The sequence below is a fragment of the Sphingobacterium sp. UDSM-2020 genome (assembly GCF_016132525.1).
Classification (GTDB): domain Bacteria; phylum Bacteroidota; class Bacteroidia; order Sphingobacteriales; family Sphingobacteriaceae; genus Sphingobacterium; species Sphingobacterium anhuiense.
Window position 1 is genome coordinate 1353923 of sequence record NZ_CP066166.1, and the last position, 57671, is coordinate 1411593.

The 57671-nt window shown below is 36.5% G+C and carries 41 protein-coding genes, 1 tRNA gene and 1 pseudogene (1 of these 43 cut by a window edge); 10 read left to right on the plus strand and 33 right to left on the minus strand.

What is annotated here, in order from left to right:
• Positions 1-991: the 5' end (the start) of a TlpA family protein disulfide reductase gene (locus JAZ75_RS05885; protein WP_208700578.1), read on the minus strand. The gene continues 1544 nt to the left of window position 1, outside the view; only the first 991 of its 2535 coding nucleotides appear in the window; its start codon is at positions 989-991; the stop codon falls past the left edge of the window.
• A 701-nt stretch (positions 992-1692) separates the two neighbouring features.
• Between JAZ75_RS05885 and JAZ75_RS05890 the strand changes: the two genes are divergently transcribed.
• Together JAZ75_RS05890 and JAZ75_RS05895 are read left to right on the plus strand one after the other, a co-directional pair.
• Positions 1693-2097, plus strand: coding sequence for a helix-turn-helix domain-containing protein (locus tag JAZ75_RS05890; RefSeq protein WP_208700580.1), 405 nt, complete (start codon positions 1693-1695; stop codon positions 2095-2097).
• 150 nt (positions 2098-2247) lie between these two features.
• On the plus strand, positions 2248-3759 hold the full coding sequence (locus JAZ75_RS05895; protein WP_232789441.1) for an RNA-directed DNA polymerase: 1512 nt from the start codon (positions 2248-2250) through the stop codon (positions 3757-3759).
• A 305-nt stretch (positions 3760-4064) separates the two neighbouring features.
• On the opposite strand, the gene JAZ75_RS05900 is transcribed toward JAZ75_RS05895, so the two are convergent.
• The 10 genes and pseudogenes from JAZ75_RS05900 to JAZ75_RS05945 form a co-directional block, all read right to left on the minus strand.
• Positions 4065-4325, minus strand: a complete 261-nt coding sequence (locus tag JAZ75_RS05900; protein WP_208700584.1) for a hypothetical protein — start codon at positions 4323-4325, stop codon at positions 4065-4067.
• A 40-nt stretch (positions 4326-4365) separates the two neighbouring features.
• On the minus strand, positions 4366-6006 hold the full coding sequence (locus JAZ75_RS05905; protein WP_208700586.1) for a type I restriction-modification system subunit M: 1641 nt from the start codon (positions 6004-6006) through the stop codon (positions 4366-4368).
• Positions 5975-7099, minus strand: a complete 1125-nt coding sequence (locus JAZ75_RS05910) for an AAA family ATPase (protein ID WP_208700588.1) — start codon at positions 7097-7099, stop codon at positions 5975-5977. Before JAZ75_RS05910 ends, JAZ75_RS05905 begins: the two co-directional genes overlap by 32 nt.
• Positions 7100-7106: 7 nt before the next feature.
• Positions 7107-8381 carry a restriction endonuclease subunit S gene (locus JAZ75_RS05915; protein WP_208700590.1) on the minus strand — a complete coding sequence of 425 codons (1275 nt, stop codon included), beginning with the start codon at positions 8379-8381 and terminating at the stop codon, positions 7107-7109.
• Between the two features lie 109 nt (positions 8382-8490).
• Positions 8491-8673, minus strand: coding sequence for a PDDEXK nuclease domain-containing protein (locus JAZ75_RS26170; protein ID WP_410528620.1), 183 nt, complete (start codon positions 8671-8673; stop codon positions 8491-8493).
• Positions 8588-9007: a DUF1016 N-terminal domain-containing protein gene (locus tag JAZ75_RS05925; RefSeq protein WP_208700594.1), complete on the minus strand. Its 420-nt coding sequence runs from the start codon at positions 9005-9007 to the stop codon at positions 8588-8590. Before JAZ75_RS05925 ends, JAZ75_RS26170 begins: the two co-directional genes overlap by 86 nt.
• Positions 9008-9087: 80 nt before the next feature.
• Positions 9088-12078, minus strand: coding sequence for a type I restriction endonuclease subunit R (locus JAZ75_RS05930; RefSeq protein ID WP_208700596.1), 2991 nt, complete (start codon positions 12076-12078; stop codon positions 9088-9090).
• An 82-nt stretch (positions 12079-12160) separates the two neighbouring features.
• Positions 12161-13075 carry a DUF5655 domain-containing protein gene (locus JAZ75_RS05935; RefSeq protein WP_208700599.1) on the minus strand — a complete coding sequence of 305 codons (915 nt, stop codon included), beginning with the start codon at positions 13073-13075 and terminating at the stop codon, positions 12161-12163.
• 881 nt (positions 13076-13956) lie between these two features.
• Positions 13957-14568 (minus strand): annotated as a pseudogene (locus JAZ75_RS05940) (DUF6266 family protein); the annotation flags it as partial.
• A gap of 538 nt (positions 14569-15106) precedes the next feature.
• Positions 15107-15493: a hypothetical protein gene (locus JAZ75_RS05945; protein ID WP_208700603.1), complete on the minus strand. Its 387-nt coding sequence runs from the start codon at positions 15491-15493 to the stop codon at positions 15107-15109.
• Positions 15494-15913: 420 nt separating this feature from the next.
• On the opposite strand from JAZ75_RS05945, the gene JAZ75_RS05955 reads away from it, so the two are divergent.
• On the plus strand, positions 15914-17152 hold the full coding sequence (locus tag JAZ75_RS05955) for a thioredoxin family protein (protein WP_208700605.1): 1239 nt from the start codon (positions 15914-15916) through the stop codon (positions 17150-17152).
• Positions 17153-18197: 1045 nt separating this feature from the next.
• On the opposite strand, the gene JAZ75_RS05960 is transcribed toward JAZ75_RS05955, so the two are convergent.
• The 4 genes from JAZ75_RS05960 to JAZ75_RS05975 all read right to left on the minus strand — a co-directional run bounded on the left by JAZ75_RS05960 (position 18198) and on the right by JAZ75_RS05975 (position 22349).
• Positions 18198-20168: a beta-N-acetylhexosaminidase family protein gene (locus tag JAZ75_RS05960; RefSeq protein ID WP_208700607.1), complete on the minus strand. Its 1971-nt coding sequence runs from the start codon at positions 20166-20168 to the stop codon at positions 18198-18200.
• A gap of 385 nt (positions 20169-20553) precedes the next feature.
• On the minus strand, positions 20554-21117 hold the full coding sequence (locus tag JAZ75_RS05965; RefSeq protein ID WP_208700609.1) for a hypothetical protein: 564 nt from the start codon (positions 21115-21117) through the stop codon (positions 20554-20556).
• A gap of 161 nt (positions 21118-21278) precedes the next feature.
• Positions 21279-21842 (minus strand): hypothetical protein, encoded by a 564-nt coding sequence (locus JAZ75_RS05970; RefSeq protein ID WP_208700611.1) that lies wholly within the window; start codon positions 21840-21842, stop codon positions 21279-21281.
• Between the two features lie 66 nt (positions 21843-21908).
• The gene (locus JAZ75_RS05975; RefSeq protein ID WP_208700613.1) at positions 21909-22349 is read right to left on the minus strand and encodes a DUF3805 domain-containing protein; all 441 of its coding nucleotides are present in this window, start codon (positions 22347-22349) and stop codon (positions 21909-21911) included.
• Positions 22350-22734: 385 nt separating this feature from the next.
• Between JAZ75_RS05975 and JAZ75_RS05980 the strand changes: the two genes are divergently transcribed.
• The 3 genes from JAZ75_RS05980 to JAZ75_RS05990 are packed head-to-tail and all read left to right on the plus strand — an operon-like array spanning position 22735 to position 24210.
• The gene (locus JAZ75_RS05980) at positions 22735-22938 is read left to right on the plus strand and encodes a helix-turn-helix transcriptional regulator (protein ID WP_208700615.1); all 204 of its coding nucleotides are present in this window, start codon (positions 22735-22737) and stop codon (positions 22936-22938) included.
• Positions 22938-23273: a HipA N-terminal domain-containing protein gene (locus JAZ75_RS05985; RefSeq protein WP_208700617.1), complete on the plus strand. Its 336-nt coding sequence runs from the start codon at positions 22938-22940 to the stop codon at positions 23271-23273. The genes JAZ75_RS05980 and JAZ75_RS05985 overlap by 1 nt, the downstream gene beginning before the upstream one ends.
• Positions 23266-24210, plus strand: a complete 945-nt coding sequence (locus JAZ75_RS05990) for a HipA domain-containing protein (protein WP_208700618.1) — start codon at positions 23266-23268, stop codon at positions 24208-24210. Before JAZ75_RS05985 ends, JAZ75_RS05990 begins: the two co-directional genes overlap by 8 nt.
• A 105-nt stretch (positions 24211-24315) precedes the next feature.
• Here the strand turns inward: JAZ75_RS05990 and JAZ75_RS05995 are convergent.
• Positions 24316-24387, minus strand: a tRNA-Glu gene (locus tag JAZ75_RS05995).
• 126 nt (positions 24388-24513) lie between these two features.
• Between JAZ75_RS05995 and JAZ75_RS06000 the strand changes: the two genes are divergently transcribed.
• A complete protein-coding gene (locus JAZ75_RS06000; RefSeq protein ID WP_208700621.1) occupies positions 24514-27024 on the plus strand; it encodes a family 20 glycosylhydrolase in 2511 nt (836 codons plus the stop codon).
• Positions 27025-27107: 83 nt separating this feature from the next.
• Here JAZ75_RS06000 and JAZ75_RS06005 read toward each other — a convergent pair whose 3' ends face one another.
• On the minus strand, positions 27108-27515 hold the full coding sequence (locus JAZ75_RS06005; RefSeq protein WP_208700623.1) for a DoxX family protein: 408 nt from the start codon (positions 27513-27515) through the stop codon (positions 27108-27110).
• Positions 27516-27520: 5 nt separating this feature from the next.
• Positions 27521-28426, minus strand: coding sequence for an LD-carboxypeptidase (locus JAZ75_RS06010; RefSeq protein ID WP_208700626.1), 906 nt, complete (start codon positions 28424-28426; stop codon positions 27521-27523).
• Positions 28427-28525: 99 nt separating this feature from the next.
• Between JAZ75_RS06010 and metG the strand changes: the two genes are divergently transcribed.
• Entirely contained in the window at positions 28526-30595 is a 2070-nt protein-coding gene (metG, locus tag JAZ75_RS06015; RefSeq protein ID WP_208700628.1) for a methionine--tRNA ligase, read from the plus strand.
• A 47-nt stretch (positions 30596-30642) separates the two neighbouring features.
• Here metG and JAZ75_RS06020 read toward each other — a convergent pair whose 3' ends face one another.
• The 10 genes from JAZ75_RS06020 to JAZ75_RS06065 form a co-directional block, all read right to left on the minus strand.
• A complete protein-coding gene (locus JAZ75_RS06020) occupies positions 30643-31434 on the minus strand; it encodes a GLPGLI family protein (RefSeq protein WP_208700630.1) in 792 nt (263 codons plus the stop codon).
• 1 nt (position 31435) lies between these two features.
• On the minus strand, positions 31436-34222 hold the full coding sequence (locus tag JAZ75_RS06025; protein WP_208700632.1) for an outer membrane beta-barrel protein: 2787 nt from the start codon (positions 34220-34222) through the stop codon (positions 31436-31438).
• Positions 34223-34367: 145 nt separating this feature from the next.
• Positions 34368-34817, minus strand: a complete 450-nt coding sequence (locus JAZ75_RS06030) for an RrF2 family transcriptional regulator (protein ID WP_021190852.1) — start codon at positions 34815-34817, stop codon at positions 34368-34370.
• Positions 34818-34981: 164 nt separating this feature from the next.
• The gene (gene pafA / locus JAZ75_RS06035; protein WP_183916411.1) at positions 34982-36622 is read right to left on the minus strand and encodes an alkaline phosphatase PafA; all 1641 of its coding nucleotides are present in this window, start codon (positions 36620-36622) and stop codon (positions 34982-34984) included.
• 33 nt (positions 36623-36655) lie between these two features.
• Positions 36656-39457, minus strand: a complete 2802-nt coding sequence (gene uvrA / locus JAZ75_RS06040) for an excinuclease ABC subunit UvrA (protein ID WP_208700635.1) — start codon at positions 39455-39457, stop codon at positions 36656-36658.
• 143 nt (positions 39458-39600) lie between these two features.
• Positions 39601-41205 (minus strand): M20/M25/M40 family metallo-hydrolase, encoded by a 1605-nt coding sequence (locus JAZ75_RS06045; protein ID WP_208700637.1) that lies wholly within the window; start codon positions 41203-41205, stop codon positions 39601-39603.
• Positions 41206-41468: 263 nt separating this feature from the next.
• A complete protein-coding gene (gene typA, locus JAZ75_RS06050; protein WP_132771684.1) occupies positions 41469-43268 on the minus strand; it encodes a translational GTPase TypA in 1800 nt (599 codons plus the stop codon).
• A gap of 78 nt (positions 43269-43346) precedes the next feature.
• Positions 43347-44537 carry a glycine C-acetyltransferase gene (gene kbl / locus JAZ75_RS06055; protein WP_183916417.1) on the minus strand — a complete coding sequence of 397 codons (1191 nt, stop codon included), beginning with the start codon at positions 44535-44537 and terminating at the stop codon, positions 43347-43349.
• 115 nt (positions 44538-44652) lie between these two features.
• Positions 44653-45900, minus strand: a complete 1248-nt coding sequence (locus tag JAZ75_RS06060) for an ABC transporter permease (RefSeq protein WP_183916419.1) — start codon at positions 45898-45900, stop codon at positions 44653-44655.
• A gap of 138 nt (positions 45901-46038) precedes the next feature.
• Positions 46039-46467, minus strand: a complete 429-nt coding sequence (locus tag JAZ75_RS06065) for a DUF2147 domain-containing protein (RefSeq protein WP_132843423.1) — start codon at positions 46465-46467, stop codon at positions 46039-46041.
• 203 nt (positions 46468-46670) lie between these two features.
• Between JAZ75_RS06065 and JAZ75_RS06070 the strand changes: the two genes are divergently transcribed.
• Positions 46671-47018 (plus strand): phage holin family protein, encoded by a 348-nt coding sequence (locus JAZ75_RS06070; protein WP_021190846.1) that lies wholly within the window; start codon positions 46671-46673, stop codon positions 47016-47018.
• Between the two features lie 104 nt (positions 47019-47122).
• Here JAZ75_RS06070 and JAZ75_RS06075 read toward each other — a convergent pair whose 3' ends face one another.
• Together JAZ75_RS06075 and JAZ75_RS06080 are read right to left on the minus strand one after the other, a co-directional pair.
• Complete coding sequence (locus JAZ75_RS06075) at positions 47123-48634, minus strand: SusD/RagB family nutrient-binding outer membrane lipoprotein (RefSeq protein WP_208700639.1); 1512 nt, start codon at positions 48632-48634, stop codon at positions 47123-47125.
• Positions 48635-48644: 10 nt separating this feature from the next.
• Positions 48645-51698 carry a SusC/RagA family TonB-linked outer membrane protein gene (locus JAZ75_RS06080; protein ID WP_208700641.1) on the minus strand — a complete coding sequence of 1018 codons (3054 nt, stop codon included), beginning with the start codon at positions 51696-51698 and terminating at the stop codon, positions 48645-48647.
• 166 nt (positions 51699-51864) lie between these two features.
• On the opposite strand from JAZ75_RS06080, the gene JAZ75_RS06085 reads away from it, so the two are divergent.
• On the plus strand, positions 51865-52761 hold the full coding sequence (locus JAZ75_RS06085) for a helix-turn-helix domain-containing protein (protein ID WP_208700643.1): 897 nt from the start codon (positions 51865-51867) through the stop codon (positions 52759-52761).
• A 129-nt stretch (positions 52762-52890) separates the two neighbouring features.
• On the opposite strand, the gene nagB is transcribed toward JAZ75_RS06085, so the two are convergent.
• The 3 genes from nagB to JAZ75_RS06100 all read right to left on the minus strand — a co-directional run bounded on the left by nagB (position 52891) and on the right by JAZ75_RS06100 (position 57137).
• Positions 52891-54810: a glucosamine-6-phosphate deaminase gene (gene nagB, locus JAZ75_RS06090; RefSeq protein WP_208700645.1), complete on the minus strand. Its 1920-nt coding sequence runs from the start codon at positions 54808-54810 to the stop codon at positions 52891-52893.
• A 136-nt stretch (positions 54811-54946) separates the two neighbouring features.
• On the minus strand, positions 54947-56098 hold the full coding sequence (locus tag JAZ75_RS06095; RefSeq protein WP_208700647.1) for a methionine aminotransferase: 1152 nt from the start codon (positions 56096-56098) through the stop codon (positions 54947-54949).
• 286 nt (positions 56099-56384) lie between these two features.
• Complete coding sequence (locus JAZ75_RS06100; protein WP_208700649.1) at positions 56385-57137, minus strand: DUF2490 domain-containing protein; 753 nt, start codon at positions 57135-57137, stop codon at positions 56385-56387.
• Between the last annotated feature and the right edge of the window lie 534 nt (positions 57138-57671).

A 57671-nucleotide genomic window follows, 5' to 3' on the forward strand; every position in this document is an offset into this window, starting at 1 on the left:
TTAATAATTTTAGATGCTTAAAAACGCTCGTTTGAAATGAAGCACCTTTAGCGTATAGATCAAGTATGGATGAAGCAGGTATAAAGTGTTGATAGTGCGTTATTAGTGTGTAAACGGATACCGTTTTACGCACTATCCATGCTTTATCTATGCATATGCAACGCATTACGGACGCTTGATCTACGCTTCGCCCATTGAAGTACGGGGCTTCACCAGATGTCGCCTTCAAGACGGCATTCAAGCTACTGCCGTTAGTATCTATTTGGTAGCTCTCCAGTACATCTCCAGTACCTTTCCGGTACCACTTCAGTAGGGCGTTAGTGAATAACCTGTAAACTGACCGTACCTTCAGAATGATTTTAGCAAGTACATTATTAAAAAAAATCATAAAAAAAGCAAAGCCATCTGTTCGAACCTTATTCGCACTTTCTTTTAACCTTCTTTTACCCCTGTAGTAAGTTTCCCTGTAGTTGCAAAGTACTTGCAAAGCAGCTGCACCGTCCTTTTCCTGGTGCAGGGACGGGAGAGGTACGGTGCACATACGTTGCAACGACGGCCGGAGGTAAAACAAGGTCCGAACCCGGTTAGGAGAAAGTATATAGCGGGCATTGAACACATCGTCAAATTGGTTAGCCTTAGTACCAATCTTGAGATCTTGTGTTTGTATTTCTAAAGGTATTCCTGTATTAGGAATACCTTTCTTCACCTTTTCTTCTAACCATTTTCTCCTTCCACTTAAGTTTTCATCGACTTGGCCTCGGGATTTCATCGACTGGGCCCGATGAAATCCCGAGGCCAAGTCGAAGCCCAGTCGAAGAAACTTAGAAGTTGGTGTCAATTTGATTAGAATAAAGTTTCCAGAAAGTAAAGAATTCTGTTTTAGCACTTGGCTAGTACACTTGCGGTATAAGTTGCAAGCGTACTTGGCCAGTGCCCGGTAGATGGAGGGTACATATGTTTTGACTTGCGTCAGTAATTTTAGTGCTTTCATAATTTATTTGTTAATGGTTTTTTGAAAACAGCTTAAAAACATCGAAGATTTTTAAGCTGTTTAAAACCGCAACCTATAAGCATAGCATCCCCTGTCCGATAGAAATCAGATGCTTCAGGGTCTAGTATGACTCAACGGTCACAAAGACTAGTAAATAGTTAATAAAAGATTCAGATCGCGTTTGAAAGAAGAAATCATAAGGTTATATATCGGCATCACGCAATCCGCAGTTGTAAGGGCCAAATCTTATCTGGCGAAGCCGGCCGAGCTACTCGGGGGCGGTGATAATGTTTTTGATTGTTGTTTTTTTCATGTACTCGTTTTATGGGATAACGAGTCTATCTGTAGATATAGAAATCAACAATGGCGTGACATCCAACCTACCGCTTATGAGGCCCTGAGAAGCCCTTGGAACGAGTAAGCGGACGCCACGCCATTACTGACGGGCGTTTGATTCCACTTAGCATCTTGTCCAAATTTGAAATTTCTCAGGTTTCATAAGCAAGACTCATAAATGCATCCACCGATTATGATGGTGCAAATCTATTATATTTTAACTTCTTATACAATCTTATATTTATGTCTATTTTAGTATATTTGGGTTTATCTTTACAAAGATTTAAAATTTAGGTTAATAAACAAACACTATTTAGTTATATTCACATAACTGGAAGTTATAAATAGTTATATTTAATTGTACTATGACAACAGGGACAAAAATAAGGTTACTAAGAGAAAAAAACGGCTGGGGACAGGATGTATTGGCCAACAAACTAAATATCTCACAACCTGCAATTTCTAAAATTGAATCTGATCAAACTAAACTTTCATGGGATCATGCTGAAGCCTTAGCAAAAATTTTTGAAGTTGATCCTGAGTATTTTTTTGACTCAAAGGTTAGTAATTTCATTTCTAACAATCAAAAAGTAAATCAATTATATAATTCTGAATATCATGATAATAATATAGAGTTTATTAAAGGACTCTACGAAGCGCAAATAAATTCAAAAGATCAATTACTTGAAGAACGCTATGAACGAATAGCTGACCTAAAAAAACAGATTGAGGAGTTAAAGGCTGAATTGGTTATTTTAAGGAAGGTATAGTGTATCTTTTTTTATGAAATATTACAATATTCCCCCTATATCACAACATTGGTCTGACTACATAAAATAAAAATGATTGTAAAACAATAATAAAGAAATCATCTCAGATTTATTACTAAACAAATTAAAACAAGCTCTGTTTTGAGAAAAATGAGACGATACCTTGATTATATCAATGAGATATCTCCTGCTGAACTATATGAAGGCTTAGTTGGATTTGGTCTCTTCGCAGAAAGAATTCCCAATTTCCTTGCTAGCAAAGCATTTTTAGATTATACTAGAACTTTAAAATTGCCTCTAAAAATTAAATCTAAAGATTATATTAGATTTTCTAGCATGAGAAATATTAACGTTCCGCGATCTATGGCAATACCAGAACCTTTCGCATATGCTAACCAATGTCATGCTCTTTCAGAAAATTGGATAGAGATACAAAATCATTTCGAAGAAAAGACTAAAAATGATGGCTATAAGATAAGTAGAATTCATATAAGAAAACTTCACAATAAGTCGCCATTGTTTGAAATGAATTATAAAAATTTTGATAAGGATGGTGCTCCTGAACAAGATATATTAATAAAAAGTAAATATATAGTAGAGGCAGATATTTCAAATTGTTTTCCGAGTATATACAGTCATGCGATCTCTTGGGCTTTGATTGGAAAAGAGTCTGCCAAAATAAATAAAACTGATAAAACACAATGGTATAATAATTTAGATTATCATATCATGAATGTAAAATATGGTGAAACAAGTGGATTACTAATAGGTCCACATTCATCAAATCTTATTGCTGAGATAATCCTTGTTTCAATTGACAGTGAAATGATAAAACAAGGTTTTAAATATATTAGAAATATCGATGACTACCAGTGTTACGCTGAAACTCATGAACAAGCTGAAAGATTTTTAGTTAGCCTCTCAGACGAATTAGCAAAATTCGAATTGTCATTAAATCATAAAAAATCGAAAATATGTTCTCTTCCAAAGGCTAATGTTAGAAATTGGGTAACTAAACTTAATCATTTCTATTTTACCAACACATATAATTTCGAAGAAAAATTGGGTTTGAGAGTTAAAGAACTTAAAGGCTATCTTGATTTTGCAGTAGAAGTAATGCTTGAAAATAATAACGATGCTGCAGTTTTGAATTACGCAATTAAGAGTCTTTCAGATAAATATCTTGGGGCAAATGCTAAAAATTATTTTCAAAAACAGATACATCACTTGGTGTTATTATATCCTTATCTAACAGGCATATTAGAAGAAAAAGTATTTGATCCTCATTCAATACCTAACTGGGTAATAAAAAGTATTGCAAAAGACTTATTTGAACTAGGAATCAGCAAAAGGCTTTTCGATGCTTGCTCATACGCTGTTTTTTGGGCCTTGAAGTATAATTTTGAATTAGGAATAGATAATTTAAAAAATTTAGCAATTGATTCAAATGACTGCATCTTTCTACTTATTTGCTACCAATATGATAAAGCAACTCAAAAAAAAGGATATTTAAAAGAATATAAAGATCATGCTATAACTTTGAAAAAATTGGATTTTGACAGATATTGGTTATTTATATATGAGGTTCTACCATGGTCAGATCTGACAGATAATTACAGGTTAATGAAAAAAGAAGGAATTTCCTTCTTAAGAGATCTATAATTATATTTTTTAGTATCGTTCGCTAATATATTTTCTAAAAAACAGATTTGAATATCATTCTTTTTGATTTATTTTTTTCGAAATTACCTAATACTTATATCGCTAATCAAGTACATTTTCATAACCTCAATATCCTCAACCTATATTTTAAGAAAAAATAAGTTAAAGATATTAAGGTTATTAGATTTCGCACTTTACATCAAAATTTCCACAATTTATCTCTGTTATAATTTATTCTTACTTTCCAGAAAGTACTGAAAATTTCTCTTTGCAAAATCATTTCCTGATCTTTAAAAAATCAACAATTATGCTTCCCCTTCATTCTTAAATCCTCCAACTACTATCTCTACTTGATAATTTGTAGCTAGGTTTTCAAATGTTGATCCAAAATTTAAGCTATCACCTTTACCGCCGGTTTGAGGGACAATACGTCCCGCGATGGACAAGTTATAGAAATTATTTTCAGCATCATATTCCTCTATCTCTAAGATCTCTTTATTGTTATGAATGTTCCTAACCAATGATCCTATTGATAATTGATCTCTACTTACAATTCTTTCATACATAGTTCAAAAAATTAAAGTTAATAATATAAGATGCATTTATTTATGAGATCGTTGGTAAACCTAACTCTTTCAAAAATGCATTATGTTTAGCAGTAGCTTCTTTTATTCGTTCATCTATTTGGCCTAATTTATCATTCACTTTCTTCAAGTCAATCTGCTCTTCCGCCACCGATGTGCTAACATAACGAGAGATATTGAGGTTATACCCATGCTTCTTGATCTCTTCCATCGGGACACGACGAGCATAGCGTTCAATTTTTTCAGGGCGAGTGATATAAGTGTCCACTATCGTCCGTATATCATTAGGTTCACCATTTTCACCTTCACGCAAACGATTTTGACGCTTGCCCTTAGCATAATTTTCACTGGCATTTATAAACAGAACGTCATCGTATTTTTTACACTTCTTTAAGATGAGGATACACACAGGTATACCAGTAGAGAAAAACAGGTTAGACGGCAAACCAATCACCGCATCAATATGATTATCCTTCAAAAGCTTGGTACGGATACGTTCCTCCGCCCCTCCCCGAAATAAAACCCCATGCGGGAGGATAATAGCCATCGTCCCCTCTTTTGACAAGAAATGAAAACCATGTAATAGAAACGCAAAATCAGCGGCTGACTTCGGTGCTAGACCATGGCTCTTGAAACGGAAGTCGTCGGCAAGGGTGTCATTAGGTTCCCAACGTAAGCTAAACGGTGGATTTGCGACTATCGCATCAAACTCCATTTTCTTGGCTGGATTCATCTCGTTCAATAGATCCCATTCATTCAGTAAAGTATCCCCATGATAAATTTCAAACTCTGTATCCTTTACACCATGCAGAAGCATATTCATACGGGCAAGGTTGTAAGTGGTGATATTCTTTTCCTGCCCGTAAATTTTACCGATACTTCCTTCTTTCTTTGGTCCCTTGATCTTTTCCCGTACATTGAGCAACAATGAACCAGATCCGCAGGCAAAGTCCAACACATTATCTAGTTTTCTCTTCTTTCCCTTTGTAGGATCTTGGCTATCTAAAGCAACTATTTCGGACAGGATGGTAGAAATGGGCTGTGGTGTATAGAATTCTCCGGCCTTCTTACCCGAGCCTGCGGCAAACTCACCAATCAGATATTCATACGCATCTCCCAACGTATCTGAATCACTAGAGAAATCAGCGATCCCCTCTGCGATACGAGTGATAATTGTGCACAGACGTTTATTCCGGTCGGTAGCTGTTTTCCCAAGCTTCTCTGAATTCAGATTGATTTCTGAGAACAAACCTTGAAAAGTACTGTCAAACGATTCGTTTTCGATATATCGAAATCCCTGATCGAGTGTTTGCAGCAACTGATTATCCTGCGTCCGTGCCAGTTCATAAATATATCCCCAAAGGTGATCTGGCTTAATCACATAATGCACCTTACGGCGCATCTGCTTTTCAAATTCCTCAACATCATTCGCATTCTGTTCGTACCATACAGATAGAGGATGTCGAGTATCATTTTCAACCATTTGTGGATAATCTCGGCCAAGCTCCTTCTTTACTGCTGTCTCGTAATTGTCTGACAAATAACGCAAGAAGAGAAATGAGAGCATATAATCACGGAAATCGTCCGCATTCATTGAACCTCGTAATTGATCCGCTATATTCCAAAGGGTCTTACCCAGCTGTTGTTGTTCCTTGTTTGTCATCTTGACTTTTTACTGTTTTTTCAACTAACATTTCCGGTAATTCAAATTGATATTTATCCAAAAATGCTTTTAATATCTTAATAAAAAGGTCCTTTGTATCGGGGCCCATTTCCTGTGGCTCGTATATAGAATACTTACCATGGCTCAGCAGATTCAGTGCGCGTGAATAGAGCACCTCATCCTCGATACCATATATACATTTAGAAAAATCATCGTAGCCAAAAAAGGTTCCTGTTTTCTCTAGAATGCTACGGAGCATATTGAAATGATATGTATTAATCTTTCCGCTTTCCATCACTTGCTTCAATTCGCTCAATATAGCGACATGATGAAAGAACGGAGTATCATCCGTGGCACGGAGGGTAAGTCCATCGTTACCGTTTTTGAGCAGAAAGTGCCTTTTACACCCATCATTTTTAAGTTCGTTACAGATCACATTGAAAAATAGGGCATGATGTGAAGATATGACCACTTTAACTTTGCCTTTTCCTTTTTTTAGTAAATGAGCAAGATCGCTTGCTACGGCGATAGCGTTATTATCGTCCAAAGAGGATATCGGGTCGTCTATATAGATGTATTTTACCCAGTTATAAGCTTCTGCTCCATCGATCGCCAGCTCACAGATCGAAAGAAATAAACACCAGATAAAGATGTTCTCCTCGCCACGAGAAATTTTGATATGCGTCGTCTCTTCCTTATTGAACGTTACCGTCCATTCGTCATAATCGATTTTAAAATCAAATTCGGCATAGCGCTCGAGATAAGCAAAAATTTTCTCTTCTAAGGCGAGCTCACGAAGGCCATTAAAAAATTTAGACTTACTATTAATCTCCAGCACTCGTTCTGTGTTATTGTCCAGATCGTTGTCCCAGGAAAACAGATCTTCTGTAAAGGCGTTGAAATAAAGCGTATCTGGTCCTGTACTACCTTTAAGCCTTTTCCCTCGTTCTTTAAACTCCATCGACAGACGTGTCTTCCCTGTACCGTTATAGGCGTACAACAACACGAAATGATTGTCATTGAGATCGTCCCGCAATCGTATAGCGAGTTTGTCCAGCGCTTTATACTTTGCTATTTTAGGTTTGGTACTCATTGACTATTCATTTAATAGCTGGAAATAGTTTCTGCATCAGTCCTTTTTTATGGATTTTTAGCTGTTCGATTTTGTCAGATTGCGCTACAATTAGCTCATCGAGTGAAGATAGGGTCTCGGCTATTCTTTGTTGTTCGTTAATTTCCGATGGTAAAAAGACTTTTATATCTTCAATTTGAAGAAAAGACAAATTAGGTGGTTCTTTACCTGCAATATTCTTATTAATGGTCTCCACCATTTTTGACATTTGTAAAAGATAATATACAAAACTGCTATTATTAGACGTTACGATTTTTCCTACACGTTGGTTTAGTAATGCATCATGAAATTTATCATCAACTTGCGCTAATTTAAGCCTCATATTTAAAATCGGTCGTGTTAAAGCTAAAACATAATCTCCTTTTTTGACTGTGAATTTTCGAAACTTTTCGATATAGATTTGAGGTAAATATGAAGGAACATCATCCTTCATTTGTTGAACACCCACGTCTGCAATTTTCAACCATCGAGCCCCAGATGAAACACTATCATCGCTTGAAAATGCAAAACCCTGAAAAATTGAAAAAACTTCTTTTAAAGGTTTCTCCTCCCACTCCCCGTAATCTTTAATCTCTGGAAACCGAAATTTTGGCACCTTCTCTCCTTCCTGCGGAAAAAGAACTTGCATCAATCCCTTTTTATAATCTTTAAGTACTTCCAGTTTTTCGGTATTTGCCGTAATCATTTCATTCAAAGATAAAAGGATTTCGGCGATCTTTTGTTGTTCAGATTCTGATGGTGCTGGTAAAACTACACTAAAGAACTCGTCTGCTTTAATGTTCAAAAGACCGTCCATTCTTGCACCACTTGTGATGAATTGCATTAATTGAATGCCGTGATAATTATTATCAAAATAGCCTTGAAAAAAATCACCAACGAAATTTGGCTTAAATCTAAAACTGATAAAAGCATTTGGAACGGCCACTTGTTTGAACTCTTTTAATTTGTAGATACAACCTTGCGGAAATCTTTTTGAATTCCCTTTGTTGTATGAGAATTCACCTTCATTTAGTACAATGTAATTTTTGTACTGGGCACCAGAAATATCTCGACTAAATTTTTCTGCTTGAGACACAAAACCAGTTCCTGCACTAATACTTGCAGTAGTAAGTTTTTTGCCGTTAACTTTTTCTTCTATACGTTCCGCGACTTCTCCCAATGTTTTCTCCTCCCACTCTCCATCATCCTTAAATTCCGGAAAGCGTAGTTCAGGTATATTTTTATGTTCGTTATGTTTAGTCATTATCCTCTATTGTTTCAATCAGTTTACGATTGCGTATCGCAATCATTTCTGCCAGTTCCTCTTCATTAGGCAATACCATTTTGTACTTCGAAGCAAACAGTTGCTTATTCTATTTTAAAACAGAATATTTGACAATGATTTCATCCTTCTGGGCACAAAGTATAATACCGATAGTCGGATTATCGTCCTCGCCTCTTTTCAATGCATCAAAAATACGAACGGACATATCCATCTGCCCAATATCGCCATGACTGAGCTTGCTTGATATAATAGTCCCGTTCGATGGGATCATCGATCCGTATAATAAAGCGGATATTTGTCCAGCTAAGATTCGCTACGCACTGCGTAACGGATTGTGAATTCTCTACGCGCTGCGTAGAGCATTGGCCAAACTCAGGGAACACTTGGTAGAATTGCCACATGTTCCACAAATTGGCTTCTGAAAAACCTTTACCTAATGCTTCTGACAAATACTTAGAAAGACACGCCACTATGAAATCTCCATAGCCTGCACGGCTATTGCCTTGCTGTTCTTGCTCCACAATACGCTTACCAATCTGCCAATAGGTTTGCACCATAATGGTATTGACCGCACGATAGGCTTGGCTCCGTGCCTGTGTAAGCAAATTTCTGATTTCGCTATAGAAGTTATGTTCGTTATTCGAAAGTTCCATATTCCGACGTGTTAAGTCTAGCCTTATAATGTCTATTTTTCGTAAGCAACTAATCCTGCAATTTCTCTGCCTTGTGCCTGCTGCCGAAGCAATGGCAACAGATCTTCCATTAATTCTAACTCCCTCACTCGACGCTCTTTCCAACCCAGTTCTAAAGGCTCTAATAAATCTGTCAGTTTCTCGCCATCAAATATCATCCGATCGAGTATATCTTCAACAAAGGTCTTCAGATCAGCGACCTCCAACCCATTTTTCTGGGCGACAACAGCTAGTTCTTTTTCCTTTTTCTCAGTCTTGAACATATCGTATCCTATACGGATCTCTTTTTCGGTCAGTCCCTGATCGGAACTCAAAGTCTTGATAAAGGCAATCATATCTTCTTGCTCTTCCATCAGATTGGTATGTGAACTGAGCAAATCAATAAGTTGCGCCTTAGTCATCTTCTGCCGTGCAGGTTTCTTCTGCGTGTAATCCGCAATCAAACCCATGATATAATCATAGTCAATAATGGCAGACGAAAATAGCACAAATTCAAAATCCAATTGTTGAATTTCCTCCGGTGCATCATCGCCCTCCTGTTCTTGTATTTCCTTGAGTTGCTTAGCTGTCTCGATATACGAACTTCTAAAGGATCGCAATCTATCTTCAGGAAGAATATCTTCAATCTTGATACATTGCTCCTCGTCCAGATCTGTATACTGGTCGAGCTGCGTCTTAAGTCGCTGTATCTCTTTGAAATGTTTAATAAAATTAATACGTGCGGTATCACCTCGAAGATTGTACACTTCTTCGGGTTCTTGGGCCAGATTGCTCTGCGTCATAAAATCGCCCAAAGCCGCAACCGCTTTTTCAAATTTTTCGATGACTATAGGTGCTGGGTCAACCAACCATATTTCTCGGGCTTTACCAGAATCCTCACCTGAGAATAAAGCAATCGATTCATCTACAGCACCTTTTTGACCACGAAAATCCAAGATATTACCATAAGGCTTTGTATCGTTAAGCACACGGTTGGTGCGTGAAAACGCCTGTATTAAACCATGATGCTTAAGATTCTTATCAACATAGAGTGTATTGAGAAACTTAGAATCGAAACCTGTAAGCAGCATATCAACAACGATCACGATATCGATCTTATTTTCATGCGCATAGTCGCCATTGCTGTATTTCTGATATTTGATACGTTTCTGCACATCTTGATAGTAGAGATCGAACTCATTAATGGAATGGTTGGTACCGTACTGCTTATTATAATCAGCAATAATTGTCTTTAACGCTTTTTTCTTCTCGTTCGGATTGTGCTGATTGTCTTCTTTTTCCTGCTCCAGATCTTCCTGTAGTTGCTTGATATCGGCTATATTTTTATTGCTCTTATCCAAAACCTGTACAGGAGGTGAGAAAACACAGGCTATATTTAATGGAATGTAGTCTTTATATTGAGACAGCTTCTCCTTCTGTATCGCTTTGAATAATAGATAATACTCGATTGCATCATTGATCGAAGCCGTAGCAAATACAGCATTGAACTTCCGTGAATTCGTAGCGGCGTTATGCTTCTCCATTATAGCCTCCACGATTGCCTGGCGGGTAATCGTCTCACCCGGTTTGGGATTACTATTTCCCTGGCCCTTATAATAATCAATATGAAAACGCAGAACATTCTTGTCGTCTATGGCATGCGTAATGGTATAAGCATGTAAACGTTTTTCGAAGATATCTTCCGTTGTTTTATAAGATCCTTGTTCACCGTCCTTTTTGATATAGGTTGCATTAGTATCGAAAATCGGTGTCCCTGTAAAACCAAAAAGCTGTGCTTTTGGAAAAAATTCCTTAATGGCTTGGTGGTTGTCGCCAAACTGTGAACGGTGGCACTCATCGAAAATAAACGCTATACGTTTGTTGCTTAAAGATTGTAAGCGTTCCTTATAATTTTTCTTGTTATTGGGATCTAATGCTATTCCTAACTTTTGGATCGTGGTTACGATCACTTTATCCGCATAATCTGTAGATAATAAACGTCTCACCAATGTCTCTGTATTGGTATTTCCCTCAACGCTTCCTTCCTGAAATTTATTAAATTCTTCCCTCGTTTGGCGATCAAGATCTTTACGGTCGACCACAAAAAGACACTTTTCTATGTCGGGATTATCTTTCATCAAAGTAGAAGTCTTGAAAGAGGTCAGCGTCTTACCGCTACCTGTTGTATGCCAGATATAACCATTGCCCCTATTTTGGTGGATACAGTCCATAATCGCTTTGACAGCATAAATCTGATAAGGGCGCATCACCAACAGTTTTTGCTCGCTTTCGACCAATACCATGTATTTACTAATCATTTCGCCAAGAGTGCATTTGGAAAGAAACTTTTCAGCAAAGGTATCGAGGTGTGTTATCTTTTTGTTTTTTTCATCCGCAAGTTGATAAACAGGTAAAAACTGCTCGTCAGCATTAAAACTGAAGTGTTGATTTTTATTATTTGCAAAGTAATACGTGTTTGTCTTATTGCTAACGATAAAAAGCTGCATAAAACAAAGCAAACTATTGGTATACCCATTCCCTGCATCACTTCTATAATCAACAATCTGTTGCATAGCTTTGCGCGGCGTAATCTCCAATGACTTCAATTCTAACTGTACCAATGGCAATCCATTGATCAATAAAATCACATCATAGCGGTGATTGCTATTTCCAGTATTGATTCGCAACTGACTGATGACCTCATAATCATTCTTACACCAGTCTTTTATATTGATCAAGGTATAATGTAGCGGAGTACCATCTTCCCGTTGTAAATAATTGACTTCACGCAAGCGTTTAGAAGCGACAAAGACATCAGGCGTTACAATTTCGTCCCGTATACGAGAAAACTCCGCATCAGTTAACCTGACGCGGTTAAGCGCCTCGAATTTTTCCCGGAAGTTTTTCTCTAAACTGTCCCGATCACGAATATCAGGTCGCAATGTATATTTTAAGTCTTCCAACTTATTAATCAGACCTTCTTCTATCTGTTTTTCTCTCGTCATTTTCAATTCCTAGTAAGAATCTATGTTGCAAATCAATAAACCAGCTTGTAAAAATCAGTTTAAGCAAGTAAATATAGCAAGTTTAAACTACAATAGCCTGCTTGACCAAGCTCATAATATACTCCAAATTTTTGGTATCCCCCACTATAATCTCATAATCACCATTGCCCCAATGTCCTATGGATGACACATCTCTAGCAAGCCCCTTAGGATCGTCTAAAGCTCCTCTTTTTAGGTTAATCCAGATTTTCAAACTGGATTTAAGGATACAGATATCCGTAAAAATCTTACCCTCTTTGGTGAAACCAATCTCCATCTTTTTAGGCCTAACGTCTATGTTACTATCCAAATTAAAAATAGATTGTTTGAACGTATCATAAAGCTCTCTCGTATAGTCTGGTTTTCCTTCCAAATGAGTATCCTCTGTATAAACCTTCACCTCATTGGAAATCTTTTCCAATTCAGAATTCGAAGCAGTCTGTATGGTTTTGATTGTGGGTGCTGATTTGGACTTCTTAACAGGATTCACGACAATAGTATCGCCTTCGTATTGTTTGATCTCCCATAACTCAATCGGAAGATCTTTAAAGTTTGAAGCTTGTTTTTGAAAATCTGTGAATGAGGGTGATACAAAGATAACTTTTGACTGTGACCAATCCACCTCCGATCGCTTAAGGTTTTCTTTTTGGGACTCATTATATTCAACAATAAACTCAGCTTTATTTTCCAGCATGAGATTAAGATATGATACACCTTGGTCTACAACTGAGAAGTTACGTTCTCGTTTGTATTCAATGATTACAAAAGACTTGTTGTCTCGGTCATAAGCTAAAGAGTCGAAACGCTGTGCTTTTATGATAAATTCAGACTTAATCAGCTTCAATCCGGTTATCACCTCCAGATTGTTTTCAAAGAGTCTTTGTAAGTCCTTTTCGAACTTAAACGGCTTCTCTTTTAATACAAGTAGTTTATTCTTTGCCTGGGTAAATAATTGCATAGACTAAGATACGAATATTCTAAGCTACATTCAATTTTATGAATACTCAAGTCCAGCCGGATACCAGATATTAATACTTTAAAAGTTCTATTTTTTTAAATCCATAATTTGGAAATGAACTGTTGAGTGTGCCATGATTGCCTCTTCATCTTCACTAAAATCTGTTTTATAGACTTTTTTCTATGATCTTTCTTACGGTCTGCGTCAAATTTGATAAAATTGTTGCAATACGACCGAAGGAAAAATCATCAAAATACATTAAATCCTTTAGGTCGAGTCCCTGTATAGCGGGGTAAGCCTTTGCTCTGGCAATAGCATTTTTAAAAAGCAAATTATAGATAAGATTGGTGAATATTGCGACATATAGAGGTTTGGTCTTTTTTAATTTGGGTTGACCTCCAGTATGACTTCTGCATTAATCTTTCTCCAGTTTCTTTCCCTAATCTTTCTACTAGTTCTTCTACTTATCTTTCTACTAGCTCTTCTACTTATCTTTCTACTAGCTCTTCTACTTATCTTTCTACTATCATCATCTCACTAATTCCCACATAGAATATTTGAAAGATCCTTTATTAACAATTTTATTACGGTTTTTAAGTTCCGTTATTAAATTGTTGACTTTCCTTTTCCGTTGCTCATCCGACATCCAATCCGGTAACTTATTTCATAGCAACTCATCAATATCTTTTCGGGACATAGTACTATGCTGTGATAAAGCTTTTAAAATAAGGTCAAGATAATACTGATCATCAGAGTAATGAACAACTTTTTTTCTAGCCCAAAATCATAATGCACAACGGGTTTCTTTAATTTATTAAATCTGTTTCAAAGGTCGTAACTCCAGTTTACATTCACCCTGGAATAATGACACATGATACCGCTCAAACCTTTATCTTACCCAAGTGCATACTGTCTGTATTACCACCACCATAGCTCTCTACAAAAAAGGTAAACACTTCATACGTCACTTCCTTTTTATGTTTCGGGATTTTAACATTCTGTTTGCCAGATATTAAGCTGTCTTTTGAGTCGTTCATCAAAAGTGGATATTCAGCCCCATTATCTTCTGCATTATACAGGATTAAGAAGGAATCGTAAGACCTGGTGTTAAACTTCTTCTCCAGATAAACATCATATTCCCAAGTAACCCGAATCACTTGATTTTCTTGATCGAAATCCATCGTATAGGAAGTGATGGGATTCGGGCTTCCTTTGGCAATCATAAATTTCTGCCAGTCAACTACAAAATCGTCTTCTTTCTGAATAAGTGCTTCGTTCAAATTATAAGACATCGCCACATCATATGCCCGCTTAGGATAGCTGTATGCCTTATAACCAATATTGATAACGGAATTTAACATACTAATATGCGACCTCACAATTTTGAAGCGTGTTCTACTGAGCAGTTGCTCAGGTGTAGGTGCCCGTTTTTTAACGCGAGGGAGAGAACGCACATAATTTCCTGTTTTCGTTAAGACAAACACAACAGAACCTACTTTCCTTGAAACAGTCCCATTAACGCCATTTTGATGTTTTCCATAATTACCTGATTAGTTTATAGATATTTAAGATAAACATTAAAACGGAAACATCCTAATACCAGATTTTAATTAATAGCAATTTTTAATCAATTTTTATACAGTAATCAGTCAATATTGATACAGTCTACACTGAGTGATCACTGAACAAGTACTGAACAAACACTGAACAAATAATGTTAAAAGTTATAATTTGGTAATCATCTGATCTTCGTTTGCTGCACTTAAAATTAAAGAGAGGAACCTCCGTTTGTGTAACAAAAATATTCTGGCTGAAACTCATTGCACTTAGTAAAACTGATGAAATGGAAGAAATAGGCATGAGCCTGCTCCGGCTCGCATGAAAAAACAGTTTACTGATTATTAGAGCAATGAACAACTTATTTATCTTATTTATAGCCCTAAATCATAATGCGCAACGGGTATATATAGTAAATTTATTCATGTAGCTAGTATCTTTGTACTAGCTCTTCTACTTATCTTTCTACTACTATCAACTCACGAGTTCCCACATAGAATATTTGAAAGATCCTTTATTAACAATTTTATTATGGTTTTTAAGTTCCGTTATTAAATTGTTGACTTTACTTTTCCGCTGCTCATCCGTCATCCATTCTGGCAATTTATTCCATAACAACTGATCAATATCTTTTCGGGACATAGTACTATGCTGTGATAACACTTTTAAAATGAGGTCTCGATAATACTGATTATCAAAGGCCTTATTTTTTGTATAGCCTGCTTTGTCTCCCGCTTTCTGAGCGACATGCAATGAAATAAAATAATTAGGTTTTCTGCCTTCAATTAGCTTTTTGCGCCTTAATTCCTTCTCCTCTTGATTACTTAAGGGCTTTCTCCTCTGCACTTTATCCAATGCCATAATATCTTCAAGGGAAAGAGCTTTATTCTTATTGAAACTAAAAAAGCGTATTGAGTCATAATTAGTACTAAAGGATTACTCAATATGAATCAATGATCAAATTGGAACTCTTTTCAGATGAACGATTGGTGAGAATAGTGAGTTTATATCAACTGTGGCCTTTTTGATATAATATTCCCGTTCTCTGGGTTCATCGATACGCATAATCAAACGGATATTTGTCCAGCTAAGATTCGCTACGCGCTGCGTAGAGAATTGGTCAACTTTAGGGAACTGACCATTATTAACTGGGTTATGATATTCCGAGCATTGACTTATTTATTAATCCGCGGTTTCGGTTCTACGGGTTCTGAAGATTTTTTGTAATATTTTTTGATAAGCTTTTATTTCAGTAAATTCACATATAAATATAAACGGATTATGAGAAAATTAATTTTAATGCTATTCTTGGTTCCATCATTACTATTCGCTCAGAGTGAGGGTGTTAAATTTGAGCATGGGCTCAATTGGAATCAAATTAAAGAAAAGGCAGCCAAGGAAAACAAATTTATTTTTGTCGATTGTTTCACCACTTGGTGTGGCCCCTGCAAGTACATGACAAGCACAATCTTCCCACAGGCGAAGGTAGGTGATTTCTTCAATGCCAAATTTATCAATGCTAAAATCCAAATGGATAAGACCGAAGTGGATAATGAAGAAGTAAAATCATGGTACACTGAAGCAGATCGTTTTGCCAAAGATTATAAAGTAGTAGCATATCCTACTTTCTTGATCTTTGATTCAAAAGGCAAGCTTGTACACCGCATTGTAGGGGGCGGTGATGCGGATGGATTTATTGCTAAAGCTCAAAAGGCATTGGATCCGAACACCCAGTATGAAACCCTATTGGCAAAATTCAATGCTGATCCACAAAATACAACGATTGCAAAAGCTATGGCCCAAGTGGCAAAAGAAGCTTATGATAAAGAAACACAGGCAAAGGCTGAGAGCATTGTATTATCTTCGCTATCAACAGATCAGATCTTTACAAAAGACAATTTAGAGTTATTGATTTCTTCTGCGAGCATTAAGGATTCGAAAGCATTTAACTTAATAAAAGATAACCCAACCAAGTTTGATGCCATCAGCGAGAAGGTTAAAGCAAATGATTTCTTAGCTAAACTATTGATCAGTGAAGCTGTCAATACCAAAATACAGGCTAAGGAAGATGTAGATTTTGCTGCTATAGAAAAAGAACTGGCTCAGAAATACCCTACGATCAATACCGAAAAAACGAGTTTGGAAATGCAACCGCGTTATTTCTCTTATACTAAAAACTATCCTGGATTGAGAGACAGTTTTAATAAGTATATTGCCAAATACGGTTCAACGGTCACAGCAATGGAATTAAACCAGATGGCTTGGTCTATCTTTGAAAACTGTGATGACCCAGCTTGTTTAAAAGCAGCTTCAGAATGGAGCAAATTATCACTGGAGAAGGAGAAAGATACACCGATGTATCTAGATACCTTTGCCAACCTTCTTTATCGTCTAGGTGACAAAGATCAAGCAATCAAAACACAAGAGAAAGCGATATCACTTTTGACTGCAAACGATAAAAAAGAGGATTATATAGCAACGCTTCAAAAAATGAAAAAAGGCGAAAAAACTTGGGAATAAGCAATATCCCAAAACAAAAAGTCCAGATCGACGAAGTTGATCTGGACTTTTTTTATTTCAACAGGAATATTTATCTATAACTATTTATTTATCAAATAATTGTAGGATTATTATATTCGTGTATCACTCTGAATAATCCAATTGGAACCTAAAATCGTGGTAAGGATCATCAAAAAATGATCTGCAATCTAAATTTTATTTGTCAATATTTGAGATGAAGTCTACTTCCGAATAATTATTTATATCATGAGATTTTAGAAAAAAACTTTTAATAAAAAAATTCCATGGTCAATTTCGCGGTATGGCGAAAGGAATCTCCGGACGCACTTGACCATTTCGCCACGTGGCGAAATTATACAGCCACCCTTCCGATGCATTTTCCCGAGTATCCATATTAATCCGTCATCTCGGTGAATCACTTAGTCCTTCCTCCTCCCGCTTTCATGAACCTCAAAAACTCTTAGACATATTGCGAAGCCACAAAGTCACCATTGTTTCTCACTTCCCCGAATGTCCAAGCCATTTCCTCTCCCCTCTAAATCACATCCACCTAGGTATAAATGCTTTTCTCCATCGTCGAAACAGCTCCGCTATAGCGCGAAGACATGCTCCATTGCACACTCCCCATAAAACTGACGACTACCTAGCTTCCCTGAAATGCGCCAATTCTTCATTATTTGACACTTCACCAGACTCCTTTTTATCGCAGTTTAATTACTGAACATCTCGTTGTCAAGTCATCATTAGTTTATTCTTCACCTGTGGCCTCCTTTATATAATAGTCCTGTTCGCTGGGTTCATCGATATGCATAACCAAACGGATATTTGTCCAGCTAAGATTCGCTACGTAGAGAATGGGGCAAATTCAGGGAATACTTGGTAGAGTTGCCTCATGTTCCACAAATTGGCTTCTGATAAGATTTTTAAGAGTTATTCCAATGGCCGGTAAATGCCCCATGAGAAAGATAAAACAAATATATGTTCACTATTTCACGCATGTTCATGGAACGTGAACATGCGTGAAATAGTGAACATAAAGTATGATCTACTTACTACCTTTTGCTATATAAAGTAATTTGGGTGCATCCTTAATAAATACATCCAATACTCCGTCTGCAATTTTAACTGGCCCTTCAAAGCGAGTCGCACCTGGTGTTGATGGAATAACCGCCGCCTTTTTAGCGAGTTCATCAGCTTTATCAAAATAACCGATACTATTACTTTTACCCATTTCTATCTCCTGCAAACCTAGGACAACAGATTCTAAAGCCTCTCCCCATATTGCCATCGCATCTAACCACGGTCCAGCTTCACGGACAAAACCTTTATCAATTGTTCCTGAACGAATAATATTTGGAGCATTTCTAAATTCTTGAGCATGATTTAGTAGACTTTTAATAGCCTGCGCACGGTCATCTTTATTACCATAGGAAAAAGCATCTCTAAACTTATCTAAAATTGACTTTAATGCTGGTGCTTGCACTTGCCAAGGGTGTGTTCCAAATGTTGGGGCTAAGTGCTGGGTATCGAAAAACAGCAATAATGCCTGAGTGGTTTTTGGATTATTTCCAGCTAATTGACGCGCAGCAAATGTCCAAGTACGAGAAGCATCGTAATCTTGATCATTCCAGGCAAAAGCAGCCACTCCCGATATTGCCACTCTACTAGCAGCTTCCTGATTCATTGGATTGGACAAAATGCCGGCAAGCTGTTTTGATAACCCTGCTTCCCTTCTATCATATGGTGCTAAAAGAAGCCTTCCTTTAGATTCTGCATAGTCATTTACAGGATAATTATCCCAGAGCAATGTTGGTTTTCCAAAAACCTTAGTAGCCGCTTTTGCATCATTTATTGAAATTGATGGCGGAACGACATCTGTTCCTGTCCATTGAACAACGATATCTTGATTTAAATTTTTACGTAATGCGGCTTTATACGGGGTTTCTTTGGCATCATAATACTCGGTGGGAACCATAATTAAATTTGGCGCCTCAGGATCTACTCCCTTGATATAGTCCTGCAATTTATTTAATAATGAAGATTGTGCTACCGCGGCAGCTTCGGGGCCAGATTTTCCAAAAGTGATGGAGTCTTGATTACAATTCCATTTTTGATACTCAATATCATCTAATGCCAAATAAAAACTACGCACACCCACACTTCTTAACGCATTTACTTTGTCTTTTAATAGATCAAAATCTGTTTTACATGAAAAACAAATCGTTGGACCAGGCGATATTGCATAAACAAAGTTGATATGATTATCGGTTGCAATCTTTGCTATACGGCCAAGTTCTGATAATGTGTCCGCTGGATAAGGCTGTCTCCATCTATCTCTAGCGTAAGGATCATCTTTTGGCGTATACACGTAGGTATTGGCTTTAACAGAGGATAAAAATAATAAATGTTGCTCGCGCTCTAACATAGTCCAGGGTTTCCCGTAGAACCCTTCCACCGAACCGCGGATAGGCTGAGCGGGGTAATCTTGAATCAATAGTGATGGAAAGAAGGCGCTTGTGATTAACTGTGCGAAGCTTTGTGTGGCATGAAATAGACCATGCGCATCATGCCCCATTAGTGATATTAAAAAACCTTGATCTTTTTTTCCACTAGAAATTACATAACCTTCTTTATGAGAATCTAAAATTGCCTGGTTGTTGCTAAGAAGTGCTGTTCCGTCCCCATTTTTGCTCTCCCCTAGAACCACTACTGTACCTCGAATTGACTTTGGAATCTTTTGGGTTGTATTCACATTCTTCACTCCTGCCTTGTTCAGCATCTTCTCTACTGTGGTCTTAGTATACTCACTAACCTCTGGTAATGCAACTAAAGTAATGGTCTGTCCAAGAGGAAAGCTCTCGCCTTGAAGTTCCATAAACACAGGTGAGGGAAATATAGAAGGAAGGGTTGATACCGTAGCGGTTTCAAAATTCTTTTGCTGAGCATACCCCAATTTTAAACTTCCGCTGAAAATAACTGCCCCTAATAAACCGTATATAATTCTTTTATTCATCATTAAATTAAGTTTAATTTGTACGCTAATTAATAGCATAAATTCCAAAAATAATATAATTCACCCATATAACTTCCATGTATGTGATTTATTACATAATCAAACTCCCCGTACGCGCATCTTAAATTTAAAATGATTAGTATGACAACGATGTGCTACATATATGACATCGCATAATGATCTAATAAGACTAAGCCAATCTCAAATAATATGAATTCATCCCAGAATACCTAAAGAAGCGTTCAATAATTAAAAGTCTTTTGCACATCAAACTTTTTGTCGCAACCTGATTTTTTATATCACTTTTAAAGTTCCTTATCGTGCAGACGTTGAGATTAGGATTTATCAATATAGCAATCTATTATCAGAAAGTAACATTTCCTCTTCGCTACAAACGCGGGGACACAGTGTAAGTCATGATTTCTGTACCGTTAGACTTTTTCACAATTTCTTTTGTATTTCTAAGTATTAATGTGTGGCTCCCAAGTTTACTATATGATACAAATTCTCCATCCGGAGTTTGTTTGCAGATGATAAACATATGCCAACCTTCATCCGCCGGAAGTGAAATAATGACTTTTTTCTCAGACTTCAATTCGTTTTCTATCGTTTGAAAAAGGCTGTCTATCGGAAAGTTCTCATCGCGAGGCAAAACAAATTTTTGGGAGAAAGTAATTCCGTATAATTCTTTATTGTCAAAGTTGCGGAAAGAACCATCGGTTTTATTTTTCCATTCATTTTGTAAGTCATAAAAATCAAAATCTACAACTTTATAATACTTCAGTATCATTTCCACAGCTGATGGAATACAAGACAATTGAAAGATCTGATCGTGGTTGTTTATAACGGCATCAAAAAAATCACAATTATCATTTTTTTGGGTTTGAGCCTTCGAATGGAAGCTAATAGATGTGGATATAAATATAACTAAACTAAAGAGTATCTTTTTCATATTCAAAACTTATTTTATAATTCATATTTTCATCAAACACAATAAGACTGTGCTAAATAGTCGAAATCTTGGTCTAGTAACATTTTGTAAAATATATCTGCTTTTATTTTTTGTTTAGATCAAGCTGGCGACAAGTATATACTGTAAAAGATGCTTACCTCTCACTTCAAAGGAAGAGTACTATAAGTCATGATTTCTGTACCGTTTGACTTTTTTATAATATCTTTTATATTTCGAAGGATTAATGTGTGGCTTCCAAGTTTGCTATATGAAACAAATTCTCCATCTGAAGTTTGTTTATTGATGACAAAAATAGGCCATCCCGTCTCCACCTGCAGTGCGATAATTACCTTTTTTCCAGACTTCAATTCATCTTCTATAGTTTGAAAAAGACTATCTATCGGAAAATTTGCATTTCGAGGTAAATTAAATTTTTGGGAAAACGTAATTCCATATAATTCTTTATTGTCAAAGTCACGGAAAGAACCATCAGTTTTGTTTTGCCATTCATTTTGTAAGTCATAAAAATTAAAACCAACTGCTTTGCAATGCTTAAGAACCATTTCGATAGCGGAGGGAATACCTGAAGACTGAAAAATTTGGTTGTGGTTGTTAACTACAGTATCAAAAAAATCACAATTATCGATTTTTTTTGTCTGAGCTTTCGAATGAAAAACAGTAGGAGCGGATATTAAGAAGAATAAAAGTAAGAGAATTTTTATCATAATTATTAAATTTACAAAATATAATCGATTATATAGATTTGATTATTAAAACATTATAATCTAAAACTATCCTATGCTGTTTATTTTTCCGATCTGTAAATTTGCTATTATTTTATTAATTTCCTTATGTTCTTCTACTATCTCCGGGTCAGCAATGCTGATAGCATCAATTGTGTAACTACAATAGACTATCTTATTAACATCTGCGAAGATCCAGTTAAAAATTTTTAAATCAGGATCATTATTTTTCGATGGAGAGATATAATAAAGATATTTGTACCCGACATCATTTTTCAGTATAGTCCCATTATTCTCTTTACATAAATCAACTAAATAGTCGTCCGTGTTAAAATTAATAGATTGTATTTCTAATGGTGTGATTCTAAAACTTCCTGTTTGTTCAGTATAGAAAAGGTAAGTTCCCTCTACCTCTTCAACATAAATCAAATTACTAGGATAACTAAATTCTATCCACCCTTGATTAGAAATAAAATAATTATATTCCATACATCTAAAATTACATTGAAATTGATGATTTAAGATAAATAAATTTCGCTCTACTTCCATCTGGAATCATAAAAAATGTTTATCTTATCTTATACAGCTTGTCCTATAATTGTGAGAAAGATATTTCCAAGAATTGGATGGAACATGTTATCAATCATATAGAATAGGATGAAAAACTGATTTTAGAGAATTTCCTTGACAAAATTCAAAAGAAAGGGAGCGTCAGAAGAAATTAGCTCGATTAATTTATATAGATGCAAAGGAATTTAAACAATTATAAACTTTATACCTTTTAGGGTATAAAAAACATCAAAACATAAATATTATACCTGATTTGATATAAAAACAAGATTTTTCTTATATTTATATCAGAAAAGGTATAATTATGGATTCAATCAGACTATTTGTTAAACAAAAGCGTAAGGAGTTAAAGCTTACTCAAGAAGATTTAGCGTTGAATGCTGGAGTAGGGCTACGTTTTGTACGTGATTTGGAACAAGGAAAGAAGACTCTTCGTTTAGATAAAGTAAATGATGTTCTTGCGCTATTCGGGATGGAAGTAGGGGTTGTAGATAAAAGTAGAGAATAATGGCACGTCAAGCTAAAATATATTATCAAGATCAATTAGCAGGTTATCTTCTTGAAGGTGATGGAGGGTATGTGTTCAAATATGAGACGCAATATTTAAAACCAGAAAATCCTAAACCAATCAGTTTAACATTACCAATTTCAGCGTATCCTTACTATAGTAATGTGCTATTTCCGTTTTTTGACGGTTTAATTCCAGAAGGGTGGTTGTTAGAAATTGGGGAGAAGCATTGGAAATTAAATCCAAGAGATCGATTCGAATTATTAATCAATTTGTGTAGAGATACAATAGGTGCTGTATCTGTATATCCGATGGAGGCGGAAGACAATGCCTAATTGCTTATTTTGCTATAAAGTAGTTGAAACAGGTGAGTATCATCCATCTTGTTCTAAAAAATTCTTTGGTACAGCTGAGGCCCCACAACTAGAATTAGATCGTGAGAAATTAAATAAGTTGGCTCAAATAACTGTTAATGAACGATTAGCTTTGACAGGGGTTCAGCCCAAAATATCGTTGACAATAAATGGAGAAAAGGGGAATAAAAGATTAACCTTAGTTGGGCTGTGGGGAGATTATATTCTGAAGCCTCAGTCAGCTGATTATGATTTTATGCCTGAAGTGGAGGATTTGACGATGCACCTCGCTAAGTTGTTTAAAATTGAGACCGCTAGTCATGCCCTTATTCGTACTTCTGAAGGTGAGCTGGCGTATATTACGAAAAGATTTGACCGTGTAAAAGGAAAAAAAGTTCACGTAGAAGATTTATGCCAATTGTCCGAATTACTCACCGAACAGAAATACAAGAGTTCATACGAGCGCGCAGGGAAGATTATTAAGCAATATGCAACTAACTCTGGTTTGGATGTGATTAGATATTTTAGATTGGTGCTGTTCTGCTTTCTAACAGGAAACAATGATATGCACTTAAAAAACTTTTCCCTGATGCATACTGACAAGGGAATCTTACTCGCTCCTGCTTATGACTTGCTAAATGTTAGCCTTATCTATCCAAAAGATAAGGAAGATTTGGCGTTAACTTTAGGTGGTCGTAAAAGAAGGGTTAAACGATCAGATTTTGATCAGTTCGCTGTGACTTTAGGGCTATCCGATTTGGTGCGAGATAATATCTACAAAGATTTTTCAAAACAAACATCGAAGGTTGCTGAACTCATTGAAAGAAGTTTTTTAACTGATGAATATAAAGAACGATATTTTCAAATTTATGAGAACAAATTGATTGATGTAAGAGTAAGTGAACAGACAATTAGTTAAGGGAATTTAATTTATAGAAATCACACAAAAATACTTTAGCATAAAATAGAACATATGCCAAATATAGTGCATAAAAAAAGCGACTCTTTTGAAGTCGCTTTTTTGTAGCCCGTAGGGGAATCGAACCCCTGTTTCTAGAATGAAAATCTAACGTCCTAACCCCTAGACGAACGGGCCTTTTTGTGTTTCGGTGTGCAAATATAGAAAGGTTATTGAATATTTCAAAATAAAAATGAAAAATTATTTATTTCTCTAAAAATTGTATCTTTAGATCACACAACAAACTAAACAACTTATAGATTCATGAGTTATCAACCGTATAAAAAGTCCATTTGGCTGTCTACTACAATGGCATTGTTGACAGCAAATCTCTTTGCCCAGTCTCCTGCAAACATTGAAAATAAGATTTCAGTACGCTGGGAAGTTCCAACAGGAATAAGTTTAAAGAAGAACCCGACGTCTAAATTAATCATTAAAAATACAGACAGTCAGCAAATTGCACTTAAAGATTGGTCACTATGGTTTAATTTCATCCGTGGAATAGACGCAAAATCTGTTGATTCCCGTTTTAAGTTGTCACACCGTAATGGAGATTTATTCCAGATCGAATTTGCAAAAAACAATTTAACGTTACAGCCCAAAGATACCATTGAAATCAATTTTACAACACTCGGTGGCCTGATAAATTATACAGATGGACCAATCGGGCTTTACGTAAGCTATGATGGTAAAGACACTTATGCGGACATCAAAAACTATGAAGCGCAACGCAATACCTTTACAGCAGAACAGCGTAAAACCTATTTAGAGCAGAAGTTTGCGAGCAATGAGCTTCTTTCTAAAGGTTCGCAGCAAGATATTCTTCCGCTACCGGCGCAAGCAAGCTTTGATAAAACAAAGTCATTTAAATTGACAAATACCGTTTCAATCAATAGCAATAATGATTTTAATAATGAAGCGGGTTTATTCATACAGTTCTTAAAAGAACAAACAGGAATACAGGCACAGAAAAGCACGAGTAAAGACGCTCAAATCAAGATCGTTAAAACTGCAGGCTTTGAAGACGAGGCTTATACATTGAATATTGATAGCAAAGGAATCGAAATTAAAGCAAGTACCGCAACGGGTGCATTCTACGGCTTACAGTCATTAAAATCTTTAATTCCTGCCGCAGCATGGAGCACGACGAATAAATCATTGAATTTCCCATATGCTCAGGTAAAAGATCAGCCCCGTTTCCCGTATCGTGGTCTCATGCTGGATGTGGCACGTAATTTCCATAGCAAAGCTGAGGTACTTCGTATTTTGGATGCAATGGCGCAGTACAAACTGAATAAATTTCACTTCCACTTCATCGATGATGAGGGCTGGCGTTTAGAAATTCCAGGACTACCTGAATTGACTGAGGTCGGTAGTGTACGTTCTGCCAATTTTAAAGATGGAAAAGCCATACAACCGGCCTATGGATCTGGAGCGGTAGCAAAAGAAAAACAATATCTAAGCACGCAGGACTATATTGAGATTTTACGTTATGCCGCGGCAAGACATATTGATGTCATTCCAGAAATTGAAACTCCGGGACATGCACGTGCTGCTATAAAATCAATGGAAGCGCGTTACAATAAACTTAAAAAAGCAGGAGACCTTAAAGGTGCGGAAGAATATTTATTACATGATCCGGAAGACCTATCGGTATACAACTCTGCACAGAACTGGAACGACAACGTTTTAAATCCTGCCTTACCTTCTTCGTACCATTTCTTAAGTAAGGTAATCGATGAAGTGAAAAAAATGCATGAACAAGCCGGCGTACCTTTAAAGATCATCGATCTAGGTGGTGATGAAACCCCTGCTGGCGTCTGGGAAAAATCTCCAAAGATCGAAGCTTTCATGAAAGAAAATAACATCACATCCGTGCATGATGTGTGGCCATATTACATTAACCGTATTAATGAATTATGCCACTCTAAAGGTTTGATCATGTCAGGTTGGGAAGAAATGGGGATGAAAAATTTCGGAAAGGGAATGGATGTAAATCCAGCACTGGCCGATCATAACATCAACTTAAACGTCTGGAATAACCTGATCGGTGGTGGACAGGAAGATTTAGCGTACCGCCTAGCGAATGCAGGTTATAAAGTTGTCTTTACTTCTGCTTATAACAACTATCTGGACATGACCTGGGACCATAACTTTGCTGAGCCGGGACATAGCTGGGTAGGATTGGTTGATATTAACAAAACATACTCGTTTGCTCCGGAAAACTATTTTATTAACCTGTTCAAAGACAATTCAGGAAACGAGTTACCGAAAGATTTCGCAAAAAATAAGGTGCATTTAACGGAAAAAGGCAAAGCAAACTTCTTGGGTGTTAAAGCTGGACTTTGGTCTGAAAAAATAAATAACGATACGCGTCTTGAAGAAATGATTTTTCCACGCTTATTGGCAGTTGCCGATCGTGGATGGGCACCAGAACAAAGCTGGGAAAATGGCGAAAATTTTGATCATCAGACTTACCAAAAAAGCTATGCTGGATTTATGCAGAAGTTAGGTAATGATGAATTGAAGAAATTAGATAAATTAAATAAAGGGTATCATTATCGTGTACCTGCTGTCGGAGTAAAATTGATCGATGGAAAGTTAACAGCCAACACCGACTACCCTGGTTTTAAAATTTACTACAGTGAAGATAACACGGAACCTACTTTAAAATCAAAAGAATATAAAGGAGCTATTCCTTTTAATAGCAAGTCGACCTACAAGTTTAGAGTAATCACTCCGATCGGAGACTTGGGGATTGTTTCGACATACTAAAATAGAACGTTCACAGAACAAAAGAAGAGGCTTAACGCATGATGTGTTAAGCCTCTTCTCTTATTACAATAAGTTCAACTGTCTTATTTCTTATCAACAGAATACTTTCCCGGACCGATAAATAATAGACCAATAAAAACACAGCATAATTCAATGGCATGAGAGGCTCCTTTAATGCCATCTCCTTTTCCGAAATGAACAAGAGCCGCAACAATCATCGTGAACGCTAAAAAAAGTAAAGTAGGTCTAGTCCAAAGGCCGATCAATAAAAACAGACCTCCTACTCCTTCGGCAACTGCGGCCATAAATCCCCAAAAAATGGGTAAGAAATGAATGCCTAATACTCCCATAGAACCCCCAAGCTTAGTCCATGTCTCTACTCCGCCCATCATTTTTGGGAAACCATGCACAATCATCATCACGCCTAAACCAACACGCATGATCAATAAACCGAAATCTTTATATTTTCCTAAATTTTGAAATAGTGCCATAATATTTAATCGATATATGTTAATGAAACCTTATTTTTTGTGGTCTTTAATTTCACCTTCTTCCCAAAAATTAATGCATGATTATCATCAATATGACCGGCAGGATAAGCGAATGCTACTGGAAAATCTGCATCCCTTACTTTGTCCATCACAATTTCAGAGACAGACTGTCCAAATGAAGGATCAGCATCTTTCATTCCGGAAAAACCGCCGACAATCAGGCCTTTCAATTTTTTAAATTTCCCGGCCCGCTTCAATGCCCATAACATACGGTCGACACTGTAGAAAGTCTCTCCAACATCTTCGATAAACAAGATTTTACCATCGTAATTGACATCTGACTCAGATGCCAGTACGGATAGTAGAATAGCTAAATTTCCTCCAACAAGTATTCCTGTTGCTTCTCCTACTCTATTTGGAAATTCTTTCTGCTCATAGCTGTAATCTACCGACTGCCCGAAGAGAGCGGCCTTCAAGGTATCTAAAGATGCTTTGGTACCTGCTTCAAAAGATTTTGGCATTTGCCCATGTATGGTAGGAATGGCAAATTGCTGTTGAATATGACTATGTAAAACAGTAATATCACTAAATCCAACAAGCCATTTAGGCTGTTTTTGAAAAAGCGAAAAATCAAGTTGATCAATAATCCTTACGCAGCCGTATCCACCTCTTGCCGCAAAAACAGCTTTGATCGTCTCATCGTCCAAAGCCCATTGCAAATCGGCAGCTCTTTCATGATCATCTCCCGCAAATTGATGGTAAGTGGCTGTGACAGTCTTTCCCAAAAGGACCTCCAGGCCCCATGATTCCAAAATTTTAACGGCGGCATCTATATTTCCACGAATAAAACTTGCAGGACAGACAATTGCGACTTTATCGCCTGCTTTAAGAAATTCAGGTATTTTCGTCATAATCTTTATTTTAATACCGCAAATTGAATTATCTTTGTCAAAGAAACAAACATTTATAGTGTTTTTTTATTTCGCTAACTACTAATTTACTGTATAGCATTGAGTAATTTATCCAAAAAACGTTACACCATTACATCTGCATTGCCTTATGCTAATGGTCCTTTGCATATTGGTCACTTGGCCGGCGCATATATTCCTGGCGACATTTTCGTGCGCTATTTACGTCTTAACGATAAAGACGTTGTCTATGTCTGTGGTTCTGATGAACATGGAGCGGCGATTACCATCCGTGCAAAAAAAGAAGGTATCACACCACAGCAAATTATTGATAAGTACAATACACAAATTAAAGAGAGCTTTGAAGAGTTCGGTATTGCATTTGATATCTATCACCGCACTTCCGAACCTATCCACCATGCGTTGTCTCAAGAATTCTTTACGAATTTGTACGATAAAGGTGAGTTCGTTGAGAAATTCTCGGAACAATACTATGATGAAGATTTTCATCAATTCTTAGCTGATCGTTATATTGTTGGTACCTGCCCTAACTGTAAGTCGGAAGGTGCGTATGGTGACCAGTGTGAGAAATGTGGTACTTCGTTAAGTCCAACAGACTTAATCAATCCAATATCGACATTGAGCGGAAAAACACCGGTATTAAGAAAAACAAAACACTGGTACTTGCCCCTAGATAAATACCAACCTTGGTTAGAGAAATGGTTGATCGAAGGTAAAAAAGACGTTTTGAAATCAAATGTTTTTGGTCAATGCCAATCTTGGTTAAAATCAGGTTTACAACCTCGTTCTATGACCCGCGATTTGGACTGGGGAGTAGATGTTCCGCTTCAAGAGGCTGCTGGTAAAAAACTTTATGTTTGGTTAGATGCTCCGATAGGCTACATTTCTGCTACCAAGCAATGGGCTATTGATCATGGTAAAAACTGGGAAGATTATTGGAAAAAACAAGAAAATCCTGAAGATGACTCTTGCTTAATCCATTTTATTGGAAAAGATAATATCGTATTCCACTGTATCATCTTCCCCGCAATTTTACATGCACATGGTGAATATATTTTACCGGATAACGTACCAGCAAATGAATTCTTAAATCTTGAAGGCGACAAATTATCGACCTCTCGTAATCATGCTGTTTGGTTACATGAATATTTAGAAGAGTTTCCGGGTAGACAAGATGAATTACGTTATGTATTGACTTCTATTCTTCCTGAAACATCTGATAGTGAATTTACATGGAAGGATTTCCAAGCTAGAGTTAACAATGAACTGGTTGCTATCTTTGGTAACTTTGTCAACCGTGTCATGGTACTTTCTCACAAATATTTTGATGGCAAAGTAGTTAGCGGTTCTCCGTTAAATGAAGTTGATCAAAATGTTTTTGCTGAATTAGCAAAATTCCCTGATGCGATCACTGGATCTATACAGCAATATCGTTTCCGCGAGGCATTAGCACAGTTTATGAATGTTGCTCGTTTAGGAAATAAGTATTTAGCAGATGAAGAGCCTTGGAAAGTAATCAAAACGGATGAGGAACGTGTAAAAACGGTTCTGAATGTGGCCACACAAATAGTCGCAAACTTAGCGGTATTAGCACAGCCTTTCCTTCCGAAAACTGCTACAAAACTTTTCGAAATGCTTGATTTTCCAAGTACGAATTGGACAAATGCAGGTAAAGCGGATTTAATTGCTGATGGTCACCAATTGAGTGAAGTACAGCTATTGTTCGAAAAAATCACGGACGAGCAGGTTGAATTTCAATTGAACAAATTGGCTCAGGCAAAAATTGCAAATGCAGCGGCAAATGTAAAAACTGAACCGGCTAAAGCTAATATTGCTTTCGAAGATTTTACGAAACTTGATATTCGTGTGGGTACGATCTTAGAAGCAGAGAAAGTTGCTAAAACGAAGAAATTATTAAAAATCAAAATTGATACTGGAATTGACCAACGTACGGTTGTATCTGGAATTGCAGAATTCTTCTCTCCTGAAGAAATCATCGGTAAGCAGGTATCTATTTTAGTGAATCTGGAGCCTCGCGATATCAAAGGAATCACCTCTCAAGGGATGATCTTAATGGCTGAGGATGCTGATGGCCGCTTGGATTTTGTGAATCCAACCTCGGCAATCAAACCGGGTAGTACCATTAGATAAAGAACTATATTTAAACAAGAAAGGGAACTCATCGTTCCCTTTCTTGTTTAAAATAATATCGCTTTCAGCTTTTTATTGAATTCCTTTTCGTCCATCCAATCGTAGACAGAAGTTTTTAATTTTGCGATAACCGCGGCCTTTGGCTCGGCCACCACTTTCTTTTTCTTTGTCAGCACATTGGAAACTGGCGTATTGGTTAATTCAACCTTTGTTGCAAATATATTAATGTTCATGCTCGGTATGGATACGCCCAAAATCATCCCTGGTAAACCATGAATAAGTTCTGGACCTGTTGGAATGGGAATCTGCCCAGCAAAAAATGCCACCACATAAATAGAATCTTGAATAATCCCGTTTGCCCGACGACAATCGTAACCTGCGATATTACGATATTCATCCGTATACTTCCACTTCACATTGGGCAATGAATCTTTCATTAATAATTCTTCATCTCCAAAAGGAAGTAGTTTTAAGAAACTATTATCTTTAACATTGATATAGGTCTTAGAATCATTTATAAACGGACTGTACCAGGAGTAATTACGATAATTCGGCGGGTAATCCTCTTGAATAGTTTCAAAAACGGTTTCATCATCAAAGAATTTCAAACTATGATGCGTGATGATTTCTACTGGCCCGGATTTTATGGCAGCATCTACACTAATTTTATCCCAACCATCCAGATCGGGTTTATTCAAGAAATTTCGTTTCAAATAGTTATGTAAATGAAATTTCCGCTCAAAAGTTACGGTACCACTGCTCGGAAAAAAAGCGTATTGGGCAGACGCATGCATCATAAAACCCACAAATAAAAACATTACTACAATATACTTTTTCATCTTATTTTCCTCCTTTCATAGTTGTAAAATTATAAATCACTTTCAACATGCCATAACGGTGCAACACTTCATTACTGGACTGAATAAAAGAGGATCCATTCTGATAGCGGTTTATACCACTATTCTTATTCAAGATATCGTTAACATAAATCTGTGCTTCTAACGATTTATCTTTAAAGAATTTCTTTGAAATATATCCATTCATATTGACAATATTAATAGACTGTAAGGTTTGAGTCGAACTCTGATAGCTTTGATTAACGTTAAGCGCTACTTTAAAATCTTTCGGCAGGTAATAAGTTACATTGCCATAAGAATTCATTGTAAAAGTTGTTCTACTCAATTGAGGCTGTAAAGAGGAATTTAGTTTTTCAACACCCGGAGTAATATTTACGTAGAAATCCAACTTATTTGCCTTATAACGACTTAATCCGATACTAGGGGCTAAACTCCAAGTTTCATTCTGATTTAAACGCGGTTCCTCTATTACTAATGATAAGTAACTATATTGACTACTGTATTCCACATTAGCTCCTAAATTTAGGTTCAGTCCCCATTTTTTCTGTACAACAAATCGGTATCCAGATTGTCCATATATGCGCCAGTTTGTCTTGTCGATGTTGACATACTGAATATCTTGGCGGCCTTCCTCATAATACCTCACCCTGCTGGATATATTATTGATTCCCTGTGTTGCACTAACATATGCATAGACACTTTGATCTTTCAGCTGTTTATAGGAATTGAAACTTAAACTGTAATTATTACTAAAACCAGCTTTTAAATCAAAATTATCAAGATAGGTTACCAATTGTTGTGAGTTTTGCTTTAATGGTTCGATTTGCGTCAGTGACGGTTGCAATGTTCTTCCCGAGTACCTGAAATTTATACTTTTACTTTTCGTAATCTGATAATTAGTCGATAAACTTGGGCGAATTGACGTTTGATTACGCTGAAGAACAGTTTCCAAATTATTGTACTCTCGCTTCACATGTTCAAAATCCAGTTGATTACTTAGATTGACCGTCAACTTATTATCCTTATAATTGAGTGAAGTACTCAATCCATTTTTCATACTCGTAAAATCAAAATCATTCAGGATTGCCTGATCTAGTATCGTATACTCGCCTGTCAACGAATCTCTATCGAAAGATTGATTTAATGTTTCCGACTTATTATTTAGGAATGAATATCCCAGAGCAGCGGTCAACCTTTTAGAAATAGGTTCTGTAAAGGTCATCGAAGCTCCTAAATTCGTATTCCTATTCATATTTTTCTTATACTGATCTATGGTATCGGTAAGATTGTTTTTAAAGAAATGGGTACTTGAGAAATAATTTATATTGCCATCATTTTTATCCGAATTCGTATTGACCGCTAAAGTCAATGATCTTCTTACTTTCTTAAAACGTCTTGTGAGTAAAACGTCCAGATTGTATTGTTCCTGATCAGTTCTCGAATTGTTTTTAGAATATGTTTCTGTGATTCCCTGTCCTTCCAAAGTTTTTTGGTCAGCAAATGTTTCTGAAAAATTATCCCTTTGCGACTTATTGAACCCCATTTTCACAGTCATATCGGTTAAGGAATCCAATTTATAATCATACCTCAGGTTGGCTGCATTTGTCTTAGTCTCGTTGTCCGAGCTCGTTACCGAATTATCAATACGTGCTTGTTCTGGAATGTTATTTTGAGCAGAATAAGTACTCGTATTATTTACGTTTAGTTGATTCCTTCTATAGTTAACGTTAATTTTGTGCTTATCATTTGCAGTTTTATCTGAGTAGCTGGCCCCAAAATTTAAAGCTTTGGGTACTCCACCTCCATAAAACCTTCCGTCAAATCCACCGTCGGAGCCGTCACCACCAGAAGAGATCATAATACCGCCACCATCCATAACTTCCATGTTCCCCGATCCACCTACACCATATTTCTGCCCATCTTCAAATCCAAGCCCAACCATACCATCATTGGCAGCAATACCATAAACAGCTATTTTCTGGCTCCCTTTAAATTTATTGACCATCACTTTGCCCCCGTAGTAGTTATCGGTACCTCCACCAACGGTAGCTTGCCCAAACATTCCTTTCTTACTATCGGCCTTTAACTTGATATCAATAGTCTGTGTGCGTTCGCCGTCATCAACACCTGTGCGATCTGCCAGGTCTGATTTCTTTTCATACACCTGTACCTTACTGACCATATCCGACCGAATATTTTTGGTAATGAGCGTCGGATCATCACCAAAGAACTCTTCTCCGTCCAATAATACTTTCTTCACTTCTTTTCCATTAGCCGTAATCTTTCCGTTTGCATCCATGGTCATACCGGGCAAGACTTTTAAAAGATCTTCCACTTTAGCATCTTTTTCGACTTTAAAGCTTCCTGCATCATATTCAATGGTATCCCCTTTCATGACAACAGGGATTCTACCTGTCACTTGTGCCTCTTCCAAAAGCAATGCTGCTTTTGATAGTTTAATAGTTCCAAAAGCAATGGGCTCTTGACCTACAGTGACATCCTTGACAACATCCACATATTGAGGAAAGGAGACAATGAACCGATAAGTTCCTGTATCAATTTTAGGAAAGGAAAAGGATCCATTTTCATTTGTTCTCACGAACTTGACAAGAACGGAATCTTTCGCATTTAATAATACAACAGCCGCTTTACCGAGTTTCCCCCCATCCTTCGAATCTACAATCTCTCCCGATACTTTTGTTTGTGCATGTGTTGAATTGGTCAGCATAAATGAGCATAATAATAATATGCTCCAATAGAATTTGGCCATTAGGTACGGTTTATAATGATATTAAAAACTAAAGATATAGTTTTAATACGATAAAGTCGTATGCTTTTTGTTAAATTTTCGTTAAAAATAAAAAAGGCCGAATTAATCAAATAATTCGGCCCTTTTAGTAAAAAGTTTAATTTATCTAGCTATCTTCTGTAGTGTCTAGGTTTAATTGTTTTTCCTTGTTTATTAGACTCGCAACACTCGTATCGTTTAGTATTTGTAACATTGCATTACGAACCTCAACAAAAGTGTCGCGTATACCACAGGCATGCTCAGTGGTACATTCATCACATGAACGATAGAAATTGAGACTGACACATGGCAATAAGGCAATAGGTCCGTCGATCAATCGCATCACCTGAGATAAATAAACATCTTCTGGTGCTTTATTTAGACTGTAACCCCCTCCTGCACCTTTCTTGCTATACAAAATCCCTGCATTACGCATTTCCAACAATATCTGTTCTAAAAATTTCTTCGGAATATTTTCTTCCTCTGCAATTTTTACAATCTGCATGGGATCTTTACCGTAGTTCCTACCTAAAACCATTAAGGCTTTAATGGCATATTTTGTCTTTTTAGAAAGCATATTATTTATTCAATTTTATCTACAAACTTAGATAAAATTGTTTTATTTACAATCTTATTGCATTGCTTATAAAACAATTTTACCACCCTCTTCTCTTCACTCAGTAAATTTATATAGCAGAAATCTAACAAATTTTACCTTTAATATAGCATTTAAAAGCGATATTACTGTCCTAACACTTCTACTATAGGAGTACCGATACTGCCATTTGGCTCCATAACATGCAACAACGCGGCTAAAGTTGGAGCAATATCAGTAACGTTTACAGCTTTATTAGAAACGCCATGTTTGATACCCCATCCCATAAATACTAATGGTATATGTGAATCAAAGCTTGACCATGTACCGTGCGTTGTACCTGTAGAACGAGGAGATCCCTCATACCATTGTGGTTCAACAACAATCTGAATAACACCACTTCGCTTCATATGATATCCGTTAATTGCTTTTTCGCGGATCGCTAGAGGAGCTTGAAGAACATCACCTTTGGACATATCAAAAACAAATGCAACACCATCCTGTTTTTTCAAATACTTGATGATATCCGTTTTGATGGCTTCTTCATCTAGTTTTAAAGTTTCAATCTTCTCATTGTCTAAATGTACTTGATAGTTCATTAGACTCTTAACCAATTTTTCTTGACCAAACTTAGCTTTCAAATTATCATTCAATGCTGTTAAGATCTGTCTGCCGGGAAAATATCCCCCGTTCCCTTTCATGTCCATGAAATAACGTGAATTATAAGATGCGGCATGATCTGCTGTTAAAAAGAATGTGTAATTACCTTTACCAACTGATTTATCCAAATAGTTGAAGAGATCCGCAAGTTCATGATCCAGCTTTAAATAGATATCTTCAATTTCTACAGAAGAAAGGGAATAACGATGGCCCACATAGTCAGTAGCAGATAAGCTTACACAAAGAAAGTCCGTACTTTTCGTTGGGTTATTTCCAAGTTTTTCATTTTCTATAGCCGCTTTTGCTAAATCTAATGTTAAAGTGTTCCCCATAGGCGTCGTCTTAATCAACTCGTACCCTTCAGTAGCCATCAATTTGGAAGTTGCTCTTGGTAATGTTGGACTTGCCTCTCCAGCAAATTTTCCTTCATAAATATTATCATCAGCAATACTTGATGTATAGGTCGATAACGGATAAGATGGTTTCCAATCTTGTTTTAAATATTTTTCAGCAAGTTTTTTCTTATTAAAATCTGTTACCCAGTTTGGTAATTTATCCATGTAGAAATTGCTCGTAATCCAATTACCTGATTTAGATTCAAACCAGTAGGCTGCATCAGCAAAATGGCCTGCAGGTAGAATCCCGCCACGATCTTTAATGGCAATACCGATAACCTTTGATTGAAAATTGGTCGCCAATTTCAATTGATCTGTAATGGTTGAAGCGAGTAAATTGCGTGGAGACTGCTTTCCTTCAGCCTCTGTTGTACCTACCCCAACGACATTGTCATCCTGAGTACAGTACATTGGTTTACCAGTTTGCTCCATAATCCAATCATTACCCGAAATACCATGTATAGCGGGTACTGATCCTGTGTAAACAGAGCTATGTCCGATAGCAGTATACGTTGGAATGTAGTTGATCAGCGTATTTTCACATGAAAATCCCTCATTCAACAATCTTTTGAAACCACCTTCGCCATAACGTTCAGCAAATCGGTACAGGTAATCCCAGCGCATCTGGTCAACCATAAGACCCACGACTAATTTCGGACGTTCTGGCGACTGTGCAAAGGTTGTCAAACTACTCAACCCTACGCACATCATTATTAACATTTTTTTAATCATGTCTTTTATTTTGTTTAGGCTATAAATGTAAAATTAATTCGTTAAATGAGTCTGCAAATATTGCCCTGTATAAGAATCTTTACATTTGACCAAATCTTCAGGAAGTCCTGCAAAAACTAATTTCCCTCCTTTATCTCCCCCTTCAGGACCGATATCTATCACCCAATCTGCCGATTTGATCATGTCCATATTATGTTCGATAACCAAAATACTATTCCCTAAATTAATCAGTGCCTCAAACGATTTCAAGAGCTTCTTAATATCATGAAAATGGAGACCTGTTGTTGGTTCATCAAATATAAAAAGTGTTTTCTTACTATTATTTCCTTTAATTAAGAATGAAGCCAGTTTGATACGCTGTGCTTCTCCACCAGATAGTGTACTCGATGATTGTCCCAATTTCACATAACCTAGTCCAACATCTTGTAAAGGCTGAAGTTTAGATAAGATTTTAGGTTGATCAGCAAAGAAAACAATAGCCTCATCAACACTCAATTCCAAAACATCTGAAACCGACTTACTTTTATACTGGACATCAAGCACATGCTGTTTAAAACGTTTGCCTTCACAAGCTTCACAAGGAAGCACAATATCGGCCATAAATTGCATCTCAATCTTGACCTCTCCCTCGCCTTGGCATACGTCACAGCGACCACCTTCCACATTAAATGAAAAGGCGGCGGGTTTTAGTCCTGCGGCTTTAGCAGCCGGTAAATTTGAATATAAAGCTCTAACTTCATCCCAAGCTTTTACATAGGTAACCGGATTGGATCGTGAAGAACGACCGATCGGATTCTGATCAACCATTTCAATTTGTTCAACGCGATCAATATCTCCTTCAATTCCATCGTAAACTCCTGTCTGCTCACCGGAATAATTCCCGATCGCTTTTTGCAGAGCCGGATATAAAATCCGTTTTACAAGCGATGTTTTCCCAGAACCGGAAACACCGGTTACAACAGTAAAATTATTGAGTGGAAAAGTCACATCGATACCCTGCAGGTTATTTTCATGCGCTCCTTTAACGGTAATGGAATTGTTCCATGTACGGCGTTGAGCCGGAATGACGATCTGATCTTGTCCGCTTAAATAACGACCTGTTAAACTTTTTTTATCTTTAATGATATCATCGTAGTGACCTGCAAATACCAATTCACCACCATTTATTCCTGCTTCCGGGCCAATATCGATCAGATAATCGGCAGCCTCCATCATTTCCTGTTCATGCTCGACCACAATAACCGTATTGCCAATATCCCTTAGCGATTTTAAAACTCCTATAAGTCTTTGTGTATCGCGAGGATGTAAACCAATACTCGGTTCGTCCAAGACATAAATTGACCCAACCAACGAACTTCCTAAAGAAGTCGCTAAATTGATACGTTGCGATTCACCTCCAGAAAGAGAGTTGGATAAGCGATTTAAAGTTAAATAGCTCAATCCTACATCACATAAAAACTGTAACCGGCTTTCAATTTCAGATAATAACCGCTTCGCAATTAAAAGATCATTCCCTTTAAGTTCTAATCCTTTGAAAAACTCCAATGCTTTATCCAAAGGCATCAGTACGATATCTGTAATGGATCTATCACCAACTTTTACGTAGGTTGCATCCTGACGAAGACGGGAACCGTGACATTCTGGACAATCTGTCTTACCACGATAGCGGGATAACATGACCCGATATTGGATTTTGTAGGTCTGTTCTTCAAGCTCTTGAAAAAATTGATTTAAACCTGAAAAATACTTATTACCCGTCCACAGCAATTTCTTTTGTGCCGCTGTTAGATCAGAATAGGAACGATGGATAGGAAAGTCAAACTTTAACGAAACTTTGATCAGTGCCTGTAACCATTCGCCCATTTTCTCACCTCGCCAAGGTGCGATAGCACCATCGTATACCGATCGGCTTTTATCAGGAATAACAAGATCTGGATCAATACCAATCACTTTCCCATATCCTTCACAACGACGGCATGCTCCATATGGATTATTAAAACTGAAGAAATTAGCTGTTGGTTCTTCAAACAAGATCCCATCAAGCTCAAAACGATCTGAGAAATGATGGAATTCCTCTCCTACGGCTATGGAGCAATTACCTTTTCCTTCAAATAAAGCTGTTTGAATAGAATCCGAAAGACGATTTAAGGTATCGTCATCCGAGTCGATACGAAGACGGTCCGTTACGATTTCTATTTCACCTTCTTTAATTACTTTATTATCGACTTTCTTGTCATCGATGATCGTTTCTATTTTCTGTAGCTCACCTTTATACTTGATACGGACAAAACCTTTCTGTAATAAAAGTGAAAGTTCCTCTTTTAACTTACGGTCGTTCGTAGGAATTAGTGGAGCATAAATGGTAATAGATGTTCCCTCCTCTAAAGCCGTTGCAAAATCTACAATACTGGAGACCGTATCTTTTGTAACAAGTTGTCCAGATACGGGAGAATAGGTTTTGCCTATACGTGCATATAATAGTTTCAGATAATCATAAATCTCAGTCGATGTACCGACAGTAGAGCGAGGGTTGCTCGTAATAACGCGTTGTTCGATCGCTATCGCCGGTGCTATACCTTTAATATAATCAACTTCAGGTTTATTCATCCTTCCCATAAACTGACGGGCATAGGACGAGAGACTTTCGACATAACGACGTTGCCCCTCGGCATAGAGTGTGTCAAATGCTAAGGAAGATTTGCCCGAGCCTGACATACCTGTAATAACAACCAGTTTGTTCTTAGGGATATCGACATCAATATTCTTTAAATTATTGACTCTTGCCCCTTTTATTTGAATATAATTTTTCGGACTATTATCCTGTGTCTTCGCCATTTATAAATTCCAATCTAATTTGTTTCAATCTGACATACAGATAAAAACAAAAATAAGGATTTAAAAATCCTTATTAATAACATGAACTAAGAAAAGCCCAATATTTTACAAATTCTTAATAAAGAATCTATTTCAAATGTTACCTAATATCCAACTCCTGTTCTCCTTGGCTGTCTAATAGGAGGCCAAATACCCGGTTTACCGTCAGTTCCCGCTGGGAGTACCCGTTGCTCCCGATTAACCAACTTAGCTTCCTCAGAGGCTTTATATGCCATTACAGCAGTAAGAATTACATTATACTTGAGATCATCAAACACTAACTTATCATAAGTATCCAAATTGGTATGCCATGTATTTGAAAAGTAACCCCAAGACAATGAACTTAACATAAAAGCAGGTACTCCAGCAGCAACGAAAGATGAGTGGTCTGATCCCCCACCTCCTGGTGATCCCGGAAATTCTGTTTTGATATCTTTTGTAACATGGGCAGGCACAGCAGACATCCAGCGGGATACAAAGTCATAAGCATGTACAAAGCCTGAGCCATTAATTCGCTCGACACGGCCTGTACCGTTATCTAAGTTGAAAACAGCTTGTGTATTTTCTATAATCTCTGGATTGTCCAAGACAAATGAACGCGAGCCGTTTAGCCCCTGTTCTTCACTTCCCCACAAACCGATTAGTATAGTTCGCTTAGGATTTGGCAATATCTTTTTCAAAATACGTGCGACTTCCATCATAGCGATAGTTCCGGTTCCATTGTCTGTTGCTCCTGAACCTCCCTCCCAGGAATCAAGGTGAGCTGAAAGAATAACGTATTCGTTCGGAAATTGACTTCCTTTAATTTCAGCAATAGTATTAAAGGATGGTACGTTTCCTAGATCCTTTGAAGCAGTCTCGACACTGATCTTTGTACTGATTCCCTTTTCGGTTAAACGGTATAACATACCATAATCTTCTAAGGAGATATCGAGCGATGGCGCCTTATATGACCGTGCTCCAAATATTTTATTCGCTCCAAATTCTTTTGACCAATTGCTGGTCAATATCCCTACGGCACCTGCATCTTCCAACATGGCTGGAATAGAATTTGCAGATACTCCAGAAGCTTTGATACGGTTGTTCCATAAAACTGCAAGAGAGTCCCGAGAAACTTTCATCCGTTCAATGGATTCCTTGGTCCCATACTCTTCCCAATTATGATCCGGACGACCGGTTGGCTGTGGCATTGAAATCATCACAAATTTACCTTTAACAGATGGAAGCCATTTATGAAATGACAAGGAATCCTTTACATCTGGTAGGCTAATAACTTCCGCTTGTATACTTTTCCCTTTTGTACTCGGACTCCATGCAAGCTGTGTTCCGGCCAATGATTTGACACGGGGTGCAATCATATCGATATGTGAAATACCGCGTTCCCATCCTCGCCATTCACCAAATTTTTGATTTTGAGCTGTAATGCCCCAACTTTCAAATTTAGCAATTGCCCATTCATTTGCACGGGTCATGCCGGGAGTTCCCACTAAGCGGGGACCAACTACATCTAACAGTTCAAACGCGAGTGATTCCAGCTGAGAATTATGATTGGCTTCTGCTACGATTTTTTGCACAATAGGCTCTAATACCTGCGATCCCTGCTGTGATCGATTTTGTGCAAATCCATGATCTAGCGTAAAAAAGCTAAAAAACAAGGTATAACCTAAGACTCTTTTTGAGAAAATATACGTGAGATAAGTTCTTTTCATAAAATATAATATGTAAGGATTTTTAATAAGGCCACTTAAAAATCGAAATTTATATTGACATTCACGACTTTGCATTGATTTTATTACAAAAAAGACAGATTACTACCGATCTAAATAACCCGGAAAATCGAGAAATAATTCACGAAAGAATTCTTCAAAACAGATAAAGGAGAATTTATAATCACTGTATGAAAAAGGGATATTACAAAAAAAGCCTCCGATAAATCGGAGGCTTCTATATTATTTTAAATCTAATGAGATCATTAAACTTTTTTGTTCACTTTACGTTCACCTTCTGTTAAGTAGATCTTACGTAAACGGATAGACTGAGGAGTAACCTCAATATATTCGTCACCTTGGATATACTCCATTGATTCTTCTAAAGAGAATTTGATCGCTGGTGCAATACGCGTATTATCATCAGTACCAGAAGCACGCATATTCGTTAATTGTTTCGCTTTAACGATATTGATTGTTAAATCGTTATCACGGATATGCTCTCCTAAAATTTGTCCTTCATAGATATCTACTCCTGGATCAACGAAGAATTTACCACGATCTTGTAATTTATCGATAGAATAAGCTGTTGTAGTACCTTTATCTAAAGAGATCAATACACCATGTTGACGTCCAGGGATTGTACCTTTCCAAGGCTCGTAACCTTTCAAACGGTGGGCCATAACAGCTTCACCAGCAGTAGCAGTCAATACGTTGTTACGCAAACCGATGATACCACGAGAAGGGATTTCGAACTCTAAGTGTTGCATTTCACCTTTAGTCTCCATAATCAATAACTCACCTTTACGTTGTGTTACCAATTCGATTACTTTACCAGAAACTTCAGCAGGAACATCTACGACCAATACTTCGACTGGCTCACATTTCTTACCGTCAATTTCTTTCAAGATAACTTGTGGCTGACCTACTTGCAATTCGTAACCTTCGCGACGCATTGTTTCGATCAATACAGATAAATGGAGAATACCACGACCATATACTAACCATGCATCAGGAGATTCAGTAGGAACTACACGTAATGCTAAGTTTTTCTCTAATTCTTTTTGTAAACGATCATGGATGTGACGAGAAGTAACTAATTTACCTTCTTTACCAAAGAAAGGAGAGTTATTAATCGTGAACAACATGTTCATTGTAGGCTCATCAATATGAATAACCTCTAATTGCTCTGGGTTTTCGAAATCAGCAATAGTATCACCGATATCAAAACCTTCGATACCAACTACAGCACAGATATCACCACAAGCAACTTCTGTAACACGACGACGACCTAAACCTTCAAACGTATGTAATTCTTTTACACGAGATTTAACGATTTTACCATCGCGTTTCATCAATGAAATAGGTTGGTTTTCTTTGATTGTTCCACGTGCAACACGACCAATAGCAATACGACCTACGAAAGTAGAGTAATCTAAAGATGTGATTTGCATTTGCAAAGTACCTTCATTAAAAGGAGATGGCGGGAAGTGAGAGATGATAGCATCTAATAATTCAGATACATCTTCTTTAGGCTCTTTCCAATCTGTTGACATCCAACCATTTTTAGAAGAACCGTATAATACTGGAAACGCCAATTGCTCTTCAGTAGCATCTAAGCTAAAGAATAAATCAAATACATTTTCATATACTTCTTCAGGACGACAGTTTTCTTTGTCTACTTTATTAACAACTACCAAAGGTTTCAATCCTAAAGCTAAAGCTTTTTGTGTAACGAAACGAGTTTGAGGCATAGGACCTTCAAAAGCATCTACTAATAACACAACACCATCAGCCATCTTCAAGACACGCTCAACCTCACCACCGAAATCGGCGTGACCAGGAGTGTCAATAACGTTGATTTTAACACCTTTGTATTGAACAGAAACGTTTTTAGCAACGATTGTAATACCGCGTTCACGCTCTAGATCGTTATTATCTAGAATTAAATCACCTGTACCATCATTATCTCTAAAAAGATTTGTGAAGTGTAAGATTTTGTCTACCAACGTAGTTTTACCGTGATCGACGTGAGCGATAATCGCTATATTTCTAATATTTTGCATCCAGCAAGTAAATTTGTTTTAAATTCAGGGTGCAAAGATAAGTATTTTGCACCATAAATTCATATAACTATGTGTATTTTATTTGATTACAGCTAAATCTTTTCCAACTTTTATGAATGCTGCTATTGCTTTATCCAAATGACTGATCTCATGACCTGCTGAAATTTGAACACGAATACGTGCTTTTCCTTGTGGAACTACAGGGTAATAGAAACCAATTACATAGATTCCTTCTGCCAACATTCTGGTTGCAAATTCTTGTGCTAATTTTGCATCATACAGCATAACAGGTACAATAGGGTGAAATCCCGGCTTAATATCAAAACCTGCTGCTGTCATTTTTTCACGGAAATAAGCTGTATTTGCTTCTAATTTATCGCGTAAGTCTGTCGTTTCACTTAGCATGTCTAAGACTGCTACAGAAGCTCCTGCGATAGCTGGTGCTAAAGTATTGGAGAACAAGTATGGACGAGAACGCTGACGTAACATATCAATAATTTCTTTACGACCAGAAGTAAAACCGCCAGATGCACCACCTAATGCTTTCCCTAATGTTCCAGTAATGATATCAACGCGATCAATTACATTATATAATTCATGTGTTCCACGGCCAGTTTTACCAATAAAACCTGTACAGTGTGACTCATCGATCATCACTAATGCTTCATATTTATCTGCTAAATCACAGATCTGATCTAATGGCGCTACCGAACCATCCATAGAGAATGCTCCATCTGTAACGATAATACGGTGACGCGCGCCAGAAGCCGCTTGTAACTGAGCCTCTAAATCTGCCATATCCGCATTTTTATAACGGAAACGTTGTGCTTTACATAAACGGACACCATCGATAATAGATGCATGATTTAATTCATCTGAAATGATCGCATCTTCTGCGCCTAATAAAGGTTCGAATACGCCACCATTGGCATCAAATGCAGCCGCATATAAAATAGTATCTTCTGTTCCTAAAAATTTAGAAATTTTTGCTTCCAACTCTTTGTGAATATCCTGTGTTCCACAAATAAAACGTACTGATGACATTCCATATCCATGTGAATCAATTGCTTTTTTTGCTGCTTCAGTTACTTTAGGATGTGATGATAATCCTAAATAGTTATTTGCACAAAAATTGATGACTTCTTCACCAGTGCTTACTTTAATATCAGCACCTTGAGGCGTAGTAATTACGCGTTCTTCTTTATACAAACCAGCTTCTTTGATAGCTGCTAATTCTTTCTGCAATGCAGGTTGAAGAGTTTTATACATAATAATTCAAAATTTTCTACAATAATAAGATTTTATAAGAGCATTTACTCCACTTATAAATGAAGTTTATGTTATTAATGCCTCAAAAGTATGTGAAACCGTTTGCACAATTTTACTATTCATAACGTAATGCTTCTACAGGATCTAATTTTGAAGCTTTTGATGCAGGATAATAGCCTGAGAGCATACCCACCAGAACACATACAGTAAAACCTAATATAATCCAATTCCAAGGAACAATAAATGATGCACCCAATTGTAATGCTAGCAGGTTGCCGATAACGATACCCAATATAATTCCTGCTGCCCCACCAATTAAACAGATAACAACTGCTTCTATTAAGAACTGTTTACGTATCACCGAAGGGGTTGCCCCAATTGCCTTACGGATTCCAATCTCACGTGTCCGCTCTGTTACAGAAACCAGCATAATATTCATTAAACCGATGGAAGCTCCTATTAATGTTATTAATGCAATCACGATTGCTCCCATTGTAATGATAACCATATTTTGAAGTAAGATCTGTGCAACCGCATCAGATTTCGTGATTTCAAAATCCGATGTTTGTTTAGCCGTCAACCCACGTATATTACGGAACACAATAGTAGCCTCTCCCACTCCGGCCTCTAAGCGAACCGGATCATTAACCGATATCGTAATGGTATAAGAAGGCTCAACACCCCCCATTACCGTTCTTGCTTTTACCAACGGTATCAAACAGGCTTTATCAGCGCCCATACCAGCGCTTGATCCCTTATTTTTTAATACTCCGATTACTTGATAACGCACCCCACCGATTGTCATAAATTCACCTATGGGATTGATGGTGCCTTTAAATAATTTTTGATATATTTCATCACCGATAATGACGACAGGACTTCCTTTATAAACTTCCTGATTCGTAAAATTACGCCCAATAGACAAGTTATATCCGGATGTTTTTAAATAGGATTCATCAGATCCGATGACACCGATATTAGGATTTGTTTTTTCTGATTTATATTTTGCTGTTGCTGCCCATGAAACATTAACATTGATCGAGGTGACCGCGTCAAACTTATATTGTTCTTTAAAGCTGACCGCTTCACGGTATGTAATGGAGGAATATACCTTCGACTGCTCACCGCTATTTCCAATACGGACATTCAGACCGCGATTCCGAATATTAAATGAATTGGACCCCATTGAAGAAAAGGAATCTGTTAAAGACGATTTAATCGCATCTATAGATGTTAAAACACCTATAAGTGCCGTAATGCCTATTGCGATAATCAGTGCTGTCAGAAATGTGCGCAACTTATTGCCTACAATGGATTGGAGAGCAAGTTTTATATTCTCTGAATAGGACATTTTAACAGCCATAGCAATTCTATCGTTAATATTTAGATTGCTGAAATTACTGCTATTAAATTAATTATACAATGTTTTTAATAATTAAAGACCCTAAAATAAAAAGCGCACTTAAAAAATAAGTAGCGCTTTTTATTTTTAACCACAGCTTTAGTTCACCCTTTTCCATGATTCGGTACGTCCGAATAAACTGACGCCCACATAGCCCCTGATATCTAACTTATCTGTTCCCTGTAGGGTCATTTTACAGCTATAGGTTTTTCCTGTTTTTGGATCATATATTTTACCGTCTTGATAGACATTACCATCTTTTGAAAAGTTGGTCAAAATCTCTAAGCCCTGAACCTGTCTGCTTTGCAAACTTTTATCAGGATTTTTAATGTCCTTTTTAATATTTCCCTGTGCATCATTTGGCTCTTTCAACCAGTATAGTTTACCAAAATACTTTTCACCCTTTTTGTAGATTTCTATTCTACCCTCTCCACTGGGATTCTGCCATTTTCCAATAATAGGGTCAGATTGTGCAAAAATTAATACTGACGTAAATACCAGCATCAGTGTCATGATCATCTTTTTCATATTGTCTCTGTTATAATTGTTTATGTGAATTTACAAAATTTATATTATGCAAGCATAACATATATGCAATTAATTATATTAAACACAATAAAGTACCAAAAGTTTAATTTGGGAGAGACGAATAGCAAACGATTGTTTGGGAGTACAATTTGGCACCGCATTTGATGATAATTTTGTAAGATTAACTTAAAATTATAAATATCATGAAATTCATTATTAGCCTACTTATTACAGGTGTAGTGATTGCGTTAGCAGCCTACATATCTCCAGGAGTACATGTTGCCAGCTTTCTTTGGGCTATCATAACAGGTCTTGTTATTGGATTTGTTAATGCCACTGTTGGTTCAATTTTAAGGTTGTTCACTTTTCCATTAAATTGGTTAACACTGGGACTAGTTTCTTTTATCATTACCGTACTTATGATATTATTAACTGATTCATTACTCGGATCTAAATTTGATGTTTCCGGTTTCTGGACAGCGGCGCTCTTTGCAATTGTAGTAGCGGTGCTAGAAATGATCATTGGAAAAATGTTTCCTAGCAAAGATTAACATAAAATTCTTTTCAAAATACAAAAAAGCCAATCTTTTTCGATTGGCTTTTTTGTATTTATGATGAAGTCTTTTGTTTTCTTATGATTCTTTAACAAAAGAACTCAATTAGCATCCCACCATACTCTATTGGTTAAAACTCCATTATCACCCTGGCTTACCACATTTTGGTTATTCGTATTGATTTCTGTTTCAGGATACATAAACCGCAATGGATACCCATTAGGCACTGGAGAAGACACAGAGTTAGGGAAGTTAGGGTATCCGAGTCTTCTAAAATCATTCCATGACTGAATGTTATTAATATTATTTAGAGCTAACCATTTCTGTGTGATAATACGCTCAATCTTATTCGTTGCAGTCGCATAGTTCACATTAGTCTGGTTGATATAAGATTGTACATTATAATTATTAACATTGAACAAATAATTAAATGATGCTTGTATCCCACTTTGATATAATTGACTTGCTATACCTGTTATCCAATCTCTTTCAACTGCTTCTGCTCGCAAGAAATTAGATTCTGCTAATGATATTAAAACAATAGATTGATTGAAAGATTTAATTATTCCTGCTGGTTGGTTCCCATTCTCATTTGGTCCTTTTAAAGACGAAGTATTAACTGCTGCATACTCATCTTTTATCATATTTTCTCCCAAAATAACCCCTTTAAAGTCTCCGTTTATACTCACATAATTTTGAGCCAATCTCGGGTCATTAAATTCTTTATATTTTCCAATAAGATATTGAGTAGGGCGTATATTAGCATAATTAGCTACAGCTACTCCAGAATTATTACGATAGTAGGTTTCGTAGAATGGATTAATCTTAGATGCTGTATTCAAAAAACCTGGGTTTACACTAGCATCTTCTTCTAAAAAGCCAGAACCTTCTTTTGTAATTTTAGCAATTTCCTCTGTAATATAAGATGCTTGACTCGAAACTTCAGACTGTCTTAACAACGCTCTTAATTTCAACGTATTTCCAAATTTTGCCCATTTCGTTTTATTTCCTTTGAATACAACATCATCATTTGCAGGAAGCAAAGAGGCAACTTTAATTTCTTCTATACCTTGAGTAATCAGATCTACAGATTTTTTATATACATCTTTTCCGGACTCATAACTTGGGTGCAAAATCTTAGACCCTTTTAGGGCGTCCTCATAAGGCACATTGTTATAGAAATCAACAAGTATAAAAAAATGGTATCCCATCATAATCTTTGCTATTCCTGAATAAAATTTAGCATCTTCTACTTCCGCCTGTTCTAATATTTCTTTATAATAAAACAAATTATTATAAGTCGATTCCCAAACAGCCAATCCATCACGAGTATCTCTAATTCCTGGGCCATTATATATCTTGAGAGCTCCAAAAGAATTAATTCCTTCATTTGAAGTACCCCAATATCCTCCCCAAAGACCTCCGATTTGGTTTAACTGAGTAGCTTCATATGCCGCTGATGTCACCAGTGCTGCAGGAAGTTTAGCATTCAAACTTAAATTTTCCTTTATTGGGGAATTCGGGTTAACATTTACATCTAAAAAATCTTTGCAAGAAGTCAATGTGAAAAATGCAAAACCCATTAATCCTATTTTTCTAATATTGTATTTCATTACGGTATTTTTAAAAAGTCATATTAATATTGAAGCCCATTGACCTTGACGTTGGGATCTGTCTGAAACTCGCATAACCATCCGTTTGATTGTACAGTGCTTCGGGATCACCAATTTTATTGGAAGAATGTCTAATAATGAACAAATTATTGCCAACAAAACCGATGCTTGCTTTTTTAAACAATTTCTGTCCTGCCAAAAACTTTGCAGGCAATTCATACCCAACATAAAGTTCTCTTAATTTTAAAAAGTCTGCTTTTGCAGCAGTAGTTGTCTGAATATTTCCATAAGCGGTCCACCAAGCTTTGTCTCCTTTAGAATATACATCGGTATTCTCTACAACGCTTCCATCCGTAAGTCGAACCATCGAATTTGGCATAATAAACGGTTGTCTATCATATTTCACAGTCTCAATATGTGTTCCTGCGGCATACATTCTTGGAAATACTTCTGAGTACATCCAGCTTCCTAATCTTGAGTCTATTTGAAAACCTAATGTAAAGGACTGATAGGAGAGTTTTGTTGAAAAACCAAAAAGGTATGGAGGAACCATTGTACCCAATACAACTTCTTCTTCTGAAGGAATAACATTACCATCTTTATCTAGTACTATTTTACCTCCTTCTTTTAAGAAATCTGTCATTCTAAGCGTCGGATATTGATGATCTTTAAGCGCATAAGCCTGTCTAAAGATGTTAAATTCATCTCCTGCAAATAGGTCTTTAGCTTTAGTGTCTGTATAACTGAAGTTAAAACCCAAATCCAACTTCACTTTATCATTTTTAATTACAGTTCCATTGATCATAACTTCGAGCGTTTTATTGATCATCCGTCCTGCATTAACTATTGTAGAGTTAAATCCCGTTGCACTTGATATCCCGGCATTAAAAATCTGTCCATCAGAATCTGAATGTGCATAAGCAATATCTGTACTCAATCTATTATTAAAGAATCCCAGCTGAAGACCTACCTCATAAGATTTTACAAATTCTGGCTTAATTAATAAATTGGGTTCTGATAGAGAGGGTGTAAATCCAACCAAACTTCCATACGGAAATCCTGCTGTCTGACTATATGTTAAATTTAATCTGTAAGGATCCAATGTAACATTCCCGGTCTTATTATAAGATGAATAAACACGTCCATAATTTAATACGCTGTTATTTTTCAGACTTTCAATTGCATCTGTAAATACAAAGGAAGAACTTATACCTGGCGAGAAGTAACTATTATTATTGGGGTCTAACACAGAAACTTTATCATTTCTACCAGTCAAAGTCAAAAACAAATAATTTTTATAACCTGCAGTAAACTCTCCATATGTAGCCAATGATCGGTATTTTGTTATTGTAGAGCCTCCTGTCAACTCTCCTGTTCTAGATCCTTGATTAAAAATATCTTCAAATAATAAGTTTGATGCACTTACATTTATTTGTTTTCCTTCATCCATTCTGATATTTTGACCTACTAGTAATTTAGTAGTGAAATCACCAAAATCCTTATGGAAATTTAAAATCAAGTCATTATTAAATCTTGTAAATCCGGAATGAGTATCATTAACAGATCCATTGATATTCCTTGTTGCTACGCTAGATGTTAATTTCCGATTTGTTATACGACCTGGCTCAGATTGGAAATAAAGGCCTGTTCTATAAGTCGCATCAAACCAATCTGCAAATTCATAATTAAACTCTAATTTTGAATTTAAGGTATGTTGATCGGATGTATTTCTGTTGTTATCAGCCATGAAGATTGGGTTTCTCGTACTTGCAACAGGATTATACCAATTTAAAGGATGATTTGGAGAACTTGGATTTTGCCAATTTCTAGCGTCCTTATAGTCAATATTTGCTGGCTGAGTATAAACAGAAAGCCAAGGTCCGTCGCTCGTAGTATTGTTCTTGAAAAAAACATAGTTTACATTAAATGAAGTATTTAGTTTGTTAAAACGACGAGAACCGTTAAATCGGGCTCCAGTACGACTTGATTTATCTCCTGGAATAATTCCTTTAATACGAACATCCTGTAAGGACATAAAATATGAGCTTTCAGTATCTCCACCCGAAAACGATATGTCGTTTTGGGTCGTTATACCTGTATCAAAAAATCCTAAACGATTATCTTTACTTGGAGCTTCATATCGCTTAGTCGGTTGTACACCATTGATTGGAAGACCAAAGTCTCTCTCTTCTCCATTAAACTTATCACCCCAAGATTCATTAGCTACTGGACTGTAAATCCCATTCTGTCCTTGTCCAAATTCCACTTGTGCCGGAGGTAATAAAAATACATTAGAAAAAGTTGTGCTATTGCTAAAATTAATTTGACCTCGATCTGATTTTCCAGATTTTGTCGTGATCATAATAGCACCATTTACACCTTCAGAGCCATAAAGTGCCGCAGCATTTGCACCCTTAAGAACAGTAATATCTTGTATATCATTTGGGTTAACACGTGTTATATCTGGTAAAGGAACTCCATCTACAACATATAAAGGATCATTTTTAGATCTGTTTAAAGACCGTGTACCTCTTAATCTGATCTGAATTCCTGGATCAGTTTTACCAGTTGTTAAATCTGTTGCATTGATACGCAACCCGGCAACTTTACTAGACAAAGCAAGTAATGGGTTTACAACTTTACCTAGATTAAGCTCTTCATTACTGACAGACTGAGCAGAAGTACCAAGCTCTCTGGACTGTCTTTTAATACCAAGTGCTCCTGTCACAACTACTTCTGAGAGTTGTTTGTTATCTTTTGCTAGGTAAATAACACGATCTGACCAATCTTTATCAATAAAAATTTCGGTCGGCAAATATCCTAAGTGGGAAACAATTAATTTTTGTCCCTGATGTGCCTGAATCCTAAAGCTACCTTGGGAACCTGTTATCACACTTCCTGAACGTTCATTCCCTTTTACAGAAACAGAAACGCCCCTAATAGGCTCGTCACTTTCGTGTTCTAAAACACGTCCAGCTAATGTAACATGAGTCTGTCCCAACAAATCCAAAGAATATGTGGCCAGCAGCAATAGCAGTAAAATTGAAAAGTAATTTTTTATCATCCTTCACTTTTTAGTTAATACATGTAAAAATTTATATCTTTGTCTTTAGAACCAGTCTAAATAACTGAATGCAAAATTAGATTAATTATAAATAGTGGAGTGACGAGATCCGAAAAACAAGCTTAACAATCCGAAATTAAGTGGCAACTATAATAATAAGCACAATATGAATCAAGAGGATAGAATCATCTCCTTATACAATAACATAGATTATGAAGTAAAGCTTATAGCTTTAAATGATGAATTTTCTCGTCTCAAAATTGATGACAACAGTTCGGTTCTCATTATTTCTATGGCTAAAACCAGCACTATAATTTTGGACCAACAAGAGATTGAGCTTAAAGAAAAACATTCTTGCTTTTATTATTCACAAGGTTTAGATCTCTTTCTGATCGCAAAAAATGAGAAAGCAAAAATTTGTATACTGACATTTAAGGCTGGGTTTCTGAAGCACAGTGAAATTGAACTTGGTAATCAAGAAAAGATAGAAAAACTCTTTCAATCTTCATCAACATTGAGATGTTTTCGTGTTCCATCCATTCATAGTAATGCTCTAGGTCTTATTCATACTCAACTTCCAGAGTCTCTCCTATCTACATTCTATAAAGGGACATCTCTAAACATATTCTGCAAATTGGTCGCCTACTTAGAATTATCTACAAAAACAGAAAGTACAAGATTGAGAGATATTGATATGGAAAAGATAAAGACCGCTAAAGGATTGATCGAGTCCAATTTGAGTCAGAATTTCACGATCTCTCAATTGGCCAGAATTGTCGGAACTAATGAACAATACCTCAAAAAACATTTTAAGCAATTTTACGGAATGACAGTATTCAATTTTATAGTTGATTGTAAAATGAATAAGGCGAAACTGATGCTTAAAGAAAAAGATGTCAAGGTAAGCTCAATTAGTCAGCAGTTGGGTTATAGACATGCGACTCATTTTACTACAGCTTTTAAGAAATTTTTTGGATATACACCCAATGCATTAAGATATTTATTTGCAGTTTTCATAGACAATTATCTCGCAATTAAAGATATTGCGATGATTTATATTTAATTCAAAATTGTGGAAACACTATAGAATACAATACTATTATCTCCTTAGATGCCATAATTCTAATAGCCAGTAATAGAACAAAAAAGGCTCTCCTAAAACGGAGAGCCTTTTATTAGTTATTTAATATAATTAGAATTCCCATCTTACGAAAGCTTCGATTGCCTCGTAATTAGCTAATCCCAATTGATCATATAATTCTGCAGTTTCGCTGGTACGATCTTCTGCACGTACCCAGAATTCACGAGGATCATCTCCAGGGAAAACTGGAAGATCTTTCTGTGATTGGTGCTTAAAGATAGCCAAACGCTTGCGGTACACCTCTTGTGGCGATAATGGAACAGCCATTTCAATTTCATGAATTGGGTATTCATGCCAAGCTCCACGGTACAACCATAACCAACAATCTTTAGTCCACTCATCAGTCGCTTTTAAACGTCTTAATGCTTCAAACAAAATATCAAAACATACTTTGTGTGTTCCATGTGGATCCGCAAAATCACCAGCGGCAAATACCTGATGTGGCTTTACCTGACGTAATAATTCCATTGTTTGCTGGATATCATCTTCGAAAGAAACATCTTTTGAGAATTTCTGTCTATCGTAAAAAGGTAAGTCTTGGAAATGGATATTTGTATCTGGTAAACCTACAAAACGAGCGCCAGCAATAGCCTCTCCTTTACGGATTAATGCTTTGATCTTACGAACAATCTCTGTATCGATCTGGTTTGGTTTTTTAGTTTCAAAAATCTCACGGCTTTCTTTATACAACGTTGAAATTTTTGATGCATCAATTCCCATCTCTTTTGCAAAATCTTCTGCAAATTCTAAATAGCGGATAACATCATCATCCCAAACAGCTGTATTACCACACGTTTGATAAGCAACATGTACATCATGTCCTTGATCTGCTAAACGAATAAATGTACCACCCATAGAGATTACATCATCATCAGGGTGCGGAGAGAATACAATTGAAGTTTTCTTAGCCGGATTAGCACGCTCAGGTCTTTGTGAATCATCAACATTTGGTTTACCACCTGGCCAGCCAGTAATGGTATGTTGCAATTCATTAAAAATACGGATATTGATATTGTAAGCAGGACCTGATTGGGTTACCAACTTAGCCATACCATGATTATTATAATCTTCTTCTGTCAGTTTCAGAATAGGCTTCTTAATTTCCAAAGACAACCAAACAACTGCTTTTTTAATTAAAACAGGTGTCCATTCAATATCTTCAGCCAACCAAGGCAAATCGAATCTTGTTAATAACGAAGCTGATTCTGTGTCTAAAATGAATTCTACATTATCAGACAGTTGCAAATAAGTTGCTGGAATCTCTGATGAGATTTCACCTTCTACAGCTTTCTTAATGATTTCAGCTTTATTACCACTCCAGGCCATCAAAATGATCTCCCGAGCTTTAAAAATAGTACCGACACCCATCGTAATTGCTTTACGAGGTACATTTTCTTTACCACCAAAATCACGAGAAGCATCACGACGTGTCAAATCATCTAATGTGACAACACGTGTACCCGAATTAGGAGCAGATCCCGGCTCATTGAAACCGATATGACCTGTACGACCAATTCCTAAAATTTGAATATCTAAACCACCTAAGTCAGTAATTTTTTGCTCATAAGCTTCACAAGCGGCATTGATCGCGTCTACTGCTAATGTTCCATCAGGAATATTAACGTTTGCTCTTTCAATATCAACATGATCAAATAGATTCTTATTCATGAATGTCACATAACTCTGTGCGGCATCTGGCTGCATCGGATAATATTCATCCAAGTTAAACGTGATGACATTTTTGAAACTTAAACCTTCTTCTTTATGTAAACGGATTAATTCAGCGTAAACTTTAACGGGTGTTGCACCAGTAGCAAGACCTAAAATTGCATTTTCGCCATTCTCTTGCTTTTTGCGAATGATGTCCGCAATACGCTTTGCAACAACTTTGGAAGCTGTGCTTGGATCAGGATACACACTTACAGGAACTTTTTCAAAGCGTGTTTCTTCCAATAAATTTAATCTAGCCATTATTAGAATTAGTATTGATAGGGTGAATTACAAATTTATAAAATATTGTAGCTTATTCACCATATTTTATAAGATTTTAAATCGTTTATAGCAAAAATGCAAATGCACACGATTGCTAAAACGTTTATTTGAAGTATTATCTAATATTATTAAGTAAATCAATGGCTTGAATGAGCGTTTCAGATCTTTTAGCAAAACAAATCCGCAAAATATACTGATTTGGATCTGCCGTATAGAACGCTGAAATCGGAATTAATCCGATCTTATTTTCGACGATCATACGTTCAGCAAATAAGAGGTCCTGTTCCTCCGAAATTGAACTGTAATCAACATTCAAAAAATAAGTACCGTTGCTCGGTAATACGGTAAATTTGGAAGATGATATTCCAGCAATCAGGAAGTTTCTCTTCTGTTCAAAGAAATCTCCTAAACCTAAATAACTTTGTGAATCTTCCAGATACTTGGCAATAGCCATTTGAACTGCACCATTGACACTAAAGACATTGTATTGATGGATCTTTCGAAATTCTCTCGTTAATTCAAGGGGTGCTATACAGTATCCCACCTTCCAGCCAGTTACATGCAGTAGTTTTCCAAAAGATGCAATGACAAAGCTTCTTTGCCTTAGAAAGGGATGCGCTAATAAAGAATAGGGCTTTCTGCCATCATATACGAGGTGTTCATACACTTCGTCGCTCAATACAAATACTTGTGACGACGCTACGATCTGAGCTAATGCTTCGATATCATCCAGTTCCAGTTGTCGACCAGTTGGATTATTAGGGTTGTTAATAATAATCAGTTTAGTTCTGGCATTCACTAGACTTTTGACATAATCCCAGTCAATAGTAAAATCAGGTGCCAAAAGAACAACAGGTATAACCTTTCCTCCAAATAATTCAACAGTTGGGGCATAACAGTCATATGCTGGTTCAAATATAATGACCTCATCATCTTTATGAACAACTGTAGCTATAGCAGTGAAAATAGCTTGAGTCCCTCCCGCTGTTACAGTAATTTCATCCTGAACGTCTACCTCTATCTGATGGGTATTCATAACTTTCAAGGCTATTTTTTCACGTAAGGGTAAGGCTCCCGGCATTAATGCGTATTGATTAAACCCATCGTTCATATAATCCTTTACAAGAGTGATTAAATGTGGATCAGTATCATAATCAGGAAAACCCTGTGCCAGGTTTAGTGCACCATACTGTTGCGCGAGCGCAGACATTTTACTGAAAATTGTTGTTCCCACACGTGGAAGCTTAGATTGAAAGGTTGAATTCATTATAGTCAGAATAAACAAATGCTAAGATAATATTTTGGAATAGTTCACAATCAATTGCACAAATTAATGTACAACAAATATAATCTACAAAAGCAATAGATTATATTTTTTTATAATCTAAATGTTCAAAATAATCCTAAGAAAATTTTGAGACACGAACCTATCCGACTGATAGGAACAACAGATCATCGTCAGATAAGATTTTAAAGTTTGCGAAAGCTATTCCAATGGATAATTCCTTTACGTCATTCAAATGGGTACATCGTATGTCATACCCAACATAATACTATCTGAGCAATGTATTCTGTAAGTTTTTAAGCCAGTTGTAGCAACTAAAATTTACCTGTACAGTGTGGTAGGAAAGCTGATGATTCTTATTGGGATAGTAATCATTAGAATAATCCATTTCAACTAAAAAATCATTTGTAAAGGCATATCCACAACCAATTGTTAACCTATTGCTTCCAAACCTTGGATACTCAAAAACGTCCGCGGCCGTCTGGGTAAAAACTTCTTCAGATGCCACGAGATAAACTGATCCTTTTGCAATCTCTGTTGCATTTAGTGTTTTTGTCAATTTCACCTGACTTCTTACCCTGAAACTTTCATCAAATCCCTGTTCAATCCTTCTATCAAGATGATCTTCTATCCTAAGCCGCCCTGATAATGTAAATGGCGTCTTTTTAAAATAATAAATCCCTTGCACTGCAGACCTGATTTCCGGAAGTCCATCCTGCCCCATAAGCTTAATCTCCGGATTATGGTTATAACCAGTAAATACCGAAAGCTTAAACTTTGAAAGCGAGTAATGAAGCCAGACCCTGGCATATAATTGGGCATTGGAGTGAAAAGGATCATCATCTCCTGAAAGGCTAGTCCATACCTGTCCAATATTTATTTCATTACTCCACTTTCCCTTTATTGGTGTCACAAATTGAAAATCGTTCCAAAACTGATTATAACTTTTAGTTTGGCCGTAAACAGCGACTGGCAATGTAATTATATGGAACATAACCCAAACAAATAGTAATCTCATCATATAAGCCATTGCATTTTTGATAAACCTATTAAAGCTTTCAAGAGCTATGCGGTGCAGGCTTTTATTTATCTTTGACTTTAAAATATTTACATCACAATCCGCTGCACATTCACCGGATCGCTGTCTATAATGGAATACATATATGTTTTTTATAAATAAGCAAGGTAACATAATACGGTGCAGAATTTGATAGATTAAGGTTCTAATTAGTGAAAGCAAATATATAGAATTGCTAAACAATGTTTAATTAAATTAAACATTGTTTGTATATAAATTTAGTTACAAACGCTTCCAGATTATTAAAACACCAGCAACCTCACCATCAATAAATTAACTGACAGCCTTTATAAGCAACGCATTAGGCAAAAAGTATTTAGCTCGTAAAGAACGTTTTTCCGAAAATATCTTACTAAAAATTTAATCATATGGGTTACTGACTATGAAAATTCAGCAATGGCTATGGCAACATTTGGATAGCTAAGCAATCAATTGTAAAAAGAATGTATAAAAAACAAATATAATCTACCTAAATGA

Excerpts from the sequence above, each read along its gene's own strand:
- JAZ75_RS05890 (WP_208700580.1), top strand. The coding sequence starts at position 1,693 with ATGACAACAGGGACAAAAATAAGGTTACTAAGAGAAAAAAACGGCTGG.
- JAZ75_RS05895 (WP_232789441.1), top strand. The coding sequence starts at position 2,248 with ATGAGACGATACCTTGATTATATCAATGAGATATCTCCTGCTGAACTA.
- JAZ75_RS05900 (WP_208700584.1), bottom strand. The coding sequence starts at position 4,325 with ATGTATGAAAGAATTGTAAGTAGAGATCAATTATCAATAGGATCATTG.
- JAZ75_RS05905 (WP_208700586.1), bottom strand. The coding sequence starts at position 6,006 with ATGACAAACAAGGAACAACAACAGCTGGGTAAGACCCTTTGGAATATA.
- JAZ75_RS05910 (WP_208700588.1), bottom strand. The coding sequence starts at position 7,099 with ATGAGTACCAAACCTAAAATAGCAAAGTATAAAGCGCTGGACAAACTC.
- JAZ75_RS05915 (WP_208700590.1), bottom strand. The coding sequence starts at position 8,381 with ATGACTAAACATAACGAACATAAAAATATACCTGAACTACGCTTTCCG.
- JAZ75_RS26170 (WP_410528620.1), bottom strand. The coding sequence starts at position 8,673 with ATGATCCCATCGAACGGGACTATTATATCAAGCAAGCTCAGTCATGGC.
- JAZ75_RS05930 (WP_208700596.1), bottom strand. The coding sequence starts at position 12,078 with ATGACGAGAGAAAAACAGATAGAAGAAGGTCTGATTAATAAGTTGGAA.
- JAZ75_RS05935 (WP_208700599.1), bottom strand. The coding sequence starts at position 13,075 with ATGCAATTATTTACCCAGGCAAAGAATAAACTACTTGTATTAAAAGAG.
- JAZ75_RS05945 (WP_208700603.1), bottom strand. The coding sequence starts at position 15,493 with ATGGCATTGGATAAAGTGCAGAGGAGAAAGCCCTTAAGTAATCAAGAG.
- JAZ75_RS05955 (WP_208700605.1), top strand. The coding sequence starts at position 15,914 with ATGAGAAAATTAATTTTAATGCTATTCTTGGTTCCATCATTACTATTC.
- JAZ75_RS05960 (WP_208700607.1), bottom strand. The coding sequence starts at position 20,168 with ATGATGAATAAAAGAATTATATACGGTTTATTAGGGGCAGTTATTTTC.
- JAZ75_RS05965 (WP_208700609.1), bottom strand. The coding sequence starts at position 21,117 with ATGAAAAAGATACTCTTTAGTTTAGTTATATTTATATCCACATCTATT.
- JAZ75_RS05970 (WP_208700611.1), bottom strand. The coding sequence starts at position 21,842 with ATGATAAAAATTCTCTTACTTTTATTCTTCTTAATATCCGCTCCTACT.
- JAZ75_RS05975 (WP_208700613.1), bottom strand. The coding sequence starts at position 22,349 with ATGGAATATAATTATTTTATTTCTAATCAAGGGTGGATAGAATTTAGT.
- JAZ75_RS05980 (WP_208700615.1), top strand. The coding sequence starts at position 22,735 with ATGGATTCAATCAGACTATTTGTTAAACAAAAGCGTAAGGAGTTAAAG.
- JAZ75_RS05985 (WP_208700617.1), top strand. The coding sequence starts at position 22,938 with ATGGCACGTCAAGCTAAAATATATTATCAAGATCAATTAGCAGGTTAT.
- JAZ75_RS05990 (WP_208700618.1), top strand. The coding sequence starts at position 23,266 with ATGCCTAATTGCTTATTTTGCTATAAAGTAGTTGAAACAGGTGAGTAT.
- JAZ75_RS06000 (WP_208700621.1), top strand. The coding sequence starts at position 24,514 with ATGAGTTATCAACCGTATAAAAAGTCCATTTGGCTGTCTACTACAATG.
- JAZ75_RS06005 (WP_208700623.1), bottom strand. The coding sequence starts at position 27,515 with ATGGCACTATTTCAAAATTTAGGAAAATATAAAGATTTCGGTTTATTG.
- JAZ75_RS06010 (WP_208700626.1), bottom strand. The coding sequence starts at position 28,426 with ATGACGAAAATACCTGAATTTCTTAAAGCAGGCGATAAAGTCGCAATT.
- JAZ75_RS06020 (WP_208700630.1), bottom strand. The coding sequence starts at position 31,434 with ATGAAAAAGTATATTGTAGTAATGTTTTTATTTGTGGGTTTTATGATG.
- JAZ75_RS06025 (WP_208700632.1), bottom strand. The coding sequence starts at position 34,222 with ATGGCCAAATTCTATTGGAGCATATTATTATTATGCTCATTTATGCTG.
- JAZ75_RS06030 (WP_021190852.1), bottom strand. The coding sequence starts at position 34,817 with ATGCTTTCTAAAAAGACAAAATATGCCATTAAAGCCTTAATGGTTTTA.
- pafA (WP_183916411.1), bottom strand. The coding sequence starts at position 36,622 with ATGATTAAAAAAATGTTAATAATGATGTGCGTAGGGTTGAGTAGTTTG.
- uvrA (WP_208700635.1), bottom strand. The coding sequence starts at position 39,457 with ATGGCGAAGACACAGGATAATAGTCCGAAAAATTATATTCAAATAAAA.
- JAZ75_RS06045 (WP_208700637.1), bottom strand. The coding sequence starts at position 41,205 with ATGAAAAGAACTTATCTCACGTATATTTTCTCAAAAAGAGTCTTAGGT.
- typA (WP_132771684.1), bottom strand. The coding sequence starts at position 43,268 with ATGCAAAATATTAGAAATATAGCGATTATCGCTCACGTCGATCACGGT.
- kbl (WP_183916417.1), bottom strand. The coding sequence starts at position 44,537 with ATGTATAAAACTCTTCAACCTGCATTGCAGAAAGAATTAGCAGCTATC.
- JAZ75_RS06060 (WP_183916419.1), bottom strand. The coding sequence starts at position 45,900 with ATGGCTGTTAAAATGTCCTATTCAGAGAATATAAAACTTGCTCTCCAA.
- JAZ75_RS06065 (WP_132843423.1), bottom strand. The coding sequence starts at position 46,467 with ATGAAAAAGATGATCATGACACTGATGCTGGTATTTACGTCAGTATTA.
- JAZ75_RS06070 (WP_021190846.1), top strand. The coding sequence starts at position 46,671 with ATGAAATTCATTATTAGCCTACTTATTACAGGTGTAGTGATTGCGTTA.
- JAZ75_RS06075 (WP_208700639.1), bottom strand. The coding sequence starts at position 48,634 with ATGAAATACAATATTAGAAAAATAGGATTAATGGGTTTTGCATTTTTC.
- JAZ75_RS06080 (WP_208700641.1), bottom strand. The coding sequence starts at position 51,698 with ATGATAAAAAATTACTTTTCAATTTTACTGCTATTGCTGCTGGCCACA.
- JAZ75_RS06085 (WP_208700643.1), top strand. The coding sequence starts at position 51,865 with ATGAATCAAGAGGATAGAATCATCTCCTTATACAATAACATAGATTAT.
- nagB (WP_208700645.1), bottom strand. The coding sequence starts at position 54,810 with ATGGCTAGATTAAATTTATTGGAAGAAACACGCTTTGAAAAAGTTCCT.
- JAZ75_RS06095 (WP_208700647.1), bottom strand. The coding sequence starts at position 56,098 with ATGAATTCAACCTTTCAATCTAAGCTTCCACGTGTGGGAACAACAATT.
- JAZ75_RS06100 (WP_208700649.1), bottom strand. The coding sequence starts at position 57,137 with ATGATGAGATTACTATTTGTTTGGGTTATGTTCCATATAATTACATTG.